Raw genomic sequence first — 48,403 nt, 5'->3', positions numbered from 1 at the left:
GCGCTTTTCGAAAAATTTGATTTTTCTTTCAAGATATTGTTTTTACGGGAAAAATTTCGGACGCCGCGTAAATGCGATCATTTCCCGGATTCCGACCGGCCATACACGGCCACGAAAGATGAACGTCTTTCGACTTTTCGTGGAAAGAACGCTCTTTTGTCCCCTGCGCCCCGACATCATCACAATCTGCTGGTCTTAAGAGACATATGATTCACACAGGCAAATGCAGGCAGACTGCCTTTTCCTGAGTGATTTGACTTCCATGCCCAAAATATGCACATCTTTCGCCCCAGCCAGGATGGCCGATACATGCTCCCACAGACGCCTGATGTAAGGACGCGGACCCGACTGCCATGATGACGGAGAAAATGATGATCCGCTCGTTGGGCAACGAGCCTCCGCTTCTGGCCGATGGAAGACGCGCCCCCGACCGCCGCGAGGTTTCCTTGCGCTGGCTTTCGGGCACGTTCCTCACCGGCATTACATCCTCCGTTCTGATGGGCGTCGCCCTTTTCGCCGCCCTTGACGGCCGCCAGCAGCTGGCGATCCCCGCCGAAGCCTATGCGAGCGTCGCGGCAGACGCGCATGAGGATACGACAGTGGTCCGCGGCGGCCGGTTGATCGCGCCTGCCATCGCCGCAAAACCGTCTGACCGTGCCATCATGGAAGTTTCAACCGTCGTTCACGACGGCGAAAAGGAAGTCGTTCGCCGCCAGCCTTTCGCGCATGTGAAGATGACGCTGGCCGCCAACCATGTGGCGACGGAGGACTATCCCGACTTCGATCCCCTGGCGATCTTTTCCGCCGACGAGCCGCAGCCGGCGCCGCAAAGCCGCACAGGCGCGCTTTACGGCTCCGACGTCGAATCCGAAGTCAGCCTGAAGACCATTCCCTTCCCGACCGGCAAGACCAGCATGCAGATGGCATCCGGCCTGTCGCTTGAGGAGGTCGAAGAGAACGTGCGCTCCAACGGCTCGGTGCTGACGGACGGCAACACGCAGCTCGCAGCCCTTTATTACGTCGACCCGCGTCGTTTCTCCAACGAGGACGCCGATGTCGATCTGACCGCCGGTCTGTCCGCCCGCGTGCTCGAACAGAACATGACCGTCTCCGCATCGGAATCGATCACGCCGCAGACCGAAGAATTCGCCGACGACATCCTGCCGGTGCGCATCGACACGCCGATCGCCAAGGCGCTGACGGAGTCAGGCTATCCGCAGCAATATGCCGACGGCATCGCCGGCTATATCGCGCAGCAACTGGGTTCTGGTGATCTCGACAAGGGCGATGTGCTGCGCATCGGCATCATTCAGAAGGGCGAACAGGCAAAGATCATCCGAGCCAGCGTCTACCGCGGCACGCGCCATCTCGTCACCGTGGCCGTCGACGACAAGGGCAGATACGTGCCCGGCAGTGAGCCGCCGATGCTGGATGCCATCGCCACCGCCTTCGATGACAATTCCTTCGCACCTCCCCCCGGCCAGAACCTGCCGCGCGTCTATGACGGCATCTATCGCGCCGCGCTTTCCTACGGCATGACTAAGGATATGACGGCGCTGATCATCAAGCTGCTCGCCAGCAATGTCGATTTCCAGGCGCAACTGAGGCCGACCGACAGTCTCGAAGCCTTCTTCTCCGTCGCCGACAGCGCCGGTCAGGCGACCGAGGATTCCGAACTGCTCTACGTCAACGCCCGTTTCGGCGATACGCAGACGCGCTTTTACCGCTTCCAGGACCCCGAAGACGGCACGGTCGATTATTTCGACGAGAACGGCAAGAGCATCCGCCAGTTCCTGCTGCGCAACCCGGTTCCGAACGGCATCTTCAAATCGGGCTTCGGCATGCGCCGCCACCCGATCCTCGGTTTCGCCCGCATGCACACCGGCGTCGATTGGGCAGCACCCCGCGGCACGGCAATCATCGCCGCCGGCAACGGCACGGTCGAAAAAGCCGGCTGGGATTCCGGCGGTTATGGCAATCAGACGATCGTGCGCCATGCCAACGGCTATGAATCCTCCTACAATCACCAGAGCGCCATCGCCAAGGGCGTCGTCCCCGGTGCCAAGATCCGCCAGGGCCAGGTGATCGGCTGGGTCGGCACCACAGGGGAATCCACCGGCCCGCACTTGCATTACGAGCTGATCGTCAACGGCACCAAGGTCGATCCGCTGCGCATCCGCCTGCCGGGCGGCAAATCGCTGCAGGGCGAGGCGCTGGCGAAATTCGAAGACGAGCGCAAGCGCATCGATACGCTGCTGAACAACCAGACGCCAGACCAGGTGGCGAGCAAGTAATTTCCATTAAACCGACAAGCTGATGACCCGCCGGTCGTTACTCCCGCCTAACGAAAAATGGCGGCCGAAGCCGCCATTCTCATTCATCCGGCAAACCGTATTTACGCCGCTTCGCTCACCGTCTGCCTTGTCCTGAACTGCAGCCGGTCCGAACCGCTCGTCACCGTCACCGTCGATCCATCCGGCACCTGGCCGGACAGGATCTGCTCGGCCAGCGGATCCTGCACGAACTTCTGGATCACCCGCTTCAGCGGCCTTGCGCCGTAGACCGGATCGTAACCCTTGTTCGCCAGCCAGTGGCGGGCTTCCTCGTCGAGATCGATGACGATCTTGCGCTCGGACAGCAGAGCCACCAGCCGCTTCAGCTGGATATCGACGATCGCGCCCATCTCCTCGCGCTTCAGGCGATGGAAGAGGATGATCTCGTCGATGCGGTTCAGGAATTCCGGCCGGAAATGCCCGCGCACTACCTCCATCACCTGCTCGCGAACCGTGTCGCTGTCGTCGCCGTCCCTCAGCTGCGTCAGATATTCGGCGCCGAGATTCGAGGTCATGATGATCATCGTGTTGCGGAAATCGACCGTCCGGCCCTGGCCGTCCGTCAGGCGTCCGTCGTCCAGCACCTGCAGCAGGATGTTGAAGACGTCGGGATGCGCCTTTTCGATCTCGTCGAACAGCACGACCTGATAGGGTCGGCGGCGCACCGCCTCCGTCAGCGCTCCGCCTTCGTCATAACCGACATAGCCGGGAGGCGCGCCGATCAGCCGGGCAACGGAGTGCTTCTCCATATATTCCGACATGTCCATGCGCACCATCGCCGTTTCGTCGTCGAAGAGGAAACGGGCGAGCGCCTTGGTGAGTTCCGTCTTGCCGACGCCGGTCGGGCCGAGGAAAATGAACGAGCCGATCGGCCGGTTCGGATCCTGCAGACCGGCACGCGCGCGGCGGACGGCGCGCGACACGGCCTGAACCGCATCGCCCTGGCCGATCACCGATTTTGCCAGTTCGTCTTCCATCCGGAGCAGCTTTTCGCGTTCGCCCTCCAGCATCCTGTCGACCGGAATGCCGGTCCAGCGGGACACGACATGGGCGATGTTGTCGGGGATGACCACCTCCTGCACCATCGCGCCGCGGTCGCCATCCTGCTTCTCGGCATCGATGAGCTGCTTTTCAAGGTCGGGAATGACACCGTAGGTCAGCTCGCCGGCACGCTGGAATTCACCCTTGCGCTGGGCGATCGCCAGTTCGTTGCGGGCATCGTCGAGCTGCTTCTTGAGATCGGCGGCAAGGCCGAGTTTCTGCTTTTCCGCCTGCCAGCGGGCAGTCAGCGCATCGGCCTGTTCCTCGAGATCGGTCACTTCGGTTTCAAGCCGCTTCAGACGGTCGGCGGACGCAACGTCCGTTTCCTTTTTCAGCGCTTCGCGCTCGATCTTCAGCTGCATGATGCGGCGGTCGAGTTCGTCGAGCTCTTCCGGCTTGGAATCCACCTGCATGCGCAACCGCGCCGCCGCCTCGTCCATCAGGTCGATGGCTTTGTCGGGCAGGAAACGGTCGGTGATATAGCGGTTGGAAAGCGTCGCAGCCGCCACCAGCGCCGCATCGGCGATGCGCACCTTGTGATGCTGCTCGTATTTTTCCTTCAGGCCGCGCAGGATAGAGATCGTGTCTTCGACCGTCGGTTCGTCGACGACAACGGGCTGGAAGCGACGGGCAAGGGCCGGGTCCTTCTCGACATGTTTGCGATATTCATCGAGCGTGGTCGCGCCGACGCAATGCAGCTCACCGCGGGCAAGGGCGGGCTTCAGCAGGTTGGAGGCATCCATCGCCCCATCCGCCTTGCCGGCACCGACCAGCGTATGCATCTCGTCGATGAACAGGATGATCTCGCCGTTTTCCGCCTGGACTTCATTGAGCACGGCCTTCAGCCGCTCCTCGAATTCGCCGCGGTATTTCGCACCGGCAATCAGCGCGCCCATGTCGAGCGCCATCAGTTTCTTGTCCTTGAGCGATTCCGGCACGTCACCATTGACGATGCGCAGCGCCAGGCCCTCGACGATCGCCGTTTTGCCGACGCCGGGTTCACCGATCAGCACTGGATTGTTCTTGGTGCGGCGCGAAAGCACCTGGATGGTGCGGCGGATTTCGTCGTCGCGGCCGATCACCGGGTCGAGCTTGCCGTCGCGGGCTTCGGCAGTGAGATCGCGTGCGAACTTTTTCAGCGAGTCGAAACCCTGCTCGGCATTGGAGGAATCCGCCGTCCGGCCCTTGCGGATGTCGTTGATGACCTGGTTGAGACTCTGGGCCGTCACGCCTGCGTTCTTCAGCGTCGAAAAGGTCGAGGCCGAGGATTCGATCGCCAGCGCCTGCAGCAGGCGTTCCACCGTGACGAAGCTGTCGCCGGCCTTCTTCGCCGCTTCTTCGGCGGTCGAAAGCACCTTGGCGAGCGGTTGTGCCAGATAGATATTGCCGTTGCCGCCGGAGATTTTTGGCAATTTGGCGAGAGCCGCGTCATTGGCCAGGCGGGCGGCCTTGGCATCGCCGCCGGCGCGCTCGATCAGCGACGCCGCCATGCCCTGATCATCGTCGAGCAGGACTTTCAGCACATGTTCCGGCGTGAATTGCTGGTGACCCTGCGCCAACGCATAGGTCTGGGCGGACTGGATGAAACCGCGCACCCGCTCCGAATATTTCTCGATATTCATATTCTACCTCCATGGATCGCCCTGCCCTGACGAGGCGCAGACCGATGATTGAGATCGACCCCCTGAAAAGGCAGGTCGCGCTTTGCCCGTAAGGGATTCGGGCGAAGCAGTTCGAAGAGAATATGGTAGCCTGTTCCGCGAGTTTAAAGAGCCCGTAAAATGAAAATCCCCGGCACAGGCCGGGGATTTTCAAGCTAATTCGAGTAGATGGCATAAACGTCACGCTCTCCCCTGAAGGCAAAGCGAAATCCTCATTCCGATGCGGCGTCAGCCAGCACTGGCGCCTCGGCAGAGGCACCCTCGCCTTCAGCGGCGGCTTCTTCGCCCTCAGTACCGCGACGCGGGCGACGGGGACGGCTGCCGGTGCTGCGGCGGCGGGGCTGGCGTTCGCGCGGCTGGCCGCCGGCACCTTCCTCGTCCATCGCGACTTCGGCCGGAATGCCTTCGATCTCCGGCTGCGGGCCGGTTCCATCGTTGACCTCGGACTGTGCCGGTGCAGGCGCCTGAGCGGCTACCGGCTTAGGCTGTGCCTGCGGCTGGTGCTGTCTGCTCTGCTGCGGCTGGTGCGACCTGCTCTGCGGTGGCTGGACGATAACGACATCGTCGCCGTCATTGTCATTCTCATTCTCATTGTTGTCCATGTCGTCGCCGTCGCGGTCCGCACCGTCGCGATCATTGTACTCGCCGCGGTCGTCGCGCTGGAAGCGTTCCTGCATCTGCGCTTGGGCGCTGGCGATGATACGATTGTAATGTTCGGCGTGCTGGAGATAGTTCTCGGCCATCACGCGGTCGCCGGAGCTTTGGGCGTCGCGGGCGAGCTGCGCGTATTTTTCGGCGATATGCTGCGCCGTACCGCGAATCTTCACATCGGGGCCGGAGCTGTCATAGGACCGGGTCAGCGGATTGCCGCCCTTGCGGTTGAAATTGTTGTTATTGTTATTTCCGCCGCCGCCGCCGCCGTTATTATTGTTACCACGCCCTCGACCGCGCTTGTTCTGCTGTCCTGGCCTCATAGATCGTTCACCTGAATTCTCTGTTTGTGATGGATACATGGCACCAACCGCCATGACCGGAAAACCGGATCAGGACCTTTGTGCCGCGAGCATACTGCGCCTTTGCGCCGACCTGCCGCTTGGTTCTCAAGTCAGTTTGACTGATTCACGCATTGGGTCGTGTTCAACCGTTGAAACTCTCGTTTAAAAGAGCGGACCCCCGAGGCAAACCAAGTACCGAACGAATCTCGTTCATTCCTCTCTGCCCAACACGTGACCGCAACCTATATTGCTTCACCGGGAAATCCAAGCCTTTTCTTCGCAATAACAATAATGTCTCGTCCAATGCCGCATTATCGTCTTTCACGCGAGCGCGAACACGAGCACCCTGTCGTTCTGACCATAATCTTTCACGGATTTGAGGCACCTGAAGCCTTTCGCTTCAAAGATCGCCGTCACGTCGTTTCGTTGATCGTAGCCGATCTCCAGTCCGACGACCCCATCGGGCCTGATGAACCTTGCCGCATCCTTGGCTATGGCTTTGTAGCCGTCAAGCCCATCCGGGCCGCCATCCAGAGCCGCAGCCGGATCAAATTTAGTCACTTCGGGAGCGAGATCGTGAATGACATTGGAAGCAATATAGGGCGGATTTGAGACAATCGCGTGAAAGGATCCCTGGATGTTCTCGAACCAATTTGACTGTACGGCCTCAAAACGATCCTGCAACCCGTTTCTTTCTGCATTCGATCTTGCCGTTAAAAGTGCATCCGCCGATATGTCGCTGCCGACGCCTGACGCATCGGGACATTCGCTCAAAAGCGCAAGGCATATCGCCCCGGTCCCGGTTCCGATGTCAAGGATATGGAGATGGCTTTGCGCCTTTGCAAGGTCTTTGAGATAGATCAGAACCGTATCGACCAGGATTTCCGTATCCGGCCGCGGTTCCAGCGTTTCCGCCGAAAGCCGAAGCGGCAGGCCGTAGAATTCCCGCTCGCCGAGAATGCGATGCACTGGCTCATGACCGAGCCGCCGCTCCAGCGCCTTGAAAATCAATTCGGCCTGCTCGGCAGAAAGCCTCTCGGCCGATCGCGTCAACAGCTCGGTCGGCGACAGTGTCAGAAGGCCCGCGACAAGCAGCCGCGCATCGGTCGCCGGATCGACGATACCTGCTTCGGTGAAGCGGCGGCGCGCTTCGGCAAGCATATCGGCGACCGTCGAACTCATCGTTGCTCGCCGAGCTGCGCCAGCTGGCTGGCCTGGTAATCGGCCATCAGCGCGTCGACGACCTCCTCGATCTCGCCTTCCATCATCCGGTCGAGCTTATAGAGCGTCAGATTGATGCGATGGTCCGTTATCCGCCCCTGCGGGAAATTATAGGTGCGGATACGTTCCGATCGGTCGCCGGAGCCGACCTGACTCTTGCGATCGGCAGAGCGCTCGCTGTCGGCCCTCTGCCGCTCGGCATCGTAGAGCCTGGAGCGTAGCACCTGCATCGCCTTGGCGCGATTTTGGTGTTGCGATTTTTCCGAACTGGTGACGACGATGCCGCTCGGCAGGTGGGTGATGCGCACCGCCGAGTCCGTCGTATTGACGTGCTGGCCGCCGGCACCCGAAGAGCGCATCGTATCGATGCGGATGTCTTCAGCCCGGATCTCGATGTCGATCTCCTCGGCCTCCGGCAGCACCGCAACCGTTGCGGCCGACGTATGGATACGCCCGCCCGCCTCGGTTTCCGGCACGCGTTGCACGCGATGCACGCCGGATTCGAATTTCAGCTTGGCAAAGACCCCCCTGCCGGTGATCGTCGCAATGATTTCCTTGTAGCCGCCGGCTTCGCCCTCGCTTGCCGAGAGCACCTCCACCTTCCAGCCCTTTTCCGCCGCAAAGCGCTCGTACATGCGAAACAGATCGCCGGCGAAAAGGGCGGCTTCCGAACCGCCCGTGCCGGCGCGGATTTCGAGGATCGCGCTCTTTTCGTCGGCTGCGTCCTTCGGCAGAAGCAGGATCTGCATCTCCTGTTCCAGCGCCTCGATCTGCTCTTTCACCTCGGGCAGCTCCAGCTCGGCGAGGTCGCGCATCTCGCGGTCGACCGATCTGTCCTCGAGCAGCGTTTCCAAGTCGGCAAGCTCGGCGACGGCCTTCTCATAGACGCGGATCTTCGTCACGACAGGCTGCAGCTCGGAATATTCGGATGCGAGCTTCACATAGACATCGGCAGCCGGACCAGCCGACATGCGCGCCTCGATCTCGCCGAAACGGCGTTCCAGTTCGCGCATCTTTTCAACGGGAAGCTTCGCCACCCTTCACTCCGATTCTTCTTTTATCTGTCTAAAGGGGAATATTGTGGCTCTCGGCGAAGCGGGCAAGCACCTCGCGCATCGGCATCAAGGCATGGTGATCGTCCAGCACCTCGTCCATCGCCTTCGTCAGTGCCCCGACGTCGAGCCCGAGCAGCATCGCCTTCACCGGTCCGATCGAGGCCGGCGACATCGAGATCGAGCGGAAGCCAATGCCGAGCAGCGCCATCGCCGAGATCGGTTTGCTGGCGAGTTCGCCGCAGAGCGTCACCGGCGTCTTGTTCCTGTCCGCCCCGCGCACGATATCGCGCAGGATGCGCAAGAACGGTTTGCCGAGCGGATCGAACCTGTCCGAGACCCGTGCATTGCCGCGATCGACCGCCATCGCGAACTGGAAGAGATCGTTCGAGCCGACCGAGACGAAATCGACCGCCTCCATCAACTCATCGAGCTGCCAAAGCAGCGCAGGCACCTCCAGCATCGCGCCGAATTGCAGCTTGCGCGGCAGACCGTGGCCGAAGCGCGAGAGATGCTGCACTTCCTTCTGCAACAGCTCGCGCACCATCTTCAGCTCGGAAACCTCGGTCACCATCGGCACCATCAGCTTCAGCTCGGTGTCGGCCGATGCCTTCAGCAGGGCGCGCAACTGGGTGCGCAACAGCCCCGGCCGGTCGAGCGACAACCGGATGGCGCGCCAGCCGAGGGCGGGATTTTCTTCCTCATGACCACGGAAATACGGCACCACCTTGTCGCCGCCGATATCGAGCGTACGGAAGGTAACGGTGCGGCCCGCCGCCTGTTTTATCACATTGCGATAGAACTGCTCCTGCTCCTCCGCCTTCGGCATGGTGGAGGCGATCATGAACTGCAGCTCGGTGCGGAAGAGGCCGATGCCCTCGGCGCCCGATTCCGAAAGCTGCGGCAGGTCGACCAGCAGGCCGGCATTCATCATCAGCGCGATCCGCTGCCCATCCTTGGTCACCGGCTCGACGGCGCGCAGCGCCCGGAACTGCTCCTGCCGCCTGGCGCGGAAGCGGACCTTTTCCTCGTAGGAACGCCGGTGATCGGCCATCGGCCGCAGATGCACATGTCCCTCGTCGGCGTCGATGATCACGGCATCGCCGTTCTCGGCGAGCGCCACCACGCCCGCTGCCTGACCGATGACCGGAATGCCCATGGCCCGCGCGACGATCACCACGTGGCTCGTCACCGCCCCTTCTTCCAGCACCAGCCCGCGGACATTGGCACGCGGGTAATCGAGCAGTTCGGCTGCTCCCATCGCGCGCGCCAGGATGATCGCATCGCTGGGGAAACCTTCGCCGGTCGTCCGGCCGGTATAGCCGGTCAACTGTCTGAGCAGACGGTTCGCCAGATCCTCGAAATCGTGCATGCGTTCGCGCAGATAAGGGTCGGTCAACCGCATCATCCGCGCCTTGGTGTCGCTCTGCACTTTCTCGACCGCCGCTTCCGCCGTCAGGCCGTTGCGGATCGCCTCCTCGAGCTTGCGCACCCAGCCCTGGTCATGTGCAAACATGCGATAGGTTTCGAGCACCTCGCGATGTTCGCCCTCCATCGACACGTCGCGACGCGACAGCATGTCGTCGATCGAAATCCTGAGCGAGCCCATGGCTTCGGCCAACCGCCGGATTTCCTTCTCCGCATCCTCGTTCAGCAGATTGGTGACGACAATGCGCGGCTCGTGCAGCACGACGTAACCGAGGCCGATGCCGTCATTATAAGTATCGCCGTCGACGGTGACCGAACGCGTCAGGTCGAGTTCGAGGCCCGGCTTGGTGATCTTCTTGAGCTCGCCGGTGGCGATCATCTCTGCAAGCACCATCGCCGTCGTCTCGAGCGCTTCCAGCTCTTCCTCGCGATAGTTGCGGCTTGCCTTGTTCTGCACGACGAGAACGCCAAGCGAGCGCCCGGTCCTGAGGATCGGCACGCCGAGGAAGGAATGATAGATTTCTTCGCCCGTTTCCGGCAGGTAGCGGAAGGCAGGGTGCGACTGCGCGTCGGAAAGGTTCAACGGCTGGGCCGAGGCCGCGATGGTGCCGACCAGGCCTTGCCCCATCTTCAATTGCGCCAAGTGTACGGCCTCCCGGTTGAGGCCTTCGGTCGCATAGAGTTCGAGGACGCCGTCGGCGCGCAGCACATAGACGGAGCAAACCTCCGCCACCATGTTGCCGGCGATCTGGCGAACGATCCGGTCAAGACGCTCCTGCGGCTCCAGCGGCTCCGCCATCAACTCGCGCAGCCGCCTGAGCAGCACGCGCGGACCGCCGGAAAGGTCTCTCATGGCGTCTCAAGCTCCCGAAACAACGCACTTAGTCCCGGCGGGCCGGCCTCATCTCCTCAACCTGAAGGGGCAGGCCGCCCGCTGGGAATCAATTCTTATCCAGACCGTAGCAGGAATGCAAAGTCCTGACAGCGAGTTCTGCATAGGGACCGTCGATCAGGATGGAAATCTTGATCTCGGAGGTGGTGATCGCCTTGATGTTGATGCCTTTTTCGGCAAGTGCACGAAATGCGGTAGCGGCAACGCCCGCATGGCTGCGCATGCCGATACCGATGACCGATACTTTCACCAGCCCCGATTCGTTCTGCACGACATCGTAGCCGATCTTCTCCTTATGGTCGCCGAGTACCTTGATCGCCTTCTCGACGTCGCCTGACGGCACGGTAAAGGTCATGTCGGTCTTCGACCCGTCCTCGGAAATATTCTGGACGATCATGTCGACATTGATATGGGATTCGGCGAGCGGCCCGAAGATCGCCGCGGAAACGCCCGGCCGATCGGCAAGACGGCGAAGCGAGATCTGAGCCTCATCCTTGGCATAGGCGATGCCGGTGACTACTTCCTGTTCCACGATTTCATCCTCGTCACAAATCAGCGTTCCGGGCGGGTTCAGCAGATCGCCCATGCCCGGAGCATCGGGATCTTCGAATGATGAGCGCACGAAGGTGCGCACCTTATGCACCATGGCAAGCTCGACCGAGCGCACCTGTAGTACCTTGGCGCCGAGCGAGGCCATTTCCAGCATTTCCTCAAAGGCGATCTTCTTCAGCCTGCGCGCCTTCGGTACGATGCGCGGGTCGGTCGTGTAGACGCCGTCGACATCGGTATAGATATCGCAGCGATCCGCCTTGACGGCTGCCGCGATTGCGACCGCCGAAGTGTCCGATCCGCCGCGTCCGAGCGTCGCGATACGGTTGTCGGGTCCCAACCCCTGGAAGCCGGAGATGACGGCGACCTGTCCCTCGCCCATCCGCTTAACGATGTCGGAGCCGTCGATCTCCATGATCCGTGCCGCGCCATGCGCATTGTCGGTGCGGATCGGGATCTGCCATCCCTGCCAGGAACGCGCATTGATATCCATCGCCTGCAATGCGATCGCCAGCAGACCGGAGGTCACCTGCTCGCCGGATGCGACCACCGCGTCATATTCCCGCGCATCGTAAAACGGAGAATTGGCGCCGATCACCTTCGGCGTGCCCTGGACCCAGCCGACCAGTTCATTGGTCTTGCCGGACATGGCCGAGACGACCACCGCCACCTCGTGCCCGGCATCGACTTCGCGTTTTACGTGGCGGGCAACGTTCTTGATGCGGTCCAGGTCAGCGACGGACGTGCCGCCGAATTTCATTACGATACGTGCCATATGCCTCTACCACGACTGGCGCCGGGAAAGCGGAAAACCGGACCCGGCATCACGAAAGCTTTGGGGCAGACCGCTTGGGCCAGAGAGCCGGATTCCCAACTTCCGGAACCGCTCTAAAAGCCCAGGCCCCAAAGACCCCAAGTTGCGGCGTCTCTTAGCGAGTTTGGCGGGGGGAGGCAAGCACGCGCGATAAAAGCTATTGGCGAGCGGTTCCGCGCTCACCAATCCTCTGATCTGCGCCCCTTGACTTATGCCCCCGATCGTCCGACTTCACATGTCACGAATGAAGGAGTGGACGATGACGGAAGGCGCCAGAAGCACGATCGACCAGGGCGAAGTGGACCGCTTCTCGGCGATGGCGGCGGAGTGGTGGAGCCCGACCGGCAAGTTCAAACCGCTGCACAAGTTCAATCCCGTTCGGCTCGCCTATATCCGTGACAAGGCCTGCGAGAATTTCAGCCGTGATCCGAAAAGCGCGCGCCCGCTGGAGGGGCTGCGCGTGCTCGATATCGGCTGCGGCGGCGGCCTGTTGTCCGAACCTGTCGCCCGCATGGGCGCTTCCGTCGTCGGCGCCGATCCGTCCGAGAAGAATATCGGCATCGCCTCCACTCATGCGAAGGCCTCCGGCGTCTCGGTCGACTATCGCGCCGTCACCGCCGAGGAGCTCGCTGAGGCTGGCGAGACCTTCGATATCGTCTTGAACATGGAAGTTGTCGAACACGTCGCCGACGTCGAGTTCTTCATGACCACCTGCTCGAAAATGGTCCGCCCCGGCGGCCTGATCTTCGTTGCCACCATCAACCGCACGATGAAGGCGGCAGCGCTTGCCATTTTCGCCGCCGAGAACATTCTGCGCTGGCTGCCGCGCGGCACGCATCAGTATGAAAAGCTGGTACGCCCGGAAGAACTGGAAAAGCCGCTGGTGGCAAGCGGCCTTGAGATCACCGACCGCACCGGCGTCTTCTTCAATCCGCTGTCGAACCAGTGGAACCTGTCCAAGGATATGGACGTGAATTATATGCTGCTGGCGAAGCGACCGGCATAGCCCCCGCAACCAATAAGCCGGCTACACTTTCAGCGCGATACGCAGGCCAAAATCATGGACAGCAAGCGGCGTGAACTTCATGTCAGTTCACGTCTTCCGGCAAGACGGGAATGGCTGCGATCTCGATGCCCTCTTCCAAGAGCGCCTGCGCCTCGTCGACTGTCGCCTGGCCGATGATGCCGCGGGCATCCGCCTCGCCGTAATGGATCTTGCGGGCTTCCTCGGGAAACTGCGTGCCGACGTCCTCGGAATTGGCCTTGACCGCCGCAACGGCCTCCTTGAGTTTTTGCAGGGCCTCGCGGCGCATGGCGTCCATCGCCAGCGTCTGCATCTTGTCTTTCCCACGCGCGGTCGATACCGAAGGCGCCATCAACAGCTTGGAAATGGCGGCGGAATGACAGACCGGGCAGGTCAGGAAACCGGTTTCGAGCTGACGGTCGAAATCGGCGCTTTCCGAAAACCAGCCTTCGAATTCATGGGCATTGTCACAGGTGAGGGAATAGCGGATCAAGCGGCGACGCCTCCGGCGATTGCGCCCGCAATCTTCTCGACCGAGAATTCCCGGCCATTCCTCAGGTTCGGGATCTTGTCATGTGCGGCCTTGACCGCACTCGGATCGATCTCGGCGACGATGACCGCCTCGCCGGTGGCACCGGCCGACGCCAGCACCGTGCCCCAGGGATCGATGATCATCGAATGGCCGAAAGTCTCGCGCCCATCCTCATGCCGGCCGGCCTGCGCGGCGGCGATGACGAAGACCCCGTTCTCGATCGCGCGTGCCCTGAGCAGGATCTCCCAATGCGCCTCGCCGGTCTGCTTGGTGAAGGCGGCAGGAACTGTCATCACCTCGGCGCCGGCAACCGCCTGGGCGCGGAAGAGTGCGGGAAACCGCACATCGTAGCAGATTGCAAAGCCCATTTCGGCAAAGGGCAGCGACAGGACGCGGGCCTCCGAGCCGGCCGTATAGGCGGCACTTTCACGCCAGCTCTCGCCATTGTCGAGGTCGACGTCGAACATGTGGATCTTGTCGTAACGATTGAGGATCTTACCGTCGGGGCCGAACAGGAAACCGCGATTGGCGATTTTGCCGTCGGCAAGGGCGATCGCCGTCGAACCGACATGCATGTGGATGCCGAGTTCCCTGGCGAGATCTGAGCCGGTCTTGACGATGATGTCATGCGCCTCGTCGGCAAGCACGGCGCGTGCCGCTGTACGGTCGCGCTGCAGCATGCCAGTCATTTCGGGCGTCTGCACATAGGTCGCGCCCTGGCCAGCGGCCTCGCGTACCAGCCGCGCCATGGCGGCGGCATTCCTCGCCGGATCGACCCCGGAGCACATCTGGACGGCGGCGGCCTTGAAGCTCATCGGTTCTTCCTCAGGCTGCCAGCATCGGGTCGAGCTTGCCGGCCCGATCGAGCGCAAAGAGATCGTCGCAACCGCCGACATGATCGGCGCCGATGAAGATCTGCGGAAAAGTGGTACGGCCGTTCGACTTGCCGATCATCTCCTGGCGAAGATCCGGCGAAAAGGTCGCGTCGTGCTCGACATATTCGACACCCTTTTCCTCGAGAAGGGACTTGGCGCGGGTGCAATAGCCGCAGAACTGCCGTGTATAGATTGTGACGGGTACCATAATCTCTCCAGACCGATGCCGGGTATTTCTGTCATATAGGCTCGGAGAGAGCCCTTGCAAAGGTCAAAACCGTTATGTCGGCCGCACCCGCCTTGCGTAGCGTCCGGCTTGCCGCAGCGACCGTCGCCCCTGTTGTATAGACGTCGTCGATAAGGACTATGCGCTTGCCGAAAATGTCGTTTTCGCAGCCCTTGGCGATCGCAAAAGCGCCCCTGACATTGTCTTCTCGCGCCTTGGCGCCAAGGCCGACCTGCTGGCTGGTGCGCTTGACGCGCATAAGCGTGGCAGCCAGCAGCGGCTTGCCCGAGAGCCTTGCCATATGGCGGGCAAGCTCGGCTGCCTGGTTGAACTTGCGCGCCAGCATACGGCTACGGTGCAGCGGCACCGGGATCAGCGCATCGCAGCTTTCGACCGTCCCGTCGGAAGCGCGCAGCATCCAGGCTGCCATCATCGGCGCCAGATCGGTGCGATCGCGATATTTGAGCCCATGGACGAGATCGCGGACCGCGTGGTCGTGGGTCGCAGCCGACCGCAGCCGGTCGAAGGGCGGCGGGTTGGCGATCGCCTCGGCGCTGAGGATCCCGGCGCCGAGATCGTGCGAGAAGGGAATGCCGAGCACTTCGCAATAGGGCCGTTCGATGAAGCGGATACCGGACCAGCATTTCGCACAGAGCCCGCGATGGCCGCCGGTCGAAATGCCGCAGACGGAACAGGCCGGCGGATAGAAGAAATCGGCAAGCGCCGAAAACGGCCGCAAGAGATGCGTGCGCAAGAATTCTGCCGGTCTTTTCAATTCGATTGGCCCCATGCCGCAGAGACTAGCGCGTTCTCCACGAAAGGAAAATCGTCTTGCCGCACAGACGGCGCGGGACTAAGGACATCGCCATGGATACGATCTTCGACAGAGCCCTGATCGCCGCACATCGCCATCGCGCGCTTGCCAACAACGATCCGAAAGCCGCCTTCCTGCTCGACATCGTCGCTGAGGAAATGGGCGAAAGGCTTTCCGTGGTCGAGCGGACTTTCGGGACCGCCGTCGAACTGCATGGCGCGACCGGTGCTGCCGCCCGGGCCGCGCTGGCAACAGGCAAGATCGGTACGATGATCCGCGTTGAAAGCGAGAAGGCCTATGCCGGGCCGGACGAAATCTTGATCGAGGCGCCGCTCGAGGACGTGCCGCTCGAACCGCAATCGGCCAATCTCATCCTTGCGCCGCTTAGCCTGCATCTGACCAACGATACGCCGGGTGTCTTCATCCAGATCCGCCGCGCCCTGAAGCCGGACGGCCTTTTCCTGGCCGCGATCCCCGGCGCCGGCACCCTGCAGGAACTGCGCGACGTGCTGCTGACCGCCGATGTCGAGATGACAGGTGGCGCAAGCCCGCGTGTCATTCCCTTCGCCGATGTGCGCGATGTCGGCAGCCTCATGCAGCGCGCCGGCTTCACGTTGCCGGTGATCGATGCGGAGAATTATACGGTGCGCTATGATTCGCTCTTTCCGCTGATGCGGGATCTGAGAGCGATGGGCATGAGCAATCCGCTTGCAGCCCGCGCCCGGATGCCACTGACGCGCGCCTTCTTCCTGCGCGCAGCGGAGATCTACGCCGAACGTTATGCCGATCCCGACGGACGTATCCGCGCCACCTTCTCGATCATCTATGTCTCGGGATGGGCTGCCCACGAGAGCCAGCAAAAGCCGCTCAAGCCGGGTTCGGCCAAGGCGCGCCTTGCCGATGCACTGAAGGTGGACGAACACAAGCTCAAGCAGTGAGGGCCGGCGGCTTCTTCAATTCACCGTCATATTGTTATTGATCACGTTGAAGACGCCTTGCAAGGCGCCGGTGAAGACCCCGAGACCAGAGACGAGCGCGCCACAAATGAGGGCGGCTATCAAGCCATACTCAATTGCCGTCGCACCTCTGTTATCTGCAAGAAATGCTTTCAAAATACGCATTATTTCGCGACCCTCTGAGCGAAACCGACGGCAAACGACCAATTCCACGGCCATCGGGCGACGGCCGGTATTTTTCAGCAACCGGCGCCGACGCCGTAGCCCTGGACGACACAGACCGAGCCGGGCGTATCCTGGAGGACACTGCGGCGGATCGTATAACGCTTGCCACTTTCGCTCTTGGGGATCGATCCCGTCGTGATCGTATCGAAATCCGCCGGAGCACTGGCAAAGACGCTTTTCTTCGAGGAATCCGCAAGCATTGGCGTCAGAATAAGCGTCAGCGCGACTACCGCCGTGCCGAACAGGAGGGCGATATTCAGCGCACCCGTCCTGCGCGAGGCAGACGAGGCCCGTTCCTTTTCCCGGACAGCTTTCCAGAAATCATCGTCCATGACGTCAAGCCTTTTAATACACGCACGCCAGATGCTTGATTGAGGCCGATCTTTGGCAGAAGGTGTTAAACGATCCATTAATATCCACAGCCGAAAATGGTGTGGCACAATAATAATCAGATAATGCTAAAGTAAATCCTGCAACATCGGAATGAGCGGCTCGTCGGCCGGAGGCATCGGATATTCGCGCAGCGCCTGCGGGCGCACCCATTTCAGCGCCTGGCCCTCGCGGCCCAGGGGAATGCCCTCATAGCGCCGGCAGATATAAAGCGGCATCAAAAGGTGGAAGGTCTCGTAGGAGTGGCTGGCAAAGGTAAGCGGCGCGAGGCAGGCGATCTTGGTGTGGATGCCGAGCTCTTCCTCGAGCTCGCGCACCAGCGTTTCCTCCGGCGTCTCGCCCGGCTCGACCTTGCCGCCGGGAAACTCCCACAACCCGGCAAGCGACTTTCCCTCGGGGCGCTGTGCCAACAGGATACGCCCGTCGGCATCGATCAGCGCACAGGCAGCGACCAGCAGTATCTTCCGGCCCGCCTCGCTCATCGCGGCTCCTGCTGCCAATAGCAATAATGATAGGCGTCGCGAAAACCGAGGCGCTCATAAAGTGCGATGGCCGGACGGTTGGACAGCTTCACCTGCAGCCAGGCCGAACGGGCGCTGCGCATGCGCGCCCAGCGCAGCGCCGAGGTGAGGATTTCGATGCCGAGCCCCTCGCGCCGCCGTGCCTCGGAGACCGAAAGCGACATGATGCCGGCAAGGTCGTTATCCTGGACACAGAGCACGGTCGCAAGCGGGCCGTCCACCGCGTTCTCGATCATGAACAGGCCGGATGGTGGCTTGATCGCCGAAATGATTTCGGCAAGCGCCGGCTTCAGCCTCAGTGGCGCCCGGTCGACGGCGAGGTTGGCGTCAACGAAACGGCCGACATCATGGGTCGGCAGGTGATCGAGCGTATCCGGCAGCTCCGCCTCGGCGAGGTCGCAGGTCATCACCACCGTATCGTCGAAGCGCGTCCAGTTCTGCGCGCGCAGAAGTTCGATCAGCACCGGCGAGGCAAGCGGCGTCTGGCGGACCACGGCGGCGCGGCCATAGGCCTCGAACTTCCGGCTCGCCTTTTCCAGGCGGATTTCGACGTCGCGATGATCCGAGGGATCGAGCGGCACGATCGAGTTCAGCCGGTTGGACGGATGACCGGCCGTCAGCCGCACCTGCCAGCTGCCGTCATATTGCACCGAAGCCGCCGGCCAGGCGCGGAAGCCAACGGCCTCCAGCCTGCGCACCAGTGGCAGATTGTGTGAGGAAATGGATGCCTGCGCCAATGAACGATCAGCTCCGATAGTCGCCATTGATGGCAACATATTCCTTGGTGAGGTCGCAGGTCCAGACGGTTGCCGAACCAGTGCCGAGCCCGATATCGACTTTGACGGGGATATCCTGCGCCTTCATGACGTCCGAGGCCGCCGCCTCGGAATAATCGGGATCACGCTCGCCATTGACGGCGACCCTGATATCGCCGAACCAGATGGCGAGCCGGTCGCGATCGGCCATCTCGCCGGATTTGCCGACGGCCATGACGATACGGCCCCAATTGGCGTCTTCGCCGGCGGCCGCCGTCTTGACCAGCGGCGAATTGGCGATCGACAGCGCGATGCGCTTGGCGGCGGCATCGCTCTCGGCCCCCGTCACGGTGATTTCGAGCATCTTGGTGGCACCCTCGCCGTCGCGCACCACCTGCAGCGACAGATCCTTCAGCACTTCGTTGAGCGCGGCCCGGAAGGCGGCAAGCCGCGGGTCGTCGGCGCGTTCGATGCGGGCCTGGCCGTCCTCGGCCGCCGCACCCGTCGCAAACAGCATCAGTGTGTCCGAGGTGGAGGTGTCGCTGTCGACGGTCATGGAATTGAAGGTCGGGCCGACGCCGTCGGACAGCAGCGCCTGCAGCGCGGCAGGCGCAATGTCGGCATCGGTGACGACGAAGGAGAGCATCGTTGCCATATCAGGCGCGATCATGCCGGCACCCTTGGCGATACCGTTGATCGTCACGGCCACACCGCCGATCTCGGCGCTGCGGGTCGAAACCTTCGGATAGGTGTCGGTCGTCATGATCGCCTTGGCGGCCTCGAACCAGAAATCGCCGGTCGCTTCGACCTGCATCCGATCTAGAACGCCTGCGAATTTGGTGGCATCGAGCGGCTCGCCGATGACCCCGGTCGAGGCCAGGTAGACCTCGTTTTCGGCGCAGCCGACGGCAGCGGCAGCCGACTTCGCCGTCAGCGCGGTCGCCTGGCGGCCCTTCAGGCCGGTGAAAGCATTGGCATTGCCTGAATTGACGACGACGGCACGCGCGCTGCCATGGGGGAGATTGGCCCGGCAGAAATCGACCGGCGCCGACGGGCATTTCGAGCGGGTAAAGACGCCCGCGACAGCCGCCGGCTTATCGAAGACCATCATCAGCACGTCGGTGCGGTTCTTGTACTTGATGCCGGCGGAAGCCGTCGCCAGGCGCACGCCGCGCAGCGGCGGCATCGAGACGAAGGATTTCGGAGCGAGCGGAGAGACGGAACCGGACATGATGAGACCTGCCAATGAGCATTTCCAGGCGAAATGGAAACCGGTTCGCCGTCCGGAAATGCGACAACCACGATAGTGAAGGGCCCGGAAGAACCGGGCCCTGATGCGACTATTACTGCTGCGGCACCGGCGCGACGGGCTCGCTGCCCGGCTCCGGCTGTTTGTTTGCCTGGTCGTAACCCTTGCGCAGCGTCTCGTCCGTGATCTCGATCTTGGCGGACGCCTTCGCCTGGTTCAGAAGCGCAAGATACTTGTCGCGCATGACGAGTTGACGAACCTGATCCTGCACCTGCTCGAAGGGCGGCGGCGGGGCATCGCGCTTATCTTCGACCTTGATGACATGGAAGCCGAAATCGGTCTTGACGGGCGTCTTGGAATAGGTGCCCTTCTCAAGCGCGAAGGCTGCGTCTTCGAATTCCTTGACCATCCGGCCGCGCGAGAAATAGCCGAGATCGCCGCCTTCCGACTTGTTCGGATCGGTGGACTTTTCCTTGGCGAGTTCGGCGAAATCCTTGCCGGCGTCGAGCTGCTTGATGATGTCCTTGGCTTCGTCCTCGGTCTTGACGAGGATATGACGGGCGTGGACTTCCTCCTGCTTCGGCAGGGCAGCGACTTCCTTGTCGTAGCGGGCCTTGACTTCGTCAGGCGTCACGATGTCGACGACATGCTTCTTGAAATAGGCATTGTGAAGCTCGCGGTCGGAGAGATACTGCATGCGCTTCTTGAATTCGTCGGTCTGATCAAGCTTCTCGGCCGCAGCATCGGCGGCGAGCAGCTTCACGTCAATGGCGGCGGAAAGGGCTGCGACCTTCTTCTGGTCATCGGGAAGCTGCGCCAGCTGGGGGTCGAGATTGGCGACGGCGAGGTCGAGTTCCGACTGATGGATCTCCAGGGTGCCAACCTTGGCGATGACGGCGTCATCGGCATAGGCCGGGGCCTGGAGCGCAACAAAGGTTGCAAACGCCAGAACGGCAAGTTTGTTGGTGCTCAACATGAAATACCCTTCACAGTTACATTGCCGGTTTCAGCATCCCCTGAATCCAGCCCAAAATAGCCATCAACACCGGATTGTGGCCTTTCTGTATCCGCCAAATCCGTTGACATCATTCGACCCCCCTCTTATCTGTCACGCAACCTCGCGTCCAGAACAGTTTCCGGGCGTTTTAAGGCGCGCGCCTGATTTTCGGCTGGGCCGCGAACAAGAAACGCCGGGGATGAATATTGAGAAAGGGCCAGTCATATGGTCAGCTTTGGCGGTATAGCCCGCAAGTTATTTGGGTCTTCGAATGACCGCCGCGTGCGGTCCTACCAGCCGAACGTCACTGCCATCAACTCTATCGAAGAGAAGACGAAGGCGCTGACGGACGAGCAGCTCGCGGCCAAGACCGCAGAGTTTCGCGCCCTGCTCGCCGAGGGCAAGACGCTCGACGACATTCTGATCCCGGCCTTTGCCGTCGTGCGCGAAGCCTCGCGCCGCGTTCTCGGCCTGCGACCTTTTGACGTACAGCTGGTCGGCGGCATGATCCTGCATTCGAATGCGATCGCCGAGATGAAGACCGGCGAAGGCAAGACCCTCGTCGCCACCCTCCCGGTCTATCTGAACGCGCTTTCCGGCAAGGGCGTGCACGTCGTCACCGTCAACGATTACCTCGCCCAGCGCGATGCCGCCACCATGGGCCGCGTCTACGGCTTCCTCGGCATGACCACTGGGGTCATCGTCCACGGTCTCTCCGACGAGGAGCGCCACTCGGCCTATGCCTGCGACATCACCTACGCCACCAACAACGAACTCGGCTTCGATTATCTGCGCGATAACATGAAGTACGAGAAGAACCAGATGGTCCAGCGCGGCCACAACTTCGCAATCGTCGACGAAGTGGACTCGATCCTCGTCGACGAGGCGCGCACGCCGCTGATCATCTCCGGTCCGCTCGACGACCGCTCCGAACTCTATAATACGATCGACGCCTACATTCCGCTGTTGGAGCCCAGCGACTACGAGATCGACGAGAAGCAGCGCTCCGCCAACTTCTCCGAAGAGGGCACCGAGAAGCTGGAAAACCTGCTCCGCCAGGCCGGCCTCCTGAAGGGCAACGCGCTCTACGACATCGAGAACGTTGCGATCGTCCACCACGTCAACAACGCGCTGAAGGCCCACAAGCTCTTCCAGCGCGACAAGGACTATATCGTCCGCAACGACGAAGTCGTCATCATCGACGAGTTCACCGGCCGCATGATGCCGGGCCGCCGCTATTCGGAAGGCCAGCACCAGGCGCTCGAAGCCAAGGAAAAGGTGCAGATCCAGCCGGAAAACCAGACGCTGGCCTCCATCACCTTCCAGAACTACTTCCGCATGTACGATAAGCTCGCCGGCATGACCGGTACCGCGCAGACGGAAGCGGAAGAATTCGCCAATATCTACAATCTCGATGTCATCGAGGTCCCGACCAACCTGCCGATCAAGCGCCTCGACGAGGACGACGAGGTCTACCGGACCTTCGACGAGAAGTTCAAGGCAATCATCGAGGAGATCCTCGACGCCCATAAGCGCGGTCAGCCGGTGCTGGTCGGCACCACCTCGATCGAGAAATCGGAACTGCTCGCCGAGCGCCTGCGCAAGCAGGGCTTCGACGACTTCAAGGTGCTGAACGCCCGCTACCACGAGCAGGAAGCCTATATCGTCGCCCAGGCCGGCGTGCCGGGTGCCATCACCATCGCCACCAATATGGCCGGCCGCGGCACCGACATCCAGCTCGGCGGCAATCTCGACATGCGCATCGAGCGCGAACTCGGCGAAGTCGAAGCCGGTCCGGAGCGTGATGCCCGGATCCGGGCGATCATCGAGGAGATCAAGGAACTCAAGCAGAAGGCGCTCGAAGCCGGCGGTCTCTACGTCATCGCCACCGAGCGCCATGAAAGCCGCCGCATCGACAACCAGCTGCGCGGCCGCTCCGGCCGTCAGGGCGACCCCGGCCGCTCGAAGTTCTACCTCTCGCTTCAGGACGACCTGATGCGTATCTTCGGCTCCGACCGCATGGACAGCATGCTGACCAAGCTCGGCCTCAAGGAGGGCGAGGCGATCGTCCATCCCTGGATCAACAAGGCCCTGGAGCGCGCCCAGAAGAAGGTCGAAGCCCGCAACTTCGACATCCGCAAGAACCTCCTGAAGTATGACGACGTTCTCAACGACCAACGCAAGGTGATCTTCGAGCAGCGCCTCGAACTGATGGAATCGACCAATATTTCCGAGACCGTTTCCGACATGCGCCGCGAGGTGATCGAGGACATGGTCGAAAAGCATATCCCAGAGCGCGCCTATGCCGAACAATGGGATGCCGCCGGCCTGAAGACCGGGGCTTTGAACATCCTCAATCTCGACTTGCCGGTCGAGGACTGGGTGAAGGAAGAAGGCATCGGCGAGGACGACATCCGCGAGCGCCTGACGGAAGCCGCCAATGCGGCCTTCACGGAAAAGGCCGAGCGTTTCGGCGACGACATCATGCATTATGTCGAACGCTCGATCGTCATGCAGACGCTCGATCATCTCTGGCGCGAGCATATCGTCAACCTCGACCATCTGCGCTCCGTCATCGGCTTCCGCGGCTATGCCCAGCGCGATCCGCTGCAGGAATACAAATCGGAGGCCTTCGAGCTCTTCACGGCGCTGCTCAACAATCTGCGCGAGGCCGTCACCGCCCAGCTGATGCGCGTCGAACTGGTGCAGCAGGCGCCTGCCGAGCCTGAACCACCGCTGATGCAGGCCCATCACCTGGATCCGACGACCGGCGAGGACGATTTCGCCCCGGCGATCTACCAGGCGTCGGAAGTCATCGTTTCTCCTGAAAACCGCAACCCGGATGACCCAGCGACCTGGGGCAAGGTCGGCCGCAACGAGACCTGCCCGTGCGGCTCCGGCAAGAAATACAAGCACTGCCACGGCGCCTTCGAGCAGGTCTGAGGCAAGCCCGCAAAGATCCGCGAAAATGCCGCCTCCGGGCGGCATTTTCTTTTCTGCGGCAATGCCGGAGAGCCGGAATTTCAGCGTCGGGCGGCAGACCCGATCCGGAACCGTTTCTTAACCCTGTTCTGTCAAGACTTCAGGGGCGATTTGCCTGACCTCAGAGTTTTGCGTGTTCATCATGGCGGTCATAGAAACAGCGGAGAAGATGCTGCCCGCGGGCCTGCGCCCGATCGGCGGCCGCACGCTGCGTTTGCTTGCTGCCGTGCTCACCGAACGCGGTGAGAGGGCGGCCGCCCAGCGCATGGCGCTGACGGCCTTTTCGATCCGTATCCTCAGCGCCGCCCTCGCCTTCGTCTCGCAGATCGTGCTCGCCCGGCTGATGGGAGAATATGAATACGGCATCTTCGTTTTCGTCTGGGTGCTGGTCGTCGTCTTCGGCGATCTCTCATGCCTCGGTTTCCACACCGCGATCGTCCGTTTCCTGCCGCAATACAGGGCAGCGGGCGCTTTCGAGGAAATCCGCGGCCTGACCGGCACGGCGCGCATCTTTGCGCTGCTGTCCGGCACGGCAGTGCTCGCAGCCGGCATGCTCGGGCTGCATTTCTTCGGCGGTATGATCCAGGTCTATTATCTCGTTCCGATCTTCATCGGCCTGCTCGCCATGCCGATGATCGCGCTCGGCGACATTCTGGAAGGCACGTCACGGGCAAACCATTGGCCGGTGATGGCGCTGAGCCCGGTCTATATCGTCCGCCCGATCCTCATCATCCTCTTCATGCTGATCGCGATTGCCATCGGCGCCGAGCACACGGCCGTCACCGCGATGCAGGCAGCGCTCGCCGCCACCTACGTCACTGCTCTCGGCCAATATGCCGCAACGCTCTACCGGCTTCGCCGGCATTATGACGACGGCCCGCGCAAGGTCGACTTCCTCGCCTGGTTCAGCGTCGCCTTTCCGATTTTCCTGATCGAGGGCGTGAGCTTCGTGCTGACCAATTCCGACGTCGTCGTCGTCGGCATCTTCCTCGAGCCGCACGATGTCGCCATCTACTTCGCCGCCGCCAAGACGATGGCGCTGGTGCATTTCATTAATTTCTCGGTCAAAGCAGCCTCCGGCCCGCGCTTTTCCTCGATCATCGCCGAAGGCGACCAAGACCAGTTGGCAGCAGCTGCCATCGACGCCGCGCGCTGGACCTTCTGGCCGGCGCTCGGGGTCGGCCTTGTCGTGCTTGCGGCCGGCCATCTGCTGCTGTCGCTCTTCGGCGGCGCTTTTACATCAGGTTATCTGGTCATGGCGATCCTGCTCGCCGGCATCCTCGCCAAATCGCTGGTCGGCCCGGCCGAAACGCTGCTGATGATGGCGGGCAAGCAGAACCTCTGCGTCGCGCTCTATGCTGGCGCACTGACGGCCAATGTCGGCCTCAACCTCGTTTTGATCCCGCATTACGGCATCGAAGGCACGGCGATCGCCACGGCCTCCGCCATGGCCGTTGAGGCAATCCTGCTGCATGTCGCCGTGCGCCGCACGCTCGGCATCGTTCTTTTCGCCTTCGCCTCCGCTGCAACGCCAGAAATGAGAGTTCGATAGATGGTGCGTGTTCCACCCGTTACCGAAAGCACCGACAGCGCCGCAAACCGCATGGTGCATGATCTCGCAGCGCTGCATTTCGAAGCGCCGCAGGCCGAGGCCCGCGCCGAGATCGGCCGGCCGGGGCGCGAGCTCTGCCTCTATCCGGGCAAGCTCGGCTATGAGCTTCAGGATGAGCTCGATTTCCTCTCCAACCGGGCGATGGAACCGAACGTCTTTTTCTCCGGCCGTTTCCTCGCCCCCGCCATGCCGCGGCTCGAAGACCGGCAGGTGAACTTCGCCCTGATCCGCGATCACAATGCCGGCCGCAGCCGCATGCGCTTCCTCTTGCCATTTTCGGTCGACAAGCCGGGCTTTGCCGTCGGCCCGTCAATCATCCGCGGCTGGTCGAACAGCTTTGGTCCGCTCGGCACGCCGCTCGTCGATGGCGAGGATGCCGCCGAAACCCTCGACAACCTCTTCGACGGGCTGACCGTGCGTGATCTCAATCTGCCCAGCATAATGGTCCTGCCGGATCTCAGGCTGAACGGGATCTTCGTGCGCATGGTCAAGGCCGTTGCGCTCAGCCGCAATCTTCCCGTCACCGTTACCAATCCATACCTGCGCCCGATGCTGCAGAGCGAGGAAGAGGCGCCGGTCTATCTCGGCAAAACCATCTCCTCCTCGCATATGCGCGAGATGCGCCGCCAGTGGCGCCTGCTGGAGGAAAAGGGAACCGCGGTCTATGCCGTCGCCCGCCAGCCGCGCGAAATCCATACCCGCTTCGAGGAATTCCTGGCGATGGAAGCCGGTGGCTGGAAGGGCAAGCGGCGAAGCGCTCTCGTCACCGATCGTTATCACACGGCATTCGCCCGCGAGGCGGTGTCGAACCTTGCCGCCGGCGATGCCGTGCGCATACACACGATCGACCTCAACGGCAAGGCGATCGCCGCCATCGTCGTGCTGATGATGGGCGGCGAGGCCTATACCTGGAAGACCGCCTACGACGAAAACTATGCCCGCTATTCGCCGGGCAAGCTGCTGATGAGCGAACTCACCGAATGGCATCTCGACGATGCCAATATCGTCCGCTCCGATTCCTGCGCCGTCTCGGATCATCCGATCATGAGCCGCTTCTGGCAGGAGCGCGAGGAGATGGGAACGCTGGTGATCGGCCTGACGCAGAACAGCGACCGCGACATGCGCCAGGTCACCGCCCAGCTTCACATGTACCGCAGCACCCGCAATATGGCGAAGATGCTGCGCGAAAAGATCATGTCGCTTGCCGGCCGGGGCTAAGCATTCCAGCAAAATGCGTAGCGGTTCTATCCTTCGCTGGCAGCCCTTTCGCGCAGCAGCCGGCGGATCACCTTGCCGGTGGTGGTCAGCGGCAATGCATCGATGAATTCCACTTCGCGCGGATATTCGTGCATCGAAAGCCGCGTCTTCACCCATTCCCTGATGTCGGCGGCCAGCGCCTCGCTTGGATGATGGCCTGGTGAAAGCACGATATAGGCCTTGACGATTTCGGTGCGCACGGCATCGGGTTTGCCGACGGCGGCGGCAAGCTGTACGGCGGGATGGCCGATCAGGCAGTCCTCGATCTCGGCGGGGCCGATGCGATATCCCGACGAGGTGATCACGTCGTCGTCGCGTCCGTCGAAGGTAATATAGCCCTCAGCGTCCTGCCGGCCGATATCGCCGGTGAGCAGCCAGCCTTTGACGAATTTTCGTTCCGTCGCTGCCATGTCGTCCCAGTAGCCGAGAAACATGACAGGATCGGGACTGGCGATGGCGATCTGGCCCGGTTCGCCGACGGGCAACTCGTCGCCCGTCTCGCTGACGATCGCAACGCGGTGCCCGGGCACCGCCCGTCCTATGGCGCCCGCCGTGGTGACGCCATAGGCAGCGCTCGACGCAAGCACGAAATTGCACTCCGTCTGGCCGTAGAATTCGTTGACGGTGATGCCGAGCGTATGGCGCGCCCATTCATAGGTCTCGCGGCCGAGCGCCTCCCCGGCCGAACCGATGGTGCGCAGCACCAGATCATATTTCGAGCGCGGATCGGACACGGACCGCATCAATCTCAGCGCCGTCGGCGGAATGAAGGCATTGCGCACCTTCATTTCGGCCATGATGCGATAAGCCATGCCGGCATCGAATTTCTGCGCCGGCGACGAAACGACGGGAACACCGAGCAGAAGGCTTGGCAGCAGCGCGTTGAGCAGCCCCCCGGCCCAGGCCCAGTCGGACGGCGTCCAGACCTTATCGCCCGGCCGCGGAAACCCCTCATGGGCGAACTGCATGCCCGGAATATGGCCGGGCAGGACGCGGTGGCCATGCAACGCGCCCTTGGGCGGCCCCGTCGTTCCCGACGTGAAGATCATCAGCGCCGGGTCGTCCAGACCAGTTTTGGCGATGTCGAAGACAGGGGGATGGCCATCCACCAGTTCGGCAAAAGCAGTCGCATCGGCACACGTCCCGTCGATGCTGACGATATGCTTCAACGCCGGCAGGCGTCCGCGGATCTGCCGGATGCGTTCGAGACCAAAGCCGTTGGTGACGACGGCCGCGGCACCTGCCGCCTTCAGCCGATATTCCAGCGCCTCGACGCCGAAGAGCAGCGCCAGTGGCAGCGCAATCGCGCCGGTCTTGTAAATCGCCACATGTGCGATCACCGTTTCGAAGGATTGCGGCAATAGCAGCGCGACGCGATCGCCGCGTTTGATATCTAGTGAGACGAGCGCATTTGCGAAGGCCGAGGAACGATCGGCGAGCGCGCGATAGGTCATCGCACGGTGATCGCCGTCGGGGCTGAAATGCTCAAGGCAGACGCGCTCCGGATCTCTCGCGGCCCAGTCGTCGCTGACGGCGCGGCCGATATTGAAATCCTCCGGAATCCGCCAGGAGAAATCGCGATAGAGATCGTCATAGCGATCGTGGGACGGCAGTTGCATGGTCGGATTCCGGTAAAATGCTGCATCAGCTAACATCTTGCGGCGCTGATGTGCAAGCTGCAGCCGGAATCGACAGCGATGAGCCTCAGAAGGCGATCACGGATCATTGTGCGCATGCAGCATAGATTCTTCATCTGCCGCCCTGCGACTTTGGCCATCTCGCGCTAAATCATGGAAAGCCGCCTGGGGTTATCAAATTCATCACGGAGCCGTTTCATGGAATACGCAAAATTTGGCAAGACCGGTCTCGAAGTGTCGAAAATCTGCTTGGGCTGCATGACCTTTGGCGATCCCGGCCGGGGCAATCATGCCTGGAGCCTCAGGGAAGAAGAAAGCCGGACGATGATCAAGCAGGCGATCGACCTCGGCATCAATTTTCTCGACACCGCCAACACCTACTCCAATGGTTCCTCGGAGGAGATCGTCGGCCGGGCCATAAAAGACTTCGCCAAACGCGAGGACATCGTGCTGGCGACCAAGGTGTTCAACCGCATGCGGCCGGGCCCGAACGGCGCCGGCCTGTCGCGCAAGGCGATCTTCGACGAGATCGACAACAGCCTGCGTCGCCTCGGCACCGACTACGTCGATCTCTACCAGATCCACCGCTTCGACTACACGACGCCGATCGAGGAAACGCTGGAAGCGCTGCACGACATCGTCAAATCGGGCAAGGCCCGTTATATCGGCGCCTCCTCCATGTATGCCTGGCAATTCGCCAAGGCGCTTTACGTCTCCAGACTGAACGGCTGGACCGAATTCGTCAGCATGCAGGATCACCTGAACCTGCTCTACCGTGAGGAGGAGCGCGAAATGCTGCCGCTCTGCGAGGATCAGAAGATCGCCGTCATCCCCTGGAGCCCGCTTGCCCGCGGCCGCCTGACTCGCGACTGGGACGAGACGACGGCCCGCAGCGAAACCGACGAATTCGGCAAGACGCTCTACACCCAGTCCATCGATGCCGACCGCAAGATCGTCGGGGCCGTGGCCGAAATCGCCAAGGCCCGCAACATCTCCCGCGCCCAGGTCGCAACCGCCTGGATCCTGCAGAAGAATGCGGTGACCGCCCCGATCATCGGCGCGTCCAAACCGAACCACCTCACGGACGCCGTTGCCTCGCTCTCGGTCAAGCTTACCGACGAGGAAATCGCTGCACTGGAGGCACCCTACATCCCGCATGCCATCGCCGGCTTCAAGTAGCCGCTGGCTTCTCGGTCCTCAGGCACATGCAAGATAGATCCCTCTCCACGTGGAGAGGGAGATCGAAACCAGCGCCATTCGCGACTGAGATTATGTCTGGCTTTCAGGATCGAGCTGCCGGCGCATCGTCACCAGAAACTGCTCGGCAAGCGCTCTGTCTTCGACAGCACGAGCAAGAATGACGGCACCCATCATCGATGAGAGTGTCGTCGTCGCATTGGCGCGGCGCTCCTCTTCCGTTTCCCCGGGAACGATATCGGCAAGCGTGTCGACCAGCACAGACAGCCCATCGCTGAAGACCGCGCGGACCGCGCCGCGGCTGCGGCTGACTTCCTGGATCAGCGTTGCAAAGACACAGCTGCCGCCCGGATCGTCAACCGTGCGCCAGTGGATATAATGATCGAGAAGCGCTGCCAGCGGCCGGTCCGGCGATTCGGCGATATGCTCCTTCCAGCGCGTCTCGACCTTGTCGATCAGCTTGCGGCTGACCTCAAGCGCCAAGTCGTCCTTCGAACCGAAATGACCGTAAAAGCCGCCATGCGTCAGCCCGGCCGCCTTCATGATGTCGGCAACGCCGACCCCGTCGAAACCGTTTTCGCGGAAAAGCACGCCGGCAACGCTCAGGATCTTTTCGCGGTTCTCGGCAAATTTTTCGCGGCTGACCCGCATTTGTCATCTCCAGAAATAGTCGCTTGACAAAATATATGACGTCCATCATCAATACGCAAGAAATATGATGACCATCATGTAAATCGGTCCTGTATTTCCCGAACCTGAATTCAACCGGAATCTTGCCCATGGTTTCCACCGTCCTCGCCTCCACCCTTGCCCGGCGCAACATCCACTACGGCTGGGTCGTCGTTGCCGCGACCTTCCTCACCATGCTGGTCACCGCCGGCGCCATGGGCGCACCCGGCGTGCTCATAAAGCCGCTGCAGGACGAGTTCGGCTGGGAGACCTCGCAGATTTCCTCGGCCCTTGCGATCCGCCTGATCCTGTTCGGTTTCATGGGTCCGTTCGCCGCTGCCTTCATGAATTATTTCGGCGTGCGCAAGGTCATCGTCTTCGCACTGGCGCTGATCGGCGCGGGCTTCGTCGGTTCGCTGTTCATGACGACGCTGTGGCAGTTGCTGCTGCTCTGGGGCATCGTCGTCGGCTTCGGCACCGGCCTGACGGCGATGGTGCTCGCCGCGACCGTCTCTTCCCGCTGGTTTACCAAGCACCGCGGCCTCGTCGTCGGCATGCTCTCGGCAAGCTCGGCCACAGGCCAGCTCGTCTTCCTGCCGCTGATGGCGGAGCTGACGGAACGCTACGGCTGGCGCTCGACGGTGTTTTTCGTCTGCGCCATGATCATGGTCGCAGCCCTTGCCGTGCTGGCTTTCATGCGCGACCGCCCGGCCGACCTCAACCTGCCCTCCTTCGGCGAAACGCAGGTAACGCCGCCGCCGGCAAGCACCTCGCTTGGCGTCGCGCTGATGACACCGATCACTGTCCTCAGAGAAATCTCGAAGACCTCGACCTTCTGGATCCTCTTTGCCACCTTTTTCATCTGCGGCCTCAGCACCAACGGCCTGATCCAGACCCATTTCGTCACCCTTTGCGGCGATTTCGGCATCGTGCCGGTGGCCGCCGCCAGCGTGCTGGCTGTCATGGGCATCTTCGATTTCTTCGGCACCATCGGTTCCGGCTGGCTGTCCGATCGCTTCGATAATCGCTGGCTGCTGTTCTGGTATTACGGCCTGCGCGGCCTGTCGCTGCTCTACCTGCCCTTCAGCGATTTCAGCTTTTACGGCCTCTCCATCTTTGCCGTCTTCTACGGCCTCGACTGGATCGCGACCGTGCCGCCGACCGTCAAGATCGCCGCCGACCGCTTCGGCCCTGAAAAGGTCGGCCTCGTTTTCGGCTGGGTCTTTGCCGGCCATCAGCTGGGAGCCGCGACTGCCGCCTATGGCGCCGGCCTCTCGCGCACGGAGCTTTCGAGCTACCTACCCGCCTTCTTCGTCGCCGGTGCCTTCTGCCTGCTGGCCTCGATTCTGGCGATCACGCTGAAGAAGTCCGGCCTGAGCAGCCCGGCCCCCGCCGCCGCCCATTGATATCAGACGGGATCCGGCCTCCAGCGAAGCCGGATCTCTCTACCGGATCAGTCCGATAACTTCGTTTGCCCGTCTTGCGCGTCCGGGCGCTCGCATGTTAGACAGCCGCCCGTTCATATCCGTTGCCCCATTGGCGGAATTGGTAGACGCGCTCGACTCAAAATCGAGTTTCGAAAGAAGTGCTGGTTCGACTCCGGCATGGGGCACCAGCCTACGCTCTGCGAGCAAGCCGAAGAGAGCAGCTAAGCGGAGGCTGTCGCGCCGTAGTTCCGTCAGGAATGAAGGCGGACCGGTTCTATAATGCTCCGGTTAGCTGCACCATCATCTCAAATGGCTAGCCTGGCTCAAAGAACCGATGGTCCTACGGAACGAATTTCGCATCTAAGCGAAGCTTACTTATTCTTCAGCAGCCACATCTTGCCGGCCATCGTGATGCCGTAGACGTCTTTTGATGCGTCGTCATCCAGGTGCCGCCTTTCGAGAAAACCCGGCTCCTTCAACTCGCCCAACGTCTTGGCAGTGACCGACTTTATTTTCTGAGGCCGCTCTTTCCACCGGTCAGTTTTGGCGTAAGTCACTGTCGCGTTCTCGTGCGTCCATTTATTGGCTGGCTGAGGATAAAGGTCTCCATCCCTGGCGAGTTTAAGTGCGGCGATCTGGGACGGCGTAAGCTCAATCATTCTAAAAAATCCTGTGCGGGCGGTGTTTGCGCTAGGAATGCGCTTTTACCAAAGGCGTGCTCATAACACCGACAGACGACTTTCACCACTGCATTGAGATATTCGTGCCACGAAAGGCGAAAACCCGGCTCGTCGGAACCGGGCTTCGCCCTTATCGCATATTTTTTCGTTAGTAGCAGCGCCGGACCGTCCTGGTGACCTCGCCTTCGTCGGTCTGTCGGGTGACGCTCCTGGTTTCGCAGCCATTATCGCGATAGCGGCGGTGCCCACGTTCGCGCACGGCACCGAAAGTGACGCCACGTTCGCTGATGGTGATGCCGGGTCTTACCCGCTCGTGGCGATAGCCATCGTCATAGGAACTCTCTGACATAAACGCTGTCGGCAAGAACAGGCGCTGCAAACGAGCAGGCGGCAAGGGCCGCCACAGTACAGTTCAAGATGATCTTCCGCATGCCGTTTCTCCTTTCTTGATGAAAAGGCAACGAGACAAGACGCAGGTGGTTCCAACATCGGTGACGGCCGGATGGTGCCTTGAACGACGTCTGCGCCTCACTAGCCAGGATTGAGAACAAAGGCCTCAAACTGTAGCCCATCCCCCAAATCAACTGTTTAATTTTGCTCGCGCTTCGTCCAAAGTGGCCGCCGCGATCACAAGAGAGGGCGGACGTGCATCAGGAAGTAGGACTTATCGCGACGGTCGCCGTCAGTTTCGTTTTCGCGGCGATCCTGGGCTATGGCGCCGACCGGCTTCGGCTGCCTCCACTCGTCGGCTACCTGATGGCGGGCATCCTGATGGGGCCGTTCACGCCGGGCTTCGTCGCCGATACCGCCCTTGCAGGCCAGCTCGCCGAAATGGGCGTCATCCTGCTGATGTTCGGCGTCGGCCTGCATTTTTCCGCCTCCGACCTGCTCGCCGTGCGCGGCATCGCCGTGCCTGGCGCGATCGGACGGATTATCCTCGCGACCCTCTTGGGCATCGGCCTTTGCAAACTCTGGGGCTGGAGCCTCGGCGCCGGCATCGTCCTCGGTCTCAGCCTGTCGGTGGCGAGCACTGTCGTGCTCTTGAAGGCGCTGGAGGAGCGCAATCTCGTCAACGCGGCAAGCGGACGCGTCGCCGTCGGCTGGCTGATCGTCGAGGATTTGGTGATGGTGCTGGCGCTGGTGCTGCTACCGGCCCTCGCAGAGCTTCTGGGCGGCAACGCCAGCACTACGACCAACCACGGCCTCGGCGACCTGCCGCTGGCGCTGACGATCGGCCTGACGCTGCTGAAGGTTGCGGCCTTCGCCGCCATGGCGATCTTCCTCGGCCCTCGCATCGTGCCCTGGCTGCTGACGATGATCGCCCGCACCGGCTCGCGCGAACTCTTTACGCTGACGGTGTTGGCGATCGCACTCGGCATCGCCTTCGGCTCGGCGGCAATCTTCGGCGTCTCCTTTGCACTCGGCGCTTTTTTCGCCGGCGTCGTCATGAGCGAATCCCAGCTCAGCCACAGGGCGGCGGCCGACTCGCTGCCGTTGCAGAATGCCTTCTCCGTGCTGTTCTTCGTCTCCGTCGGCATGCTCTTCGATCCCTCGATCCTGGTGCGCGAGCCGCTGGCCGTGATCGGCGCGCTGGCGCTCGTCGTCCTCGGCAAGGGCATCATCACCTTCCTCATCGTCATGCTGCTCAGATATCCGATCAGCATGGGACTGACATTAGCCGGCGGCCTTGCCCAGATCGGGGAGTTTTCCTTCATCCTCGCCGGCCTCGGCGTATCGCTCGGGCTTTTGCCGCATGAGGGTCAGGATTTGATCCTGGCTGCCGCGATCCTGTCGATCACACTCAACCCGATCGTGATCTTCGCAACCGACGGCCTGAAGAAAGTTATCCATTCGAGGTGGCCCTCCCTCTGGGAGAGCTACGGCAGAAGCAGGCAGAAGGCGCTCGGCAAAGAACTGGAAAAGATCAGGGCGCTCGGCGAAGAGCGCGAGCGCCAGCATCAACTGAAGATGCAGCAGCTGATCGAGACTTTCCCGCTGTTCTCCCAAGTCAACGAGGACGCGCAAGAGGAACTGCTGCTGCTCTTCAAGGCGAAATCGGCGCCGCCCGGCGAACGCGTCATCCGCCGCGGCGACCGCGGCGACAGCATGTATTTCATCTCTTCGGGTGCGGTGGAAGTGCGGCTCGCCAGCGGCGCGATCCGCCTGGAGCCGGGAGCTTTCTTCGGAGAAATGGCACTGCTGACCGGCGCACGGCGCACCGCCGACGTCATTGCCGTCGATTTCTGCCAGTTCGAGGTTCTCGAACGGCGCGACTTCAACATGTTCATGTCGCACCACCCACATCTGCGCGCCGCCGTTAGCGAAATGGCCCAGAAGCGGACGGAAATGAACGTCCTGCGGCAGCAATGGGAAAAGTCGATGGACCTGTCCTGAAAAGGAAGCCGCAGCTCCCGACGGAGCTGCAGCGTTTCGGCAAATAGTGGACTACTTGTCAGGGCAGGCTTCGCTGGTCGTCGTGCCGCTGTTGCCGCCTTGCGTCTGAAGCGACTCACCGCTCGGTTGGTCCGGGCAATTCGCCTTGTTCATCGGCATGTTCATCGAACTGGCGGAGCCATTGTTCGTCGTGCTGTTCGTTGCATTCGGATCCAGTGGTACCGTCGTGCCGCTGCCGCTGTTGCCGGTGCTGTCATATTCCGAGCTGCTCGGCGTATTGGCGCCGCTGTTGGTCGGAGCCTGCGGCGGGTTGGCCTGTGCGAAAGCCGACGTCGCCATGCCAAGGGCGAGCAGCGAGGCGGCAGCAAGTTTCATCCGCATGGGAATATCCTCCTCGGGATTTGTTGATCATGAGAAGGAAACCATGCAGTCAAGCCGTTGTTCCGACAGGCGTCGGGATTAAGTACCCGGACGCGCGGCGCCGTAAGCGTGATTGCCTCAGCCCGCCGGCCAATAACCATCGGCGCGGAAATCGTCCGGGATTGGGTCGAGCCGCGACAACGCCTCGGCTGCGAAGTCGATCTGTAGCGACAAGTGTTTGAGAGAGGCCAGCATCGGCACGCCGGTCGCGAATTCCCGGATGCGGGACAGATGATAACCGCTGTCGTCGATCCGTCGCGCGGCCTCCCGGCGCACGTCGTCTCTGCTCGGTCCACGCCCCTTCTCGGACCGGTCATCCATTTGCACGGCCCGCCCACGGCCACCTTCGATCACTTTGAACATTCTCATGCCGCCCTGCACGTCGACCCTAAATCAGCTTGCCGCAGAATGGCCGATTCGCAATCCCGTGAAATCTTGGGAGAGGTGCTGACACCCGTCATCACGAAATTTTTTTGACGGCGGTGGCACGAAGGACACGGACGAGCATTTACAGCGCCGCGCACGGCCCCTAAAGCTCTTTTGCACTGCAACAGGAAGGAAACGGAATGCTCCGCAGACTTTACGACTGGACCATGTCTCTGGCCGCACGCAAATCGGCCGAAATCTGGCTCGCCGTCATCGCCTTCGTCGAAAGCTCCGTCTTTCTCGTTCCCGCCGACGTGCTGTTCCTGCCGATGGCGCTTGCCAGGCCGGAACGCTCCTATCGCTACGCGCTGGTCGCGACCGTCGCTTCCGTACTCGGCGGCATCGCCGGCTGGGCGCTCGGCTTTTACGCCTATGAGACGGTGGCGCGGCCGGTGCTCGAATTTTACGGCAAGCTCGATGCCTTCGAGCAGATGAAGGCCTATGTCACCTACGAGTGGATCCTGCTGCTGCTTGTCACATCAGGTCTTGCGCATTTGCCGCCGATCAAGATCGTGACGATCCTGTCCGGCGTCATTCACGTCAATCTGGGCCTTTTCATTGTTTCGGCGATTATTGCACGCGGCGCGCGTTTCCTCTTCCTCGCATGGCTGCTGCGCCACTACGGCGAGCCGATCCGTGACTTCATCGAGAAGCGCCTCGGCCAGATCGTTGGCATCGGTGCCGCTACGGTGATCGTGCTATATGTCGGCTACCGCTCTTTCGCTCACTAGGCGAGGATGATTTTCGGCCGAACAGGCCTAAAATCAATCCGCATCTCATGCTCTACTAAACTCGCGGAGCTCCGCCATGACTATTTCCTCGCCGCTCGCCCGCCCCGGCTTTGTCTATTCCATGTTGCTCGCCACCGGCATGGCGGCGGCCGTCGGCACGGCGCTCGGCTTCCAGTATATCGGCGGCTATATTCCCTGTGCGCTCTGCCTGTTGCAGCGGCAGCCCTATTATTACGCTATCCCGATCGCGATCCTGGCCGCAATCTCCGAGCTCGTCGGCCTGCCGAACTGGATCACCCGGGCGCTCATTCTCGCCGCCGGCATCCTGATGCTGGTGACGGCAGGCATGGGTGTTTATCACGCCGGTGTCGAATGGCACTTCTGGCCGGGCCCGGCCACCTGCTCGACGACGGCAAGCAGCATGACGACCAATGCCGGCGATCTGCTTGGTGAGCTCAACACCATCAAGGGCCCGTCCTGCACCGATGCGGCGCTGCGCGTGCTCGGCCTGTCTTTTGCGGGCTGGAACGTGATTGCCGGAATCCTGCTCGCAGCCTTCGCCTTTGTCGGCGTTCGCAAGGCCGCCTCGTAAAATTATGCAGCATTCGAATGGGCTGCAGCGTCCTTTGCGCCTCTGAAAGGACGCGCGGCGCTGCAGGCCGTTCGATCAGGGCTGCAGTTCGGTATCCCAATAGAGATAGTCGAGCCAGCTTTCATGCAGATAGTTCGGCGGGAACAGCCGGCCGTTATTGTGCAGATCCTGCACCGTCGGCTGGTAGGGCTTCTGCGCCGGAAACATGGCTGCCTGCTTCGGAAGTTTGCTGCCCTTGCGCAGATTGCAGGGCGAACAGGCTGCCACGACATTCTCCCAGGTCGTCTCGCCGCCATGGGCGCGCGGGATGACGTGGTCGAAGGTCAGGTCGTCATGGGCGCCGCAATACTGGCATTCGAACCGGTCGCGCAGGAAGACGTTGAACCGGGTGAAAGCGGGATTGCGGGAGGGCTGAACGTAAGTCTTCAGGCACACGACGCTCGGAAGCCGCATCGAAAAGCTCGGCGAGGAAACCGAATGTTCATATTCTGCAATGATGTTCACACGGTCGAGAAATACCGCCTTGATCGCGTCCTGCCAGGACCACAACGACAAGGGGTAATAACTCAGTGGCCGGTAGTCAGCGTTCAGGACGAGCGCCGGCAGGGCCTGTGGGGAGACTGCAATCGTCAAGGGACTCTCCTGATCGATTCGGCATCTGCACCTGTATATTAGGCCGGTTGTTACAGGATTGTGAAGTCCAATAAATTCAGAGGATAAAGGCATTTTGAAGAGTGTTGCCGATCAGCCGATCGGCACCCCGTCACGGCGCATCTTCGTGGCGTAGTAGGCCCAGAAAAGCCGTGCCGCCACCGAGCGCCACGGCGACCAGACTGCCGAAAGCTCAGCAAGCATCTTCGCCTGCGGCCGTGCGGCAAGACTGAATGCGGTCCCGACGGCATTCTGCAGCGCGACATCGCCGGCCGGGAAAACATCGGCATGACCGCCGCAAAACATCAGATAGACCTCTGCCGTCCACGGCCCGACACCCTTCAGCGCGGTCAGTTCGCCAAGCGCCTCGGCCGGCGGCTTCAGGCAGAGCCCGGAGAGATCGAGACGGCCGGAAGCGACCGCTTCGGCAATCCGCGACAGCGTCTCGGCCTTGGCGCGCGACAGACCGAATTCGCGCCACGCCTCGGCGTGAAGCAGTGCGTAGCCTTCGGCCGTCAGCGAACCGTCCGCCGGCAGCATGCGCCGCCAGATCGCCTCGGCGCTGGCGCGCGATACCATCTGCGAGACGATGATATGGGCAAGACCGGCAAAGCCTGGCTCGCGCAATCGCAGCGGAATGGGTCCAGCGTCGGCGACGATCGGCACAAGACGCGGATCGAGGCGAAGCAGCGCTTCGAGCCCCTGCCTGACGTCATCGTCGTTGCGGATGATCTGCACATTGCCTCGCAGTGGTTCAAAAGCCGAATCCATGGCAGAAGAAAGCATGACCACGAGTGAGCGTCAAAAACCTGTCTTTCGTTTTGCGCCGAGTCCCAACGGACCGTTGCATCTCGGCCATGCCCTCTCGGCCCTTCTGAACCGCGACATGGCAGAGGCCGAACAAGGCCGCCTGCTGCTGCGCATCGAGGATATCGACCAGACCCGCTGCACGCCCGAGTTCGAGGCCGGCATCCTGAGGGATCTCGAATGGCTTGATATCAGCTGGGAAAGCCCGGTGCGGCGCCAGTCGGAACATTTTCCCGAATATCAGGCGGCGTTGCACGCTCTGATCGAGCGCGGGCTGGTCTATCCAGCTTTTCTGACGCGCGGCGAGGTGAAGGCGCGCGTCGTCGCCTACGAGGCAGCGGGTGAATCCTGGCCGCGCGATCCCGACGGCGCCCCGCATTATCCCGCAAGTGATCGCGAGCGTCCGGCAGACGAATGGCGGGACATGCTGACCTCGGGGAAGAAACATGCCTGGCGGCTCGATATGCGCAAAGCGCTCGACCTGATCGGCGAACTGCTGTTCTGGACGGAAACCGGCGACGGCAGGACAGGCGAGATCGCCGCCGAGCCCGACGTCTGGGGCGACGTCATCCTGTCGCGCTCGGATGCGCCATCGAGCTATCATCTTTCCGTGGTCGTCGACGATGCGCTGCAGGGCGTCACCCATGTCGTGCGTGGGCTCGACCTCTTCCACGCCACATCGGTGCACCGGCTGTTGCAGGTGCTGCTCGGCCTGCCGCAGCCGGTCTATCACCATCATCGTCTCATTCTCGGCGCGGATGGCCGCAAGCTTTCGAAAAGCCAAGGCGACACCGGCCTTGGCGAATTGCGCGCCCAGGGCATGTCAGGGGCGGATATTCGCCGCCTTGTCGGGCTCTGATTGCCTTTCGACACGCTCTCTGCCGACGATCGAAAGCGTGTGCGAAAACATCCGGAAGACGCGGAACTTGATCAGCGCTGCATTGATCTCCGCCCCGATGATGAAGATGACGCCGACCATGTAGAGGAAGATCAGCACGATCATGACAGAGGCGAGACCGGCATAGGTTGCGGTATAATTGGCGAAGGTCGCGAGATAATAGGCAAAGATCAGCGCGCCGGCGAGCCAGAGAAGCAGCGTCAACAGCACGCCGGGAATGACGTCGAAGACCCGCCGCTTGCCGGCCGGCAGCCAGAGATGCATGACCAGCAGTCCGACGGTCAGAACCACCAGCGTACCGTAGATGCGCCAGCTGAAGACGATGTCGAGCGTATCGGCAAACAGCGGAAACCAGCCGCGCGCATAATCGAGCGCCAGCGGCAGGGCGACCAGCAGGATGCTGATCGCCGCGAAGATGAAGACCGCGATCAGCACGTAGCCGAGGCTGGCGAGACGCGTGAAATACCAGGGCCGTGTTTCCTGTACCCGGTAGGCGCGGTTGAGCGAGATGCGCAGCGCCTCGACGCCGTTCGAGGCGAAATAAGCGGCGGCCAGCACCGAGATCGTCAGCAGTCCGCCGCGCGGAATGGTCAGCACCTGCAGCACCTGGTCGGCGAGCGGCTTGGCGATCGCCTCGGGCCAGGTGTCGAAGATCAGATGGATGGCCGTCGAGGAAAATTGATCGGCGCCAAGGAAGCTTGCAAGCGCGGTGCCGAAGATCAGGAAGGGGAAAACCGCAAGCAGGCTCGACAGCGCCACGTGGCTCGCCATCGCAAAGCCGTCGTCCTCGACCATATGACAGATCGCGTCATAGACCACGTCGTAGATCGTGCGCAGCACCTTCGGCATTCCGTCTCCGGCTTTCCAGATTGTATCCTCTGGCCGAATATGGGAAACGAGTCCCATTTTGTACAGGAATCATTCCATGGCGGGAGAGCGCACCATCGTCGTGACCGGATGTTCTTCCGGTATCGGCGCTCATTGCGCGCGGGCGCTGAAAGCCGATGGCTGGCGTGTCTTCGCGACGGTGCGCAAGCCGGACGATCTCCAGGGGCTGGAAGCGGAAGGCATCGAAGCCTTCCTGATGGACTATGCCAGGACCGAGACGATTTCCGACCTGGTCGGCGCGGTCCTGGAACGCAGCGGCGGTCGCATCGACGCGCTCTTCAATAACGGCGCCTATGGCCAGCCGGGCGCCGTCGAGGATCTGTCGACGGCAACGCTACGCGCGCAGTTCGAGGCGAATTTCTTCGGCTGGCATGAGCTGACGCGGCAGGTCATTCCGTCGATGCGCAACCGTGGCGAAGGGCGGATCGTGCAATGCTCGTCGATCCTCGGTGTCGTTCCCTATCGCTATCGCGGCGCCTACACCGCGTCCAAATTCGCACTCGAAGGCCTCAGCATCACCCTGCGCATGGAGCTGCAGGGCAGCGGCATCCATGTGAGCCTGATCGAGCCGGGTCCGATCGCCACACGTTTTACCGCCAATGCGCTCGCAAAGATCAAGGAACATATCGACATCGAGAATTCGCCGCACGCGGTCGATTATATCAGGCAATTGGCGAGACTCGACGGATCGGGGCCGGTCAACCGCCATAGACTCGGCCCGGAAGCGGTCTATTCCGTGTTGAAACACGCATTGAACTCGAAGAATCCGAGGCCACATTATCCCGTAACGACTCCGGCTAAACAGGGCATGTTCCTGAAGCGGCTGCTTCCGGCAGACCTCTTCTACCGCCTGATGCGCTGGACGGACTGACTGAGAAAGCTGAGCGCCATGTCCACGGTCACCTATATCCTCGCAATCATCGTCATGGGCGTCGTCGCCCTCGTCCTGATCCGCGGTCTCTTCAACATGATGAAGGGCGGCGATCCCAACCGTTCCAACAAGCTGATGCAGCTTCGTGTGCTGTTGCAGGCGATCGCCGTCATCCTGATCATGGTGACGCTCTGGATCACCGGCGGCGGCCGCCCGACCTGATCGAACTTCAAGGGGGAAACCGTGGTCAAGCTCAACAAGATCTACACGAAAACAGGCGATGACGGCACGACCGGGCTGGTGTCCGGCCCGCGCCGGCTGAAAGACGATCTGCGCGTCGAGGCCTACGGCACGACCGACGAGGCCAATTCCGCGATCGGCCTGGCGCGGCTGCACACGGCCGGCTTGCCTGAACTCGACGCCATGCTGATGTCTATCCAGAACGACCTCTTCGATCTCGGCGCCGATCTCGCCACCCCTGACATTGGTGAGCCGCCGGCCTATGAGCCGCTGCGGATCGTCGAGACGCAGGTCGACCGCGTCGAGCGTGATATCGACCGGTTGAACGCCGGCCTGGAGCCGCTCAAATCCTTCATCCTGCCAGGCGGCAGCCCGGCTGCCGCCCATCTGCATCTTGCCCGCACGATTGCGCGGCGCGCCGAACGTTTGATGGTGGCGCTTGCCCGCACCGACGGCGAAATCGTCGGCGAGCCGGCGATGAAATATGTCAACCGGCTCTCCGATTTCCTCTTCGTCGCAGCACGTCATGCAAATGACCGGGGCCATGCGGATGTGCTTTGGGTTCCGGGAAAAAACAGATAGGCTTGTCGCGATCACGATCGCCGAGGGGCCTTTATGTTCATACCACTTCACGATGCCAATACGCTGAAACATATCAAGGTTCAGTGGGTAACGCTCGCACTGATGGCGCTGAACTTCGCGTTCTGGCTTTTGACCAGCCTGGAGAGCGAGCAGGCAGCTCAGGCGACGACCGTCGGTCTCGGCTACATCCCGGCAATCGCCTTCGGCCACGCGGTGCTGGCGCAGGGACTCGAAATCGTGCCGGAGCCGCTGACCTACCTCACCTATGCCTTCGTCCATACCGGCTTCTGGCATCTGGCCGGCAACATGATCTTCCTCTGGGTCTTCGGCGATAATGTCGAGGATGCGATGGGACATCTGCGCTTCCTGATTTTCTATCTCGTTTGCGCCGCTGCCGGCGCGCTTTGCCACGGCCTGCTGACCATGACCTCGGAAGCGCCGCTGGTCGGCGCATCGGGGGCGGTCTCCGGCGTCGTTGCCGCCTATGTCATGCTGCATCCGCGCGTCCGGGTCTGGGTGCTGGTGTTCTTCCGCGTGCCGCTGCCGCTGCCGGCCTTCGTGCCGCTGCTTTTATGGATCGGGCAGCAGTTCTTCATGCTGGCGATCGCACCTGACGGCGACGTTTCCTGGGGCGCGCATGTCGGCGGCATCCTTGCCGGGGCTTTCCTGATCCTGGTGTTCCGCCGGCCTGGTGTGCCGCTCTTCGACCGGCAGATCGTCACGCCCCGCGCCGTCAGAAACGAGCCGGGCGCCGGCCCTGCCCTCACGGCCGGCACGGACGGGCGAACGGCGCAACGCTTTCCCTGGGGTCGACGCTAGGCGACCCATATTGACGTGAACGTAAACGTCCATATATTGCCGGGCAAATCGCCTGCCCGCCGTCATGGAAGCGTTGAATTTGGAGGAAAAGCGCGTATCCATGTCGCCATTCGACAATCGGAGCGGCGCTCGAGCGCGCATTTTCTAAAAAAGTCTCTGAAGCCAGTTTCTCCTGAAGGAAGGACCCCATGAAGATACTCGTCCCAGTCAAACGGGTTGTCGATTACAACGTGAAGATCCGGGTGAAGCCGGACGGCACGGGTGTCGAGCTTGCCAATGTGAAGATGTCGATGAACCCGTTCGACGAGATCTCGGTGGAAGAGGCGCTGCGGCTGAAGGAAGCCGGCAGGTGCGAGGAAGTGGTGGTCGTCTCGATCGGTCCGGCCAAGGCCGAGGAGACGCTGAGGACCGCCCTTGCGATGGGCGCCGACCGGGCGATCCTGGTCGAGACCGACGATCAGATCGAGCCGCTCGCTGTGGCGAAGATCCTCAAGGCTGTCGCAGACGCCGAACAGCCGGGGCTGATCATCGTTGGCAAGCAGGCGATTGACGACGACAGCAACCAGACCGGCCAGATGCTGGCGGCACTGATGGGAGTTGCCCAGGCGACCTTCGCCTCGAAGATCGAGATCGGCGATGGCAAGGCTCAGGTCACCCGCGAAGTCGATGGCGGCCTGCAGACGATCGAGATCAAGCTGCCGGCTGTTGTGACCACCGATCTGCGCTTGAACGAACCGCGTTATGCCTCGCTGCCTAATATCATGAAGGCGAAGAAGAAGCCGCTCGACAAGAAGACGCCAAGCGACTTCGGTGTCGACACGACGCCGCGCCTCAAGGTGCTGAAGACCGAGGAGCCGTCCGGCCGCAAGGCCGGCGTCAAGGTCAAGTCGGTCGCCGAACTGATCGACAAGCTCAAAAACGAAGCCGGCGTGCTGTAGTCAGCTGGGAACAGGAGCCATCATCATGACCATTCTTCTTCTGGCTGACCACGACAATGCCAGCCTGTCCGACCAGACCGCCAAGGCGCTGACGGCTGCCGCAAAGATCGGCGGCGATATTCATGTGCTGGTTGCCGGCAAGGCTGCCAAGCCCGCTGCCGAACAAGCGGCAAAACTTGCCGGCGTCTCCAAGGTGCTGCTGGCCGAGAGCGACGAGCTCGCCAACAATCTGGCCGAGCCGCTGGCCGACCTGATCGTCTCGCTGGCAGGCAGCTATGACACGATCCTGTCTGCCGCCACCTCGGTTGGTAAGAACGTGCTGCCGCGGGTCGCCGCTCTTCTCGATGTCGCCCAGGTCTCGGAGATCATCGAGGTAATTTCCTCAGATACCTTCAAGCGGCCGATCTATGCCGGCAATGCCATCCAGACGGTGCAGGCAAGTGATGCCAAGAAGGTGATCACCGTGCGCACCGCTTCCTTCGCCTCTGCACCGGAAGGCGGCTCAGCCACCGTCGAGGCGATCCCGGCGGTTTCCGATCCGGGGCTTTCGACCTTCGTCGGCGATGCGCTGTCGGCCTCCGACCGGCCGGAACTGACGTCGGCCAAGATCATCATTTCCGGCGGCCGCGCACTCGGCTCGGCGGAAAAATTCAGGGAAGTTATCCTGCCGCTTGCCGACAAGCTCGGCGCCGCCGTCGGTGCATCCAGAGCTGCCGTCGATGCCGGTTATGCCCCGAACGACTGGCAGGTCGGCCAGACCGGCAAGGTGGTGGCGCCGCAGCTCTACATTGCCTGCGGCATTTCAGGCGCCATCCAGCATCTGGCCGGCATGAAGGATTCGAAGGTGATCGTCGCCATCAACAAGGACGAGGAGGCGCCGATCTTCCAGGTCGCCGACTATGGCCTCGTCGCCGATCTCTTCGATGTCTTGCCGGAATTGGAAAAGGCGCTCTGACCGCGTCAAATGCTTTTCTTTCGCACGTGCGAATGACTGGAAAATTATCTTTTATCGGGCTACTACTGCTGCCGGGCGATCCTTCGTCCGGCAGTATTGCTAGAAAAATGCGGCGGCGCGGGGGCGAATGCCGTGCGGGGGTTTGGAGATGAATGCGGTGTTGAAGAATATTGGTATTATAGGTGCCGGCCAGATGGGCTGCGGCATCGCGCATGTTTCGGCCGCCGCAGGTTACAGGGTTCACATCTACGATCTCTCGCAGGACCGCATTGAATCCGGCCTTGCCACCATCAACGGCAACCTGGCCCGCCTGGTGACGAACGGCAAGATGACCGAAGAGGAACGCAAGTCGACCTTGTCGCTCATATCAGGCTCGTCCGATGTCAATGACCTCGCCCCCTCCGATCTCGTCATCGAGGCCGCCACCGAGGATGAAACGGTCAAGCGCAAGATCTATACCCAGGTCTGTCCGGTCCTGAAGCCGGAAGCGCTGCTTGCCACTAACACCTCTTCCCTTTCCATCACCCGGCTTGCTGCCGCCACCGACCGCCCCGAACGCTTCATGGGCATACACTTCATGAACCCGGTGCCTGTCATGAAGCTGGTCGAATTGGTGCGCGGCATCGCCACCGACGAGAAGACCTTCTCCGCCGCCAAGGAATTCGTCGGCACGCTGGAAAAGACCATCACTGTCGCTGAGGATTTCCCGGCCTTCATCGTCAACCGCATCCTGCTGCCGATGATCAACGAAGCGATCTACACGCTCTATGAAGGCGTGGGCACGGTCGACGCCATCGATACGGCGATGAAGCTCGGCGCCAACCATCCGATGGGACCGCTGCAGCTTGCCGATTTCATCGGCCTCGACACCTGCCTCTCGATTATGCAGGTGCTGCATGACGGCTTGGCGGATTCGAAATATCGTCCCTGCCCGCTGCTGGTGAAGTATGTCGAGGCCGGCTGGCTTGGGCGCAAGTCCGGGCGCGGCTTCTATGACTATCGCGGTGAAGTGCCGGTACCGACGCGCTAAGCTGACATCATCAGAAAGGCTGAATGGACCGAGCGCCCGCGAAATGCTTTCCTTGCCGTGAACGCGAGGAAACGCAATGTCGATCGAAACTCCGATGTTCCTGCTGCAATGCTTCGTGCTCATCGGACTTGCGGGTGTGTTCCTCATAAAAGGAGACGGAGACTCCTGACCGGCATTCTTACGACCCGATCGCACCCTTGATCAGCGCCTTGGCATCCTCGCTGTCCCAAGCGGCAGGGCCGTTCATGGCGGAGATCAGGCATCCCTTGTCATCGATCAGTAGCGTCACCGGCAGCCCCATGGCGAGGCCCTCTTTCTTCAGGCTGTTGAACACCGAAATCGTATTGTCGCGATAGAGCTGCAGCGCATCGACGCCGGTCTCCGCAAGGAAGGTCTTCGGCTTCTCGTCGTCGCCACTGTCGATATTGACCGGCACGACCTGGAACCTGTCGCTGCCCAACTCCTTCTCGAGCGCATTCAGCGCCGGCATCTCCTCGCGGCAGGGGACGCACCATGTCGCCCAGAGATTGAGAAGCACGGTCTTGCCGGCGAAATGATCGAGCGTCAGCGGTTTGCCGTCCGGCCCGTTGAAGGAAATGGCGGTCAGCTTGCGCGGCTCATTGACAGCGACCATGGCGGCCACCTGTCCCCTCATCAGCGGTGTAATACCGGCCATGCGATCCTTGGCAAGCTTGCATTCGGCCGACGCCGTTTCGCCGCCGCCATTGCCAATCCCCGTCTCCTTCACGTATACCGCTGCCGCACCGGCAACGACACCCGCAACGGCGGCCATCGCGATCCATCTCAGGGATGGCAGCCCGAGGGGTTTTCTTGTCGTCATTTCATTCTCCTGGACATGCATCCTCAAGGCGGACACCTTCATGGCCGACGACACCACGGACACCAAATCCTCCAACCAGATGTGGGGCGGTCGCTTCGCCTCCGGCCCGGACGCGATCATGGAGGAGATAAATGCCTCGATCGGTTTCGACAAGAAGCTATTCGCGCAGGATATCCGCGGTTCGATTGCCCATGCGACGATGCTCGCCCATCAGGAGATCATTTCCACTGACGATAAGGACAAGATCGTTCACGGGCTAAACACGATCCTGTCAGAAATCGAAAGCGGCAATTTCGAATTCTCGCGTCAGCTCGAAGACATCCATATGAATATCGAAGCACGCCTGGCGACGCTGATCGGCCCGACGGCCGGCCGCCTGCACACCGCCCGCTCGCGCAACGATCAGGTGGCGCTCGATTTCCGTCTCTGGGTAAAGGAAGAGCTTGAGAAAACCGAGCGGATGCTGACCGGCCTGATCGCGGCCTTCCTCGATCGCGCCGAAGAGCATGCCGAAAGCGTCATGCCGGGCTTCACCCATCTGCAGACCGCCCAGCCCGTTACCTTCGGCCATCACTGCATGGCCTATGTCGAAATGTTCGGCCGCGATCGCGCGCGCGCGCGCCACGCCATCGAGCATCTGGATGAAAGCCCGATCGGTGCCGCCGCACTTGCCGGCACCGGCTATCCGATCGACCGCCACATGACGGCCAAGGCGCTCGGTTTCCGCGAGCCGACCCGCAACTCCATCGATACGGTTTCCGACCGCGATTTCGCCATCGAATTCCTGTCGATCGCAGCGATTGCGGGCATGCACCTGTCGCGTCTGGCAGAAGAGATCGTCATCTGGTCGACCCCGCAATTCGGTTTCGTGCGTCTCTCCGACGCCTTCTCGACCGGCTCGTCGATCATGCCGCAGAAGAAGAATCCGGATGCCGCCGAACTGGTGCGCGCCAAGACCGGCCGGATCAACGGCTCGCTGGTGGCGCTGCTGACGATCATGAAGGGCCTGCCGCTCGCCTATTCCAAGGACATGCAGGAAGACAAGGAACAGGTCTTCGACGCAGCCGAGAGCCTGGAACTGGCAATCGCCGCCATGACCGGCATGGTGCGCGACATGACCGTCAACACCGCGCGCATGAAGGCGGCGGCCGGCTCAGGCTATTCGACGGCGACCGATCTTGCCGACTGGCTGGTGCGCGAAGCGGGCCTCCCCTTCCGCGACGCCCATCACGCCACCGGCCGCGCCGTAGCGCTCGCCGAAAGCAAAGGCTGCGACCTTGCCGAGCTACCGCTCTCCGATCTGCAGGCGATTCATGCCGACATCACCGACAAGGTCTACGACGTGCTGACTGTCGAGGCTTCGGTCGCCAGCCGCAAGAGCTTCGGCGGCACCGCGCCGTCCGAAGTGCGCAGGCAGATCGCCTTCTGGCGCGCCCGAAACTAAGAGACACCAAGCGTGGCGAAAGCCGCCGCGCCCTTCCTGCAGGCGCGGAAAGACCGCCCAACAAACCGCCCAACAATCAGGGTGCACAAGGCGAATAAACTTCGCTATGAAGATATCAATCATTCGATATGAATGGTGCCATCGCATGCCGCAGAAGAGGATATCCATGCAGAAGAGCTTGCCGCACCTCGTCCGCCTGACGGCGGTTCTCGCCGTCATCGGTCTTGCCGTTGCCGGATGCGGGCGCAAGGGCGACCTCGATCCGCCGAGCGCTGCGGCAACCAAGGAAGGCGACGTTTCCAAGCCGACGAAACGGCCGGGAACCGTCGACAAGCCCTTCCTTCTCGACCCCCTTCTTTAAGGCATAAGCCCGTGAACCATTTCGAGTACCGTGACGGCGTCCTTCATGCCGAGAATGTTCCCGTTCCCGAGATCGCCAAGGCGGTCGGCACACCCTTTTACGTCTATTCCACTGCAACACTGGAGCGTCATTACCGCGTCTTTTCGGAAGCCTTCGCCGACATGGACTCCATGGTCTGCTATGCGATGAAGGCGAATTCGAACCAGGCGGTGCTGAAGACGCTGGGCCGCCTCGGCGCCGGTATCGACGTCGTCTCCGAGGGCGAGCTACGCCGCGCCCTTGCCGCCGACATTCCGGCAAACCGCATCATGTTCTCAGGTGTCGGCAAGACGCCGTCCGAAATGGATTTTGCGCTTGAGGCCGGCATCTACTGCTTCAACGTCGAATCCGAGCCCGAGCTCGAGATCCTCAACCAGCGCGCCGTCAGCGCGGGCAAGAAAGCGCCAGTCTCCTTCCGGATCAACCCTGATGTCGATGCAAAGACGCATTCCAAGATCTCGACCG

Annotated in this window: 48 protein-coding genes, 1 tRNA gene and 1 pseudogene (1 of these 50 only partly in view); 24 read left to right on the top strand and 26 right to left on the bottom strand. The window is 61.6% G+C overall.

Annotation, left to right across the window (positions count from 1 at the left end; genetic code table 11):
• On the top strand, positions 1-210 hold a 210-nt coding region (locus RWJ89_RS30990; protein WP_316031934.1), incomplete at its 5' end, for a hypothetical protein.
• A 143-nt stretch (positions 211-353) separates the two neighbouring features.
• Positions 354-2,294 (top strand): M23 family metallopeptidase, encoded by a 1,941-nt coding sequence (locus RWJ89_RS30985; protein WP_077977731.1) that lies wholly within the window; start codon positions 354-356, stop codon positions 2,292-2,294.
• A 101-nt stretch (positions 2,295-2,395) separates the two neighbouring features.
• Here the strand turns inward: RWJ89_RS30985 and clpB are convergent, their stop codons facing one another.
• From clpB to RWJ89_RS30955, 6 genes are all read right to left on the bottom strand, one after another.
• Complete coding sequence (clpB, locus tag RWJ89_RS30980) at positions 2,396-4,996, bottom strand: ATP-dependent chaperone ClpB (RefSeq protein ID WP_221947923.1); 2,601 nt, start codon at positions 4,994-4,996, stop codon at positions 2,396-2,398.
• 251 nt (positions 4,997-5,247) lie between these two features.
• Complete coding sequence (locus RWJ89_RS30975; protein ID WP_221947924.1) at positions 5,248-6,009, bottom strand: DUF4167 domain-containing protein; 762 nt, start codon at positions 6,007-6,009, stop codon at positions 5,248-5,250.
• Positions 6,010-6,351: 342 nt separating this feature from the next.
• Entirely contained in the window at positions 6,352-7,212 is an 861-nt protein-coding gene (gene prmC / locus RWJ89_RS30970; protein WP_221947925.1) for a peptide chain release factor N(5)-glutamine methyltransferase, read from the bottom strand.
• On the bottom strand, positions 7,209-8,288 hold the full coding sequence (gene prfA / locus RWJ89_RS30965; protein ID WP_221947926.1) for a peptide chain release factor 1: 1,080 nt from the start codon (positions 8,286-8,288) through the stop codon (positions 7,209-7,211). The genes prmC and prfA overlap by 4 nt, the downstream gene beginning before the upstream one ends.
• Positions 8,289-8,316: 28 nt before the next feature.
• Complete coding sequence (ptsP, locus tag RWJ89_RS30960) at positions 8,317-10,584, bottom strand: phosphoenolpyruvate--protein phosphotransferase (RefSeq protein ID WP_131663307.1); 2,268 nt, start codon at positions 10,582-10,584, stop codon at positions 8,317-8,319.
• An 88-nt stretch (positions 10,585-10,672) separates the two neighbouring features.
• Positions 10,673-11,947, bottom strand: coding sequence for an aspartate kinase (locus RWJ89_RS30955; RefSeq protein WP_011653679.1), 1,275 nt, complete (start codon positions 11,945-11,947; stop codon positions 10,673-10,675).
• Positions 11,948-12,245: 298 nt separating this feature from the next.
• Here RWJ89_RS30955 and ubiG point away from each other — a divergent pair, with 298 nt between their 5' ends.
• Entirely contained in the window at positions 12,246-12,992 is a 747-nt protein-coding gene (ubiG, locus tag RWJ89_RS30950) for a bifunctional 2-polyprenyl-6-hydroxyphenol methylase/3-demethylubiquinol 3-O-methyltransferase UbiG (RefSeq protein ID WP_168285119.1), read from the top strand.
• Between the two features lie 82 nt (positions 12,993-13,074).
• Here the strand turns inward: ubiG and RWJ89_RS30945 are convergent, their stop codons facing one another.
• Genes RWJ89_RS30945 through RWJ89_RS30930 form a run of 4 tightly spaced genes read right to left on the bottom strand, consistent with a single transcriptional unit; the run spans position 13,075 to position 15,433 of the window.
• Positions 13,075-13,503 (bottom strand): DUF1178 family protein, encoded by a 429-nt coding sequence (locus tag RWJ89_RS30945; RefSeq protein ID WP_017962257.1) that lies wholly within the window; start codon positions 13,501-13,503, stop codon positions 13,075-13,077.
• On the bottom strand, positions 13,500-14,357 hold the full coding sequence (locus RWJ89_RS30940) for a carbon-nitrogen hydrolase family protein (protein ID WP_151519858.1): 858 nt from the start codon (positions 14,355-14,357) through the stop codon (positions 13,500-13,502). The genes RWJ89_RS30945 and RWJ89_RS30940 overlap by 4 nt, the downstream gene beginning before the upstream one ends.
• Positions 14,358-14,367: 10 nt before the next feature.
• The gene (gene grxC / locus RWJ89_RS30935; protein ID WP_011653683.1) at positions 14,368-14,625 is read right to left on the bottom strand and encodes a glutaredoxin 3; all 258 of its coding nucleotides are present in this window, start codon (positions 14,623-14,625) and stop codon (positions 14,368-14,370) included.
• Between the two features lie 31 nt (positions 14,626-14,656).
• On the bottom strand, positions 14,657-15,433 hold the full coding sequence (locus tag RWJ89_RS30930; RefSeq protein ID WP_017962259.1) for a ComF family protein: 777 nt from the start codon (positions 15,431-15,433) through the stop codon (positions 14,657-14,659).
• Between the two features lie 77 nt (positions 15,434-15,510).
• Here RWJ89_RS30930 and RWJ89_RS30925 point away from each other — a divergent pair, with 77 nt between their 5' ends.
• Positions 15,511-16,395: a methyltransferase domain-containing protein gene (locus RWJ89_RS30925; protein WP_222000723.1), complete on the top strand. Its 885-nt coding sequence runs from the start codon at positions 15,511-15,513 to the stop codon at positions 16,393-16,395.
• A 15-nt stretch (positions 16,396-16,410) separates the two neighbouring features.
• Here the strand turns inward: RWJ89_RS30925 and RWJ89_RS30920 are convergent, their stop codons facing one another.
• From RWJ89_RS30920 to RWJ89_RS30895, 6 genes are all read right to left on the bottom strand, one after another.
• Positions 16,411-16,578, bottom strand: coding sequence for a Flp family type IVb pilin (locus tag RWJ89_RS30920; RefSeq protein ID WP_026158900.1), 168 nt, complete (start codon positions 16,576-16,578; stop codon positions 16,411-16,413).
• A gap of 74 nt (positions 16,579-16,652) precedes the next feature.
• Entirely contained in the window at positions 16,653-16,970 is a 318-nt protein-coding gene (locus RWJ89_RS30915; RefSeq protein WP_003543245.1) for a hypothetical protein, read from the bottom strand.
• Between the two features lie 126 nt (positions 16,971-17,096).
• Positions 17,097-17,510, bottom strand: a complete 414-nt coding sequence (gene mutT, locus RWJ89_RS30910; protein WP_131663301.1) for an 8-oxo-dGTP diphosphatase MutT — start codon at positions 17,508-17,510, stop codon at positions 17,097-17,099.
• Positions 17,507-18,313: a GNAT family N-acetyltransferase gene (locus RWJ89_RS30905; protein WP_020051797.1), complete on the bottom strand. Its 807-nt coding sequence runs from the start codon at positions 18,311-18,313 to the stop codon at positions 17,507-17,509. Before RWJ89_RS30905 ends, mutT begins: the two co-directional genes overlap by 4 nt.
• Positions 18,294-19,535 (bottom strand): bifunctional glutamate N-acetyltransferase/amino-acid acetyltransferase ArgJ, encoded by a 1,242-nt coding sequence (argJ, locus tag RWJ89_RS30900; RefSeq protein WP_077978064.1) that lies wholly within the window; start codon positions 19,533-19,535, stop codon positions 18,294-18,296. Before argJ ends, RWJ89_RS30905 begins: the two co-directional genes overlap by 20 nt.
• A gap of 112 nt (positions 19,536-19,647) precedes the next feature.
• On the bottom strand, positions 19,648-20,529 hold the full coding sequence (locus RWJ89_RS30895; RefSeq protein WP_131663300.1) for a peptidylprolyl isomerase: 882 nt from the start codon (positions 20,527-20,529) through the stop codon (positions 19,648-19,650).
• A gap of 246 nt (positions 20,530-20,775) precedes the next feature.
• Here RWJ89_RS30895 and secA point away from each other — a divergent pair, with 246 nt between their 5' ends.
• From secA to RWJ89_RS30880, 3 genes are all read left to right on the top strand, one after another.
• On the top strand, positions 20,776-23,493 hold the full coding sequence (gene secA, locus RWJ89_RS30890) for a preprotein translocase subunit SecA (RefSeq protein WP_316031933.1): 2,718 nt from the start codon (positions 20,776-20,778) through the stop codon (positions 23,491-23,493).
• Positions 23,494-23,674: 181 nt separating this feature from the next.
• Positions 23,675-25,084 (top strand): oligosaccharide flippase family protein, encoded by a 1,410-nt coding sequence (locus RWJ89_RS30885; RefSeq protein WP_316031932.1) that lies wholly within the window; start codon positions 23,675-23,677, stop codon positions 25,082-25,084.
• Positions 25,085-26,362: a GNAT family N-acetyltransferase gene (locus RWJ89_RS30880; RefSeq protein WP_131663297.1), complete on the top strand. Its 1,278-nt coding sequence runs from the start codon at positions 25,085-25,087 to the stop codon at positions 26,360-26,362.
• Positions 26,363-26,388: 26 nt separating this feature from the next.
• Here RWJ89_RS30880 and RWJ89_RS30875 read toward each other — a convergent pair whose 3' ends face one another.
• Positions 26,389-28,020, bottom strand: coding sequence for an AMP-binding protein (locus tag RWJ89_RS30875; protein WP_316031931.1), 1,632 nt, complete (start codon positions 28,018-28,020; stop codon positions 26,389-26,391).
• A gap of 216 nt (positions 28,021-28,236) precedes the next feature.
• On the opposite strand from RWJ89_RS30875, the gene RWJ89_RS30870 reads away from it, so the two are divergent.
• Entirely contained in the window at positions 28,237-29,217 is a 981-nt protein-coding gene (locus RWJ89_RS30870) for an aldo/keto reductase (protein ID WP_131640803.1), read from the top strand.
• A 90-nt stretch (positions 29,218-29,307) separates the two neighbouring features.
• On the opposite strand, the gene RWJ89_RS30865 is transcribed toward RWJ89_RS30870, so the two are convergent.
• Positions 29,308-29,886, bottom strand: coding sequence for a TetR/AcrR family transcriptional regulator (locus tag RWJ89_RS30865; protein ID WP_011653696.1), 579 nt, complete (start codon positions 29,884-29,886; stop codon positions 29,308-29,310).
• 128 nt (positions 29,887-30,014) lie between these two features.
• Here RWJ89_RS30865 and RWJ89_RS30860 point away from each other — a divergent pair, with 128 nt between their 5' ends.
• Positions 30,015-31,310 (top strand): MFS transporter, encoded by a 1,296-nt coding sequence (locus tag RWJ89_RS30860; protein ID WP_062941157.1) that lies wholly within the window; start codon positions 30,015-30,017, stop codon positions 31,308-31,310.
• 124 nt (positions 31,311-31,434) lie between these two features.
• A tRNA-Leu gene (locus RWJ89_RS30855) sits at positions 31,435-31,519 on the top strand.
• A gap of 183 nt (positions 31,520-31,702) precedes the next feature.
• On the opposite strand, the gene RWJ89_RS30850 is transcribed toward RWJ89_RS30855, so the two are convergent.
• Both RWJ89_RS30850 and RWJ89_RS30845 read right to left on the bottom strand, forming a co-directional pair.
• A complete protein-coding gene (locus RWJ89_RS30850; protein WP_003543268.1) occupies positions 31,703-31,990 on the bottom strand; it encodes a hypothetical protein in 288 nt (95 codons plus the stop codon).
• Positions 31,991-32,159: 169 nt separating this feature from the next.
• Positions 32,160-32,442 (bottom strand): annotated as a pseudogene (locus tag RWJ89_RS30845) (hypothetical protein).
• Between the two features lie 214 nt (positions 32,443-32,656).
• Here RWJ89_RS30845 and RWJ89_RS30840 point away from each other — a divergent pair.
• The gene (locus RWJ89_RS30840; protein ID WP_131663294.1) at positions 32,657-34,405 is read left to right on the top strand and encodes a cation:proton antiporter domain-containing protein; all 1,749 of its coding nucleotides are present in this window, start codon (positions 32,657-32,659) and stop codon (positions 34,403-34,405) included.
• Between the two features lie 51 nt (positions 34,406-34,456).
• Here the strand turns inward: RWJ89_RS30840 and RWJ89_RS30835 are convergent, their stop codons facing one another.
• Positions 34,457-34,786 (bottom strand): hypothetical protein, encoded by a 330-nt coding sequence (locus RWJ89_RS30835; RefSeq protein ID WP_077977751.1) that lies wholly within the window; start codon positions 34,784-34,786, stop codon positions 34,457-34,459.
• A gap of 117 nt (positions 34,787-34,903) precedes the next feature.
• Complete coding sequence (locus tag RWJ89_RS30830; protein WP_077977752.1) at positions 34,904-35,194, bottom strand: hypothetical protein; 291 nt, start codon at positions 35,192-35,194, stop codon at positions 34,904-34,906.
• A 197-nt stretch (positions 35,195-35,391) separates the two neighbouring features.
• Here RWJ89_RS30830 and RWJ89_RS30825 point away from each other — a divergent pair, with 197 nt between their 5' ends.
• Together RWJ89_RS30825 and RWJ89_RS30820 are read left to right on the top strand one after the other, a co-directional pair.
• Positions 35,392-35,982 (top strand): YqaA family protein, encoded by a 591-nt coding sequence (locus RWJ89_RS30825; protein WP_065281419.1) that lies wholly within the window; start codon positions 35,392-35,394, stop codon positions 35,980-35,982.
• Positions 35,983-36,058: 76 nt separating this feature from the next.
• Positions 36,059-36,574, top strand: a complete 516-nt coding sequence (locus tag RWJ89_RS30820) for a disulfide bond formation protein B (protein ID WP_077977753.1) — start codon at positions 36,059-36,061, stop codon at positions 36,572-36,574.
• Positions 36,575-36,649: 75 nt separating this feature from the next.
• Here the strand turns inward: RWJ89_RS30820 and RWJ89_RS30815 are convergent, their stop codons facing one another.
• Together RWJ89_RS30815 and RWJ89_RS30810 are read right to left on the bottom strand one after the other, a co-directional pair.
• Complete coding sequence (locus tag RWJ89_RS30815; protein WP_020051813.1) at positions 36,650-37,207, bottom strand: HNH endonuclease; 558 nt, start codon at positions 37,205-37,207, stop codon at positions 36,650-36,652.
• 111 nt (positions 37,208-37,318) lie between these two features.
• Positions 37,319-38,011 (bottom strand): DNA-3-methyladenine glycosylase family protein, encoded by a 693-nt coding sequence (locus RWJ89_RS30810; protein ID WP_316031935.1) that lies wholly within the window; start codon positions 38,009-38,011, stop codon positions 37,319-37,321.
• On the opposite strand from RWJ89_RS30810, the gene gluQRS reads away from it, so the two are divergent.
• Positions 38,010-38,891, top strand: a complete 882-nt coding sequence (gene gluQRS / locus RWJ89_RS30805; RefSeq protein ID WP_077977755.1) for a tRNA glutamyl-Q(34) synthetase GluQRS — start codon at positions 38,010-38,012, stop codon at positions 38,889-38,891. The two genes, RWJ89_RS30810 and gluQRS, sit on opposite strands and share 2 nt — an antisense overlap.
• Here the strand turns inward: gluQRS and RWJ89_RS30800 are convergent.
• The gene (locus RWJ89_RS30800) at positions 38,856-39,779 is read right to left on the bottom strand and encodes a YihY/virulence factor BrkB family protein (RefSeq protein WP_316031930.1); all 924 of its coding nucleotides are present in this window, start codon (positions 39,777-39,779) and stop codon (positions 38,856-38,858) included. The genes gluQRS and RWJ89_RS30800 overlap by 36 nt on opposite strands.
• A gap of 76 nt (positions 39,780-39,855) precedes the next feature.
• Between RWJ89_RS30800 and RWJ89_RS30795 the strand changes: the two genes are divergently transcribed.
• The 7 genes from RWJ89_RS30795 to RWJ89_RS30765 all read left to right on the top strand — a co-directional run bounded on the left by RWJ89_RS30795 (position 39,856) and on the right by RWJ89_RS30765 (position 45,253).
• The gene (locus RWJ89_RS30795; protein WP_131663292.1) at positions 39,856-40,689 is read left to right on the top strand and encodes an SDR family oxidoreductase; all 834 of its coding nucleotides are present in this window, start codon (positions 39,856-39,858) and stop codon (positions 40,687-40,689) included.
• A gap of 18 nt (positions 40,690-40,707) precedes the next feature.
• Positions 40,708-40,911 carry a twin transmembrane helix small protein gene (locus tag RWJ89_RS30790; protein ID WP_020051818.1) on the top strand — a complete coding sequence of 68 codons (204 nt, stop codon included), beginning with the start codon at positions 40,708-40,710 and terminating at the stop codon, positions 40,909-40,911.
• Positions 40,912-40,932: 21 nt separating this feature from the next.
• Entirely contained in the window at positions 40,933-41,511 is a 579-nt protein-coding gene (locus tag RWJ89_RS30785) for a cob(I)yrinic acid a,c-diamide adenosyltransferase (RefSeq protein WP_316031929.1), read from the top strand.
• Positions 41,512-41,544: 33 nt separating this feature from the next.
• The gene (locus RWJ89_RS30780; RefSeq protein WP_316031928.1) at positions 41,545-42,330 is read left to right on the top strand and encodes a rhomboid family intramembrane serine protease; all 786 of its coding nucleotides are present in this window, start codon (positions 41,545-41,547) and stop codon (positions 42,328-42,330) included.
• A gap of 188 nt (positions 42,331-42,518) precedes the next feature.
• Positions 42,519-43,268 carry an electron transfer flavoprotein subunit beta/FixA family protein gene (locus tag RWJ89_RS30775; RefSeq protein WP_222062729.1) on the top strand — a complete coding sequence of 250 codons (750 nt, stop codon included), beginning with the start codon at positions 42,519-42,521 and terminating at the stop codon, positions 43,266-43,268.
• A gap of 25 nt (positions 43,269-43,293) precedes the next feature.
• On the top strand, positions 43,294-44,223 hold the full coding sequence (locus tag RWJ89_RS30770) for an electron transfer flavoprotein subunit alpha/FixB family protein (RefSeq protein ID WP_222062727.1): 930 nt from the start codon (positions 43,294-43,296) through the stop codon (positions 44,221-44,223).
• 148 nt (positions 44,224-44,371) lie between these two features.
• Positions 44,372-45,253, top strand: coding sequence for a 3-hydroxybutyryl-CoA dehydrogenase (locus tag RWJ89_RS30765; RefSeq protein ID WP_017966357.1), 882 nt, complete (start codon positions 44,372-44,374; stop codon positions 45,251-45,253).
• A gap of 178 nt (positions 45,254-45,431) precedes the next feature.
• On the opposite strand, the gene tlpA is transcribed toward RWJ89_RS30765, so the two are convergent.
• Positions 45,432-46,094 (bottom strand): thiol:disulfide interchange protein TlpA, encoded by a 663-nt coding sequence (tlpA, locus tag RWJ89_RS30760; RefSeq protein ID WP_316031927.1) that lies wholly within the window; start codon positions 46,092-46,094, stop codon positions 45,432-45,434.
• A 40-nt stretch (positions 46,095-46,134) separates the two neighbouring features.
• Here tlpA and argH point away from each other — a divergent pair, with 40 nt between their 5' ends.
• The 3 genes from argH to lysA form a co-directional block, all read left to right on the top strand.
• Positions 46,135-47,538, top strand: coding sequence for an argininosuccinate lyase (gene argH, locus RWJ89_RS30755; RefSeq protein ID WP_316031926.1), 1,404 nt, complete (start codon positions 46,135-46,137; stop codon positions 47,536-47,538).
• Between the two features lie 166 nt (positions 47,539-47,704).
• Positions 47,705-47,899 carry an LPS translocon maturation chaperone LptM gene (lptM, locus tag RWJ89_RS30750; RefSeq protein WP_026265471.1) on the top strand — a complete coding sequence of 65 codons (195 nt, stop codon included), beginning with the start codon at positions 47,705-47,707 and terminating at the stop codon, positions 47,897-47,899.
• An 11-nt stretch (positions 47,900-47,910) separates the two neighbouring features.
• Positions 47,911-48,403, top strand: partial view of a diaminopimelate decarboxylase gene (gene lysA / locus RWJ89_RS30745; protein WP_011653712.1) — the 5' end (the start) only. The gene runs 776 nt beyond the window's last position; only the first 493 of its 1,269 coding nucleotides appear in the window; its start codon is at positions 47,911-47,913; the stop codon falls past the right edge of the window.

It is taken from the genome of Rhizobium sp. 10PS4, from assembly GCF_032464805.1.
In the GTDB taxonomy this organism is placed as follows: Bacteria; Pseudomonadota; Alphaproteobacteria; order Rhizobiales; family Rhizobiaceae; genus Rhizobium; species Rhizobium laguerreae.
The sequence above is the reverse complement of the archived record's forward strand: the minus strand, read 5'-3'. Positions and strand labels throughout refer to the sequence as shown.

Coding starts and splice junctions, on each gene's coding strand:
- RWJ89_RS30930 (WP_017962259.1), bottom strand. CDS start 15,433: ATGGGGCCAATCGAATTGAAAAGACCGGCAGAATTCTTGCGCACGCAT.
- RWJ89_RS30880 (WP_131663297.1), top strand. CDS start 25,085: ATGGTGCGTGTTCCACCCGTTACCGAAAGCACCGACAGCGCCGCAAAC.
- RWJ89_RS30920 (WP_026158900.1), bottom strand. CDS start 16,578: ATGCGTATTTTGAAAGCATTTCTTGCAGATAACAGAGGTGCGACGGCA.
- gluQRS (WP_077977755.1), top strand. CDS start 38,010: ATGACCACGAGTGAGCGTCAAAAACCTGTCTTTCGTTTTGCGCCGAGT.
- RWJ89_RS30810 (WP_316031935.1), bottom strand. CDS start 38,011: ATGCTTTCTTCTGCCATGGATTCGGCTTTTGAACCACTGCGAGGCAAT.
- argJ (WP_077978064.1), bottom strand. CDS start 19,535: ATGTCCGGTTCCGTCTCTCCGCTCGCTCCGAAATCCTTCGTCTCGATG.
- RWJ89_RS30915 (WP_003543245.1), bottom strand. CDS start 16,970: ATGGACGATGATTTCTGGAAAGCTGTCCGGGAAAAGGAACGGGCCTCG.
- grxC (WP_011653683.1), bottom strand. CDS start 14,625: ATGGTACCCGTCACAATCTATACACGGCAGTTCTGCGGCTATTGCACC.
- RWJ89_RS30940 (WP_151519858.1), bottom strand. CDS start 14,357: ATGAGCTTCAAGGCCGCCGCCGTCCAGATGTGCTCCGGGGTCGATCCG.
- RWJ89_RS30975 (WP_221947924.1), bottom strand. CDS start 6,009: ATGAGGCCAGGACAGCAGAACAAGCGCGGTCGAGGGCGTGGTAACAAT.
- ptsP (WP_131663307.1), bottom strand. CDS start 10,584: ATGAGAGACCTTTCCGGCGGTCCGCGCGTGCTGCTCAGGCGGCTGCGC.
- RWJ89_RS30875 (WP_316031931.1), bottom strand. CDS start 28,020: ATGCAACTGCCGTCCCACGATCGCTATGACGATCTCTATCGCGATTTC.
- RWJ89_RS30905 (WP_020051797.1), bottom strand. CDS start 18,313: ATGGCGACTATCGGAGCTGATCGTTCATTGGCGCAGGCATCCATTTCC.
- RWJ89_RS30790 (WP_020051818.1), top strand. CDS start 40,708: ATGTCCACGGTCACCTATATCCTCGCAATCATCGTCATGGGCGTCGTC.
- RWJ89_RS30780 (WP_316031928.1), top strand. CDS start 41,545: ATGTTCATACCACTTCACGATGCCAATACGCTGAAACATATCAAGGTT.
- RWJ89_RS30895 (WP_131663300.1), bottom strand. CDS start 20,529: ATGTTGAGCACCAACAAACTTGCCGTTCTGGCGTTTGCAACCTTTGTT.
- RWJ89_RS30825 (WP_065281419.1), top strand. CDS start 35,392: ATGCTCCGCAGACTTTACGACTGGACCATGTCTCTGGCCGCACGCAAA.
- RWJ89_RS30850 (WP_003543268.1), bottom strand. CDS start 31,990: ATGATTGAGCTTACGCCGTCCCAGATCGCCGCACTTAAACTCGCCAGG.
- RWJ89_RS30800 (WP_316031930.1), bottom strand. CDS start 39,779: ATGCCGAAGGTGCTGCGCACGATCTACGACGTGGTCTATGACGCGATC.
- RWJ89_RS30860 (WP_062941157.1), top strand. CDS start 30,015: ATGGTTTCCACCGTCCTCGCCTCCACCCTTGCCCGGCGCAACATCCAC.
- ubiG (WP_168285119.1), top strand. CDS start 12,246: ATGACGGAAGGCGCCAGAAGCACGATCGACCAGGGCGAAGTGGACCGC.
- RWJ89_RS30870 (WP_131640803.1), top strand. CDS start 28,237: ATGGAATACGCAAAATTTGGCAAGACCGGTCTCGAAGTGTCGAAAATC.
- secA (WP_316031933.1), top strand. CDS start 20,776: ATGGTCAGCTTTGGCGGTATAGCCCGCAAGTTATTTGGGTCTTCGAAT.
- RWJ89_RS30765 (WP_017966357.1), top strand. CDS start 44,372: ATGAATGCGGTGTTGAAGAATATTGGTATTATAGGTGCCGGCCAGATG.
- RWJ89_RS30955 (WP_011653679.1), bottom strand. CDS start 11,947: ATGGCACGTATCGTAATGAAATTCGGCGGCACGTCCGTCGCTGACCTG.
- clpB (WP_221947923.1), bottom strand. CDS start 4,996: ATGAATATCGAGAAATATTCGGAGCGGGTGCGCGGTTTCATCCAGTCC.
- RWJ89_RS30775 (WP_222062729.1), top strand. CDS start 42,519: ATGAAGATACTCGTCCCAGTCAAACGGGTTGTCGATTACAACGTGAAG.
- RWJ89_RS30835 (WP_077977751.1), bottom strand. CDS start 34,786: ATGCGGATGAAACTTGCTGCCGCCTCGCTGCTCGCCCTTGGCATGGCG.
- tlpA (WP_316031927.1), bottom strand. CDS start 46,094: ATGACGACAAGAAAACCCCTCGGGCTGCCATCCCTGAGATGGATCGCG.
- RWJ89_RS30830 (WP_077977752.1), bottom strand. CDS start 35,194: ATGAGAATGTTCAAAGTGATCGAAGGTGGCCGTGGGCGGGCCGTGCAA.
- prmC (WP_221947925.1), bottom strand. CDS start 7,212: ATGAGTTCGACGGTCGCCGATATGCTTGCCGAAGCGCGCCGCCGCTTC.
- RWJ89_RS30820 (WP_077977753.1), top strand. CDS start 36,059: ATGACTATTTCCTCGCCGCTCGCCCGCCCCGGCTTTGTCTATTCCATG.
- RWJ89_RS30925 (WP_222000723.1), top strand. CDS start 15,511: ATGGATACGATCTTCGACAGAGCCCTGATCGCCGCACATCGCCATCGC.
- argH (WP_316031926.1), top strand. CDS start 46,135: ATGGCCGACGACACCACGGACACCAAATCCTCCAACCAGATGTGGGGC.
- lptM (WP_026265471.1), top strand. CDS start 47,705: ATGCAGAAGAGCTTGCCGCACCTCGTCCGCCTGACGGCGGTTCTCGCC.
- RWJ89_RS30770 (WP_222062727.1), top strand. CDS start 43,294: ATGACCATTCTTCTTCTGGCTGACCACGACAATGCCAGCCTGTCCGAC.
- mutT (WP_131663301.1), bottom strand. CDS start 17,510: ATGAGCGAGGCGGGCCGGAAGATACTGCTGGTCGCTGCCTGTGCGCTG.
- RWJ89_RS30985 (WP_077977731.1), top strand. CDS start 354: ATGATGACGGAGAAAATGATGATCCGCTCGTTGGGCAACGAGCCTCCG.
- RWJ89_RS30795 (WP_131663292.1), top strand. CDS start 39,856: ATGGCGGGAGAGCGCACCATCGTCGTGACCGGATGTTCTTCCGGTATC.
- RWJ89_RS30865 (WP_011653696.1), bottom strand. CDS start 29,886: ATGCGGGTCAGCCGCGAAAAATTTGCCGAGAACCGCGAAAAGATCCTG.
- RWJ89_RS30885 (WP_316031932.1), top strand. CDS start 23,675: ATGGCGGTCATAGAAACAGCGGAGAAGATGCTGCCCGCGGGCCTGCGC.